The organism is Rubrivirga sp. SAORIC476 (assembly GCF_002283555.1).
GTDB lineage: Bacteria > Bacteroidota > Rhodothermia > Rhodothermales > Rubricoccaceae > Rubrivirga.
Genome location: NZ_MVOI01000003.1, coordinates 1,431,328 through 1,488,998, shown reverse-complemented (window position 1 = coordinate 1,488,998; position 57,671 = coordinate 1,431,328). Strand labels below are relative to the sequence as shown.

45 protein-coding genes (1 of these 45 running past the window's edge) are annotated in these 57,671 nt (G+C 71.9%); 26 read left to right on the top strand and 19 right to left on the bottom strand.

The features are described from left to right. Window positions 1-1,997, bottom strand: the 5' portion of a protein-coding gene (locus B1759_RS08045) for a heavy metal translocating P-type ATPase (RefSeq protein ID WP_095514498.1). The gene continues 562 nt to the left of window position 1, outside the view; 1,997 of the gene's 2,559 nt are visible here — the first part of the coding sequence; the start codon lies at window positions 1,995-1,997; its stop codon lies off the left edge, out of view. A 255-nt stretch (window positions 1,998-2,252) separates the two neighbouring features. Here B1759_RS08045 and B1759_RS08040 point away from each other — a divergent pair, with 255 nt between their 5' ends. From B1759_RS08040 to B1759_RS08005, 8 genes are all read left to right on the top strand, one after another. Next, a complete protein-coding gene (locus tag B1759_RS08040) occupies window positions 2,253-3,122 on the top strand; it encodes a YicC/YloC family endoribonuclease (protein ID WP_158225173.1) in 870 nt (289 codons plus the stop codon). Window positions 3,123-3,207: 85 nt separating this feature from the next. Beyond that, window positions 3,208-3,789, top strand: a complete 582-nt coding sequence (gene gmk / locus B1759_RS08035) for a guanylate kinase (protein ID WP_095514496.1) — start codon at window positions 3,208-3,210, stop codon at window positions 3,787-3,789. Window positions 3,790-3,946: 157 nt separating this feature from the next. Then, entirely contained in the window at window positions 3,947-4,276 is a 330-nt protein-coding gene (locus B1759_RS08030; RefSeq protein WP_095514495.1) for a DNA-directed RNA polymerase subunit omega, read from the top strand. A 25-nt stretch (window positions 4,277-4,301) separates the two neighbouring features. Further along, window positions 4,302-5,579, top strand: a complete 1,278-nt coding sequence (gene coaBC / locus B1759_RS08025; RefSeq protein WP_095514494.1) for a bifunctional phosphopantothenoylcysteine decarboxylase/phosphopantothenate--cysteine ligase CoaBC — start codon at window positions 4,302-4,304, stop codon at window positions 5,577-5,579. A 41-nt stretch (window positions 5,580-5,620) separates the two neighbouring features. Next, the gene (locus tag B1759_RS08020; RefSeq protein ID WP_095515089.1) at window positions 5,621-6,256 is read left to right on the top strand and encodes a GDSL-type esterase/lipase family protein; all 636 of its coding nucleotides are present in this window, start codon (window positions 5,621-5,623) and stop codon (window positions 6,254-6,256) included. A 151-nt stretch (window positions 6,257-6,407) separates the two neighbouring features. After that, window positions 6,408-7,361, top strand: a complete 954-nt coding sequence (locus B1759_RS08015) for a uracil-DNA glycosylase (protein WP_198948787.1) — start codon at window positions 6,408-6,410, stop codon at window positions 7,359-7,361. Window positions 7,362-7,455: 94 nt separating this feature from the next. Further along, the gene (dnaB, locus tag B1759_RS08010) at window positions 7,456-9,051 is read left to right on the top strand and encodes a replicative DNA helicase (RefSeq protein ID WP_095514492.1); all 1,596 of its coding nucleotides are present in this window, start codon (window positions 7,456-7,458) and stop codon (window positions 9,049-9,051) included. A 139-nt stretch (window positions 9,052-9,190) separates the two neighbouring features. After that, window positions 9,191-9,904 carry a DUF4349 domain-containing protein gene (locus tag B1759_RS08005; protein WP_095514491.1) on the top strand — a complete coding sequence of 238 codons (714 nt, stop codon included), beginning with the start codon at window positions 9,191-9,193 and terminating at the stop codon, window positions 9,902-9,904. Window positions 9,905-9,943: 39 nt separating this feature from the next. Here the strand turns inward: B1759_RS08005 and B1759_RS08000 are convergent, their stop codons facing one another. Both B1759_RS08000 and B1759_RS07995 read right to left on the bottom strand, forming a co-directional pair. Further along, window positions 9,944-11,215 carry a hypothetical protein gene (locus B1759_RS08000; RefSeq protein WP_095514490.1) on the bottom strand — a complete coding sequence of 424 codons (1,272 nt, stop codon included), beginning with the start codon at window positions 11,213-11,215 and terminating at the stop codon, window positions 9,944-9,946. A gap of 283 nt (window positions 11,216-11,498) precedes the next feature. Further along, on the bottom strand, window positions 11,499-12,251 hold the full coding sequence (locus tag B1759_RS07995; protein WP_198948786.1) for a 7-carboxy-7-deazaguanine synthase QueE: 753 nt from the start codon (window positions 12,249-12,251) through the stop codon (window positions 11,499-11,501). Window positions 12,252-12,376: 125 nt separating this feature from the next. Between B1759_RS07995 and B1759_RS07990 the strand changes: the two genes are divergently transcribed. From B1759_RS07990 to B1759_RS07980, 3 genes are read left to right on the top strand one after another with little or no spacing between them, the layout of a single operon-like run. Further along, window positions 12,377-12,592: a hypothetical protein gene (locus B1759_RS07990; protein WP_095514489.1), complete on the top strand. Its 216-nt coding sequence runs from the start codon at window positions 12,377-12,379 to the stop codon at window positions 12,590-12,592. Then, window positions 12,592-12,975 carry a hypothetical protein gene (locus B1759_RS07985; protein ID WP_095514488.1) on the top strand — a complete coding sequence of 128 codons (384 nt, stop codon included), beginning with the start codon at window positions 12,592-12,594 and terminating at the stop codon, window positions 12,973-12,975. The genes B1759_RS07990 and B1759_RS07985 overlap by 1 nt, the downstream gene beginning before the upstream one ends. A gap of 2 nt (window positions 12,976-12,977) precedes the next feature. Then, window positions 12,978-14,462 carry an NAD-dependent epimerase/dehydratase family protein gene (locus tag B1759_RS07980; protein ID WP_095514487.1) on the top strand — a complete coding sequence of 495 codons (1,485 nt, stop codon included), beginning with the start codon at window positions 12,978-12,980 and terminating at the stop codon, window positions 14,460-14,462. Between the two features lie 30 nt (window positions 14,463-14,492). On the opposite strand, the gene queC is transcribed toward B1759_RS07980, so the two are convergent. After that, window positions 14,493-15,221, bottom strand: a complete 729-nt coding sequence (queC, locus tag B1759_RS07975) for a 7-cyano-7-deazaguanine synthase QueC (RefSeq protein ID WP_095514486.1) — start codon at window positions 15,219-15,221, stop codon at window positions 14,493-14,495. A gap of 185 nt (window positions 15,222-15,406) precedes the next feature. On the opposite strand from queC, the gene queF reads away from it, so the two are divergent. The 3 genes from queF to B1759_RS07960 all read left to right on the top strand — a co-directional run bounded on the left by queF (window position 15,407) and on the right by B1759_RS07960 (window position 18,635). Further along, window positions 15,407-15,943 (top strand): preQ(1) synthase, encoded by a 537-nt coding sequence (gene queF, locus B1759_RS07970; protein WP_095514485.1) that lies wholly within the window; start codon window positions 15,407-15,409, stop codon window positions 15,941-15,943. A 130-nt stretch (window positions 15,944-16,073) separates the two neighbouring features. Continuing rightward, the gene (mltG, locus tag B1759_RS07965) at window positions 16,074-17,138 is read left to right on the top strand and encodes an endolytic transglycosylase MltG (RefSeq protein WP_095514484.1); all 1,065 of its coding nucleotides are present in this window, start codon (window positions 16,074-16,076) and stop codon (window positions 17,136-17,138) included. A 624-nt stretch (window positions 17,139-17,762) separates the two neighbouring features. Next, window positions 17,763-18,635 (top strand): sensor histidine kinase, encoded by an 873-nt coding sequence (locus B1759_RS07960; protein WP_158225172.1) that lies wholly within the window; start codon window positions 17,763-17,765, stop codon window positions 18,633-18,635. Window positions 18,636-18,665: 30 nt separating this feature from the next. On the opposite strand, the gene B1759_RS07955 is transcribed toward B1759_RS07960, so the two are convergent. From B1759_RS07955 to B1759_RS07945, 3 genes are all read right to left on the bottom strand, one after another. Further along, a complete protein-coding gene (locus B1759_RS07955) occupies window positions 18,666-19,340 on the bottom strand; it encodes a hypothetical protein (RefSeq protein WP_095514482.1) in 675 nt (224 codons plus the stop codon). Window positions 19,341-19,430: 90 nt separating this feature from the next. Then, window positions 19,431-20,039, bottom strand: a complete 609-nt coding sequence (locus B1759_RS07950) for a response regulator transcription factor (RefSeq protein ID WP_095514481.1) — start codon at window positions 20,037-20,039, stop codon at window positions 19,431-19,433. Next, window positions 20,036-21,247, bottom strand: a complete 1,212-nt coding sequence (locus tag B1759_RS07945; protein WP_095514480.1) for a sensor histidine kinase — start codon at window positions 21,245-21,247, stop codon at window positions 20,036-20,038. Before B1759_RS07945 ends, B1759_RS07950 begins: the two co-directional genes overlap by 4 nt. Before the next feature lie 166 nt (window positions 21,248-21,413). Between B1759_RS07945 and B1759_RS07940 the strand changes: the two genes are divergently transcribed. From B1759_RS07940 to B1759_RS07930, 3 genes are all read left to right on the top strand, one after another. After that, entirely contained in the window at window positions 21,414-22,217 is an 804-nt protein-coding gene (locus B1759_RS07940; RefSeq protein WP_095514479.1) for a hypothetical protein, read from the top strand. A 203-nt stretch (window positions 22,218-22,420) separates the two neighbouring features. Next, window positions 22,421-23,164: a hypothetical protein gene (locus tag B1759_RS07935; protein WP_095514478.1), complete on the top strand. Its 744-nt coding sequence runs from the start codon at window positions 22,421-22,423 to the stop codon at window positions 23,162-23,164. 241 nt (window positions 23,165-23,405) lie between these two features. Beyond that, window positions 23,406-25,004, top strand: a complete 1,599-nt coding sequence (locus B1759_RS07930) for a hypothetical protein (protein ID WP_095514477.1) — start codon at window positions 23,406-23,408, stop codon at window positions 25,002-25,004. 36 nt (window positions 25,005-25,040) lie between these two features. Here the strand turns inward: B1759_RS07930 and B1759_RS07925 are convergent, their stop codons facing one another. Next, window positions 25,041-26,627 (bottom strand): hypothetical protein, encoded by a 1,587-nt coding sequence (locus tag B1759_RS07925; RefSeq protein WP_095514476.1) that lies wholly within the window; start codon window positions 26,625-26,627, stop codon window positions 25,041-25,043. A 221-nt stretch (window positions 26,628-26,848) separates the two neighbouring features. On the opposite strand from B1759_RS07925, the gene proS reads away from it, so the two are divergent. Both proS and B1759_RS07915 read left to right on the top strand, forming a co-directional pair. Continuing rightward, a complete protein-coding gene (proS, locus tag B1759_RS07920; RefSeq protein WP_095514475.1) occupies window positions 26,849-28,333 on the top strand; it encodes a proline--tRNA ligase in 1,485 nt (494 codons plus the stop codon). Between the two features lie 4 nt (window positions 28,334-28,337). Beyond that, a complete protein-coding gene (locus B1759_RS07915) occupies window positions 28,338-29,105 on the top strand; it encodes a hypothetical protein (RefSeq protein WP_095514474.1) in 768 nt (255 codons plus the stop codon). Between the two features lie 28 nt (window positions 29,106-29,133). On the opposite strand, the gene B1759_RS07910 is transcribed toward B1759_RS07915, so the two are convergent. The 8 genes from B1759_RS07910 to B1759_RS07875 form a co-directional block, all read right to left on the bottom strand. After that, entirely contained in the window at window positions 29,134-29,826 is a 693-nt protein-coding gene (locus tag B1759_RS07910) for a LytTR family DNA-binding domain-containing protein (RefSeq protein ID WP_095514473.1), read from the bottom strand. Between the two features lie 86 nt (window positions 29,827-29,912). Further along, window positions 29,913-32,339, bottom strand: coding sequence for an ATP-binding protein (locus B1759_RS07905; protein ID WP_095514472.1), 2,427 nt, complete (start codon window positions 32,337-32,339; stop codon window positions 29,913-29,915). A gap of 101 nt (window positions 32,340-32,440) precedes the next feature. Continuing rightward, the gene (locus B1759_RS07900; protein ID WP_095514471.1) at window positions 32,441-37,174 is read right to left on the bottom strand and encodes a CARDB domain-containing protein; all 4,734 of its coding nucleotides are present in this window, start codon (window positions 37,172-37,174) and stop codon (window positions 32,441-32,443) included. Continuing rightward, window positions 37,174-37,929, bottom strand: a complete 756-nt coding sequence (locus B1759_RS07895) for a YaiO family outer membrane beta-barrel protein (RefSeq protein ID WP_095514470.1) — start codon at window positions 37,927-37,929, stop codon at window positions 37,174-37,176. The genes B1759_RS07900 and B1759_RS07895 overlap by 1 nt, the downstream gene beginning before the upstream one ends. Before the next feature lie 2 nt (window positions 37,930-37,931). Then, window positions 37,932-39,182, bottom strand: coding sequence for a non-hydrolyzing UDP-N-acetylglucosamine 2-epimerase (wecB, locus tag B1759_RS07890; protein ID WP_095514469.1), 1,251 nt, complete (start codon window positions 39,180-39,182; stop codon window positions 37,932-37,934). A 302-nt stretch (window positions 39,183-39,484) separates the two neighbouring features. Next, window positions 39,485-40,420 (bottom strand): hypothetical protein, encoded by a 936-nt coding sequence (locus tag B1759_RS07885; protein ID WP_095514468.1) that lies wholly within the window; start codon window positions 40,418-40,420, stop codon window positions 39,485-39,487. After that, complete coding sequence (locus B1759_RS07880) at window positions 40,417-41,862, bottom strand: glycosyltransferase family 2 protein (RefSeq protein ID WP_095514467.1); 1,446 nt, start codon at window positions 41,860-41,862, stop codon at window positions 40,417-40,419. The genes B1759_RS07885 and B1759_RS07880 overlap by 4 nt, the downstream gene beginning before the upstream one ends. Window positions 41,863-42,009: 147 nt before the next feature. After that, a complete protein-coding gene (locus tag B1759_RS07875; protein ID WP_143537307.1) occupies window positions 42,010-42,687 on the bottom strand; it encodes a hypothetical protein in 678 nt (225 codons plus the stop codon). Between the two features lie 493 nt (window positions 42,688-43,180). On the opposite strand from B1759_RS07875, the gene B1759_RS07870 reads away from it, so the two are divergent. After that, window positions 43,181-44,722: an HAD-IG family 5'-nucleotidase gene (locus B1759_RS07870; RefSeq protein WP_095514465.1), complete on the top strand. Its 1,542-nt coding sequence runs from the start codon at window positions 43,181-43,183 to the stop codon at window positions 44,720-44,722. 88 nt (window positions 44,723-44,810) lie between these two features. Beyond that, window positions 44,811-45,260: a hypothetical protein gene (locus B1759_RS07865; RefSeq protein WP_095514464.1), complete on the top strand. Its 450-nt coding sequence runs from the start codon at window positions 44,811-44,813 to the stop codon at window positions 45,258-45,260. Window positions 45,261-45,329: 69 nt separating this feature from the next. On the opposite strand, the gene B1759_RS07860 is transcribed toward B1759_RS07865, so the two are convergent. Continuing rightward, window positions 45,330-46,181, bottom strand: coding sequence for an NAD-dependent protein deacetylase (locus B1759_RS07860; RefSeq protein ID WP_095514463.1), 852 nt, complete (start codon window positions 46,179-46,181; stop codon window positions 45,330-45,332). 196 nt (window positions 46,182-46,377) lie between these two features. Here B1759_RS07860 and B1759_RS07855 point away from each other — a divergent pair, with 196 nt between their 5' ends. The 5 genes from B1759_RS07855 to B1759_RS07835 all read left to right on the top strand — a co-directional run bounded on the left by B1759_RS07855 (window position 46,378) and on the right by B1759_RS07835 (window position 54,120). Further along, complete coding sequence (locus tag B1759_RS07855) at window positions 46,378-48,801, top strand: TonB-dependent receptor (protein WP_158225171.1); 2,424 nt, start codon at window positions 46,378-46,380, stop codon at window positions 48,799-48,801. Between the two features lie 83 nt (window positions 48,802-48,884). Next, entirely contained in the window at window positions 48,885-49,883 is a 999-nt protein-coding gene (locus B1759_RS07850; protein ID WP_095514461.1) for a DUF4249 family protein, read from the top strand. A 179-nt stretch (window positions 49,884-50,062) separates the two neighbouring features. Beyond that, the gene (locus B1759_RS07845) at window positions 50,063-52,510 is read left to right on the top strand and encodes a TonB-dependent receptor (protein ID WP_158225170.1); all 2,448 of its coding nucleotides are present in this window, start codon (window positions 50,063-50,065) and stop codon (window positions 52,508-52,510) included. A 2-nt stretch (window positions 52,511-52,512) separates the two neighbouring features. After that, window positions 52,513-53,502 carry a DUF4249 domain-containing protein gene (locus tag B1759_RS07840; RefSeq protein WP_095514459.1) on the top strand — a complete coding sequence of 330 codons (990 nt, stop codon included), beginning with the start codon at window positions 52,513-52,515 and terminating at the stop codon, window positions 53,500-53,502. Between the two features lie 102 nt (window positions 53,503-53,604). Beyond that, a complete protein-coding gene (locus B1759_RS07835) occupies window positions 53,605-54,120 on the top strand; it encodes a hypothetical protein (protein WP_095514458.1) in 516 nt (171 codons plus the stop codon). 15 nt (window positions 54,121-54,135) lie between these two features. Here B1759_RS07835 and B1759_RS07830 read toward each other — a convergent pair whose 3' ends face one another. Then, window positions 54,136-56,613: a TonB-dependent receptor domain-containing protein gene (locus B1759_RS07830; RefSeq protein WP_095514457.1), complete on the bottom strand. Its 2,478-nt coding sequence runs from the start codon at window positions 56,611-56,613 to the stop codon at window positions 54,136-54,138. 199 nt (window positions 56,614-56,812) lie between these two features. Further along, on the bottom strand, window positions 56,813-57,661 hold the full coding sequence (locus B1759_RS07825; RefSeq protein WP_095514456.1) for a ChaN family lipoprotein: 849 nt from the start codon (window positions 57,659-57,661) through the stop codon (window positions 56,813-56,815). Between the last annotated feature and the right edge of the window lie 10 nt (window positions 57,662-57,671).

The window sequence follows — 57,671 nt, the reverse complement described above, 5'->3', positions numbered from 1 at the left end:
ATGGCGGCGGGCGTGGTCGCCTTGACGGGGTCGGCCACGGCGAGCGCGGCGACGAGCACGCCGTCGACGGCGGCGTAGAGGGGCGTCTTGCCCTCGGCGGCGAGCGCGTCCGACGCCTCCGCCAGGGCGTCCACGTCCAGCCCGACCTGCCGCATAAACCGGTCGGCGCCGACCTCAACGCGGTGGCCTTCGACGGTCCCGCGGACGCCGAAGCCGGGCACGGCTTCGAAGGCGGCCACGGGCGGCACGTCCAGCCTGCGGTCGGCGGCGGCGCGGACGATGGCGCGGGCGACGGGGTGCTCGCTGGGTCCCTCGACGGCGGCCACGAGGCGGAGCAGGGCGGCTTCGTCCAGCCTGGCATCCAGCGCGAGCGCCACGTCGGTCAGCGTCGGGCGGCCCTCGGTGAGTGTGCCCGTCTTGTCGAGCGCAACCACCTCGGCCTCGGAGAGCGTTTGGAGCGCCTCGCCCTTGCGAAACAGGACACCCAGTTCGGCCGCTTTGCCCGTGCCGACCATCACGGAGACGGGCGTCGCGAGGCCCATCGCGCACGGGCAGGCGATGATGAGCACGCTCACGGCCGCCACGAGCGCGTGCGTCAGCGCCGGGCTCGGCCCGACGGCCAGCCAGACGGCGAACACGAGCGCGGCGACGACCAGCACGACGGGCACGAACACCGCCACGACGCGGTCCGCGAGGGCCTGAATGGCCGGGCGCGACGCCTGCGCGTCCTCCACGAGCCGGACGATCTGGGCCAGCACGGTGTCCGCCCCGACGTGCGTCGTGCGGACGAGCAGCGACCCGGCCTGGTTGACAGTCCCGCCGACGACCTCGGCGTCGGCCGCCTTCTCGACCGGGACCGGCTCGCCCGTCACCATCGACTCGTCGACGTAGCTCGTGCCGTCCACCACGACGCCGTCGACGGCCACCTTCTCGCCGGGGCGGACGCGCACCACGTCGCCGACGGCGACCGCGTCGAGGGGGACCTCTACCTCGGCGCCGTCGCGGACCACGCGGGCGGTGTCGGCGCGGAGCCCAAGCAGCGCGCGGACGGCGTCCGAGGTCTGGCCCTTGGCCCGCGCCTCGAACCATTTGCCGAGCAGGATCAGCGTGATGATCGTCGCCGACGCCTCGTAGTAGACGTGGACCGCGTCGGGGGGCAGAACGCCGGGCAGGAACGTCGCGACGACCGAGTAGCCGTACGCCGCTGACGTGCCGAGGGCGACCAGCGTGTTCATGTCGGGCGCCCCATGGCGTGCCGCGGCCCAGCCTGCCCGGTAGAACCGCGCGCCCGGTCCGAACTGGACCGCAGTCGCGAGCGCGAACGCGACCCACCACCGCGTCTGCATCGGGATCAGCCCGTCGATCCAGGCCATCCCGCCGGGGATCACCATCGGGACCATCTCCAGCAGGAACAGCGGGAGGGTCAGCCCGGCAGCCCAGAGGAGGCGGCGGCGGAGCGCCGCGCGGCTCTGGGCACGCGCCGCCTGCTCGGCGTCCGCCGCGCTCGTCCCGTCGGCGCCCTCGACCACGTCGTAGCCCGTCCGGCGGACGGCCTCGTAGAGAGAGTCGACGTCGGTCCCCGCGGCGTAGCGGACCGTGGCGCGCTCGGTGGCGAGGTTGACGTTCGCCTCGACCACGCCGTCGGCACGCTGGAGCGCGGTCTCGACGCGCCCGACGCAGGCCGCGCACGTCATCCCGCCGACGGCGAAGGTCATCTCCTCGGTGCGCACGTCGTAGCCCGCCCGCTGGACGGCCTCGGCGAGGGCCAGCGGCGAGGTCTCGGCGGCGTCGAAGTGGACCGTGGCGCGCTCGGTGGCGAGGTTGACCGTCGCCTCGGCGACGCCCGGCACGGCTGCCAGCGCCTTTTCGACGCGGCCCGAGCACGCGGCGCAGGTCATGCCCTCGACGGCCAGCGTCGCCCGCGACAGAGAGTCGTCGGGGCCGGGGGCACCGTCTCCGGAGACGGGCGGGGCATCGGGCAGCGTGGAGGAGGGCATCGGAACAGACGGTTGCGAGACGGACGCAGTGGCGCGCATCGTCATTACCGCGGCCGACGGGCGCCAGAGCCTGAGTGGTGTCCAACAGGACCCGGTGCCGAACGGACCCGCCGCTTCGCCGAACGCCTCGTGGAATCTGAGCGCAGCGAAGGCAGAGCCCTGCGTCTGTCAGGCGCAGAGCGCTCGCCGCAGACGAGGCGGTAGCTTCCCCGTTCCCTTCCCCGTTCCCTTCCCCGTTCCCCGATGCTCCGCAGCATGACAGGATTCGGCCGAGGCACCGCCCGCGAGGGCGCCGCCGACGCCACCGTGGAGGTCCGCACGGTGAACGGGCGCTACGCCGAGGTCACGGTCCGCGGCCTGGGCGACCTCGCCGAGCACGAGGCCGCCGTGCAGAGCCTCGTCAAAGACGCCATCGAGCGCGGCAACGCGACCGTCCATGTGACGCTGGCGACGGGCGCCGCCAGCGGTCCGCTCCAGGTCGACACCGCCGCGGCGTCGGCGCTGGGCGCGCTGCTCCGCCACGCCGCCGCCGCGGCCGGGCTGGCCCCCGAGTCGGTCACCGTGGCCGACCTGCTGCGCGCGGGCGACGTGCTGGTCCCGGCCCCGCCGGACCCCGCCGCCGCCGAGGCTGCCTGGGCCGCCGTCCGCGCCGCGCTCGCCGAGGCCCTCACCCGTCTTGACGCGATGCGCCAGGCCGAGGGCACCGCCCTCGCCGACGATCTCGGCGCCCGCCTCGACGCCCTTGATGCGCTCACCGCCGAGGTCGAGGCCCGCGCGCCGGTCCGCCTGGAGGCCGCCCGCCAGCGCTTGCGCGACCGCCTCACCGACCTCGTCGACGTGCCCGACCTCGACCCCGGCCGCCTGGAGACCGAGGCGGTGCTGCTGTCCGACAAACTGGACGTGACCGAAGAGACGGTCCGCCTGCGGAGCCACTTGGAGCAGGTCCGCGAGGCCCTCGCCGCGCCCGAGCCGGTCGGGCGGCGGCTCAACTTCCTGTCGCAGGAGATCGGCCGCGAGGTCAACACGATCGGGTCGAAGGCCAACGACGCCGAGATCACGCGTCTTTCGGTCTCCATGAAGGAGGAACTGGAAAAGATCCGCGAGCAGGTGCAGAACGTAGTCTGAGAGGGATAGAGGGATCCGGGATGGAAGGATGAGCGGAGCGCTCTCCCCGTCCCTCTCTCATCCCGCACCCCGCATCCCTCCCCTTATGACCCTCATCGTGCTCACGGCGCCCAGCGGCGCAGGCAAGACGACCATCGCGCGCCGCCTGATGGCCGAGGTGGACGGTCTCCGCTTCTCGGTCTCCGCCACGACACGCGCCCCGCGCCCCGGCGAGACCGACGGCGTCGACTACGTCTTCCTGACGCCTGAGGCGTTCCAGGCGCGGGTCGCCGCGGGTGACTTCCTGGAGTACGAGGAGGTCTACCCCGGCCGCGTCTACGGCACGCTCCGGCAGTCGGTCGAGGAGATCGCCGCCGCGCCGGACGTCCGCGCGGTGGTGCTGGACGTGGACGTGATCGGGGCGCTCAACGTGAAGCGCATCTACGGCGACGCCGTGCGGACGCTCTTCATCGCGCCGCCCAGCCTCCAGGCCCTCGCCGACCGCCTCCACGCGCGCGGCACCGAGACCGAGCAGCAGGTTCAGACGCGCCTCGCGCGGGCCGAGATGGAACTGTCCCACGCGCCCGACTTCGACACGGTCATCGTCAACGACGACCTCGATGTGGCCGTGGCCGAGACCGTCGCCCAGGTGCGGTCGTTTCTGGGGGAGAGGGGGATGGAGGGATAGGCAGAAGGCACGCAAGAAGGCAAGGTCGCCGGCCGTGCCGACGCGCCCTCTGAAGCCGCGTGCACTCCTGCGCTCCTCTTCCCCTACTATTCCCGATCCTGCGGCCCGCCGGGCGGTACTCTGTCCCGTCCCTGCGTCCCTGCACCCCGCGACTCTCATGGCGATCAAGACCCTCGACACGGCCAAACTGGCCGCCGAGACCGGCAACCTCTACGAAACCGTGGCCGTGCTCTCGAAGCGCGCCCGGCAGCTCTCCGCCAAGACCAAGGCCGAGCTGGACCAGCGCCTGAGCTACTTCGAAGACCTCTCGCTGGACCCCGCCGAGGAGATGCGCTCCAACGAGGACCAGCTCCGCATCTCGCTCGAGTACGAGCGCCAGCCGAAGCCCAGCCGCGCCGCCATCGACGAGATCGAGCAGGGCGAGCTCTACTTCCGCAACCCGACGGCCGCCGAGAGCGCCGCGGCCGACCGCGAGCGCGGCGAGTAATCCCGCCTCGGAAGCTCCGCGCCCCGTGTCGCTCAGAGGAAAAAAGATCGTCCTCGGCATCACGGGGAGCATCGCGGCTTACAAGGCCGCCGACCTCACGCGTCGCCTCGTCAAGGCGGGCGCCGAGGTGCAGCCGGTGATGACGGCCGCCGCGGGGCGGTTCATTCCGCCCCTCACCATCGCCACGCTGGCCGGCCGCGAGGTGCTGTCCGAGCTCTTCCCCGAGGCGGGCGAGGCGCAGACGGCCTGGACGAAGCACGTCGACCTCGGGCTCTGGGCGGACGGCGTCGTGATCGCGCCCGCGACGGCGCAGACGCTCGCCAAGCTGGCGGGCGGCTTCTGCGACTCCATGCTGACGGCCGTGGTGCTCTCGGCGCGCTGCCCGGTGCTGGTCGCCCCGGCCATGGACCACGACATGTGGGGCCATCCCGCCACCCGGCGCAACGTGGCGACGCTCCAGGCCGACGGCGTGACGGTCGTCCCCCCCGCGCACGGCGAGCTGGCGTCCGGCCTCATCGGCGACGGCCGCCTTCCCGAGCCGGAGGACCTGGTGGCACAGATCGGCCGCTGGCTCGATGAGAGCGGGGAACGAGGGATAGGGCACGACGCCGCCCGCCTCGGCGCGGAGGCAGACGCCCCCGCGTCCCTCGCTGGCCGCCACGTCCTCGTGACCGCCGGCCCAACGCGCGAGGCGCTCGACCCGGTCCGCTTCCTGTCCAACGGCTCGACGGGCCAGATGGGCTTCGCGCTCGCCGCCGCCGCCGCCCGCCGCGGCGCTCGCGTGACGCTGCTCGCCGGGCCGGTCGCGCTGGATACCCCGCCCGGCGTCGAGCGCGTCGACATCGTCACGGCCGACGACCTGCTCCAGGCGGCCCTCGCCCACGCTGAGGCGGACGTGGTGATCGCCGCCGCCGCCGTCAGCGACTACGCGCCCGCCGAGCCCGCTGACCGCAAGCTCAAGAAGGGCGACGACGACCTGACGCTCCGTCTCCGCCGGACGCCCGACGTGCTCGGCACGCTGGGCGCGCAGAAGCGCGACGGCCAGACGCTCGTCGGCTTCGCGCTGGAGACGCACGACGGCGAGGCGCACGCACGCGGCAAGCTGGCGCGCAAGCACCTCGACTGGATCGCGCTCAACGTGCAGGGCGAGCCCGGCGCGGGCATGGGCGCGGCCACCAATCGTGTCACGCTGCTCGGCGCCGACGGCGCGCGCGTCGAGATCCCGACGGCGCCCAAGGCGGAGGTCGCCGAGGCGATCCTCGACGTGCTCGCGTCCAGCCCCAGCGGAGGGGACGCCCGGTGATCCGGCTCCTCGCCGTCCTCGTCCTCCTGGCCCCCGGCTGCATGCCCGACGCTCCTGCTTCTGCCCCCGGCACGGCGGCTCCGTCCGGCGCCCGCGTCCTCGCCCTCGGCGACTCGTACACCATCGGCGAGGGCGTCGCGCCCGTCGACCGCTGGCCGGCCCAACTGGCCGCCCGCCTCGGTGCCGTCGCGCCCGAGATCGTCGCCGTGACCGGCTGGACGACCGACGAACTGGACGCCGGGATCGACGCGGCCGACCCGCAGGGCACCTACGAACTCGTGACGCTGCTCATCGGCGTCAACAACCAGTACCGCGGGACCTCGCTGGAGGGCTACCGGACGGAGTACCGGGCGCTGCTCGGCCGCGCCATCGGGTTCGCGGGTGGCGACCCGTCGCGTGTCGTCGCGGTGTCGTTTCCCGACTGGGGCGTGACCCCGTTCGCGGCCAACGACCGGCGGACGGCCGACCAGGTGGAGGCCGAGGTGGACGCCTTCAACGCCGTCGCCCGCGCGGAGGCCGGGGCCGCGGGCGTCGCCTGGGTGGACGTCACTCCGCTCTCGCGCACCCAGGGAGCGCTCGTCGTGGATGACGGCCTGCACCCGAGCCGGGAGGCGTACACGGGCTGGGTCGAGGCGATCCTCCCCGCGGCGCGAGAGGCCCTGGGAAGCAGGAGGTAGACTCCGCGGAGCCGCCTCACGCATCACTGGACCGTCTCCGCGTCGCCTTCACTGGAGAGGCAGTTGTCCACACCGTTATCCACGGTGTGCACACGGAGCATTGCGGTACCGTGGCGGGCCGTCTACTTTGCTGTTCCCCCCCGACCCCCGCGTGGCCGACGCCGCCCTTGCTCTCGCCGACGTCGCCCGAGAGGCGCGTGCCCTGATCGCTCTCCAGCGCCAGATCGCCGGGCCGGTGCGCTACCTCGGCCCGCCCGCGCCGGACCCGCAGCCTGCTGCGCCCGCCTCGGGGGGCTCGCCGGACACCGCCGCGGTGCGCGAGGTGGAGGAGCGCGCGCCGGCGGCTCCGTCCGAGGCGGCGTCTCCTGACGCGACCCCGCACACGGAGCCTGCCCCGCCCGTCGCCGTAGACACCGACCCATCTTCCGACGACGACGTGCCCGACCTCTTCGGCGACCTGCCTGACCCCAGCCTCGACGAGTCCCTCTCTCCCTACGAGCGGATCGAAGCCCTCATCCCGGAGGGCCACCCGCTCCACGACCTCCACTCCCTCGACGAGGTCTACGCCTGGCTCGCCGAGACCGAGCTGGTGCCCATCGACCGCGACCGCATCAACCCCGTCCTCGGCACCGGCGACCCGGACGCCGACCTGATGATCGTCGGCGAGGCGCCCGGCGCCGACGAGGACCGCCTCGGCGAGCCGTTCGTGGGCCGCGCGGGCCAGCTGCTGAACAAGATCCTGGAGGCCGTCCTGTTCCAGCGGGAGGAGGTCTACATCTGCAACATCCTCAAGAGCCGCCCGCCCAACAACCGCGACCCGCTGGCCGAGGAGGTTGAGGCCCACATCCCGATCCTCTACAAGCAGATCGCGCTCGTCCGCCCCAAGCTGATCCTGGCCGTCGGCAAGAGCGCGGGCAACGGGCTGCTGGGCAAGAGCTCGTCGCTGGGCTCGCTGCGCGGCTCGTTCCACGACTACTACGGCATCCCGCTGATGGTGACCTACCACCCGGCGGCGCTCCTCCGCAATCCCCAGTGGAAGCGGCCCACCTGGGAGGACGTCAAGCTCCTCCGGACGAAGTACGACCAACTGGTGGGCTCCGCGTAGCCCTTCCTCTTCTGTCCCGGCTGCGCATGTTGCGTGTTTCGTGTAGCGCGGCCGGTCAGATACCACACGCACTACGAAGCGCGCAATAGCCCTCATGGCCGACCCTGACGACTTCGCCCAGCGCCCCCTCCGCATCGACGAGGACATGCCCGGCGTGCCCATCGAGAAGATGGCCGGCGGCAAGCGGCGCAAGCCGTTCAACGTGCTGCCGATGCAGCAGCAGGCCGGGCGCATGCCGCCCCAGGCCGTCGAGGTGGAGCAGTCCGTCCTGGGCGCACTCCTGATCGAGCGCGAGGCGATCCCGAAGGCCATCGAGATCCTCCCCGCGGACGCGTTCTACGACCCCAAGCACCAGCGCATCTACGAGGCCGTCGAGGCCCTGTTCGAGCGCGGCAACCCGGTCGACCTGATCACGCTCACCGAGGAACTCAAGCGGCGCGGCGACTACGACGGCATCGGCGGCTACTACCTGACCGAGCTGACGACGCGCGTCGCGTCGGCGGCCAACGTCGAGTACCACGCCCGCATCATCGCCGAGAAGAGCCTCCTGCGGAAGCTCATCACGACCATGACGGGCGTCGTGGGGCAGGCCTTCGACCCGACGACCGACGCGTTCGACCTGCTGGACAACGCCGAGCGGGAGATCTTTCAGATCTCGGAGTCTCAGCTCCGCAAGGGCGCCGTCGACATGAACTCGGTGGTGCACCAGACGATGCAGCACCTGGAGTCCATCCACGGGCGCGAGGGCGGCATCACGGGCGTGCCGTCCGGCTTCACGGCGCTCGACGCCATGACCGGCGGCTGGCAGAACTCGGACATGGTCATCGTGGCGGCGCGGCCCTCGATGGGCAAGACCGCCTTCAGCCTGGCGCTGACGCGCAACGCGGCGCTGCATCCCGAGAAGCCCGCCGGCGTGGCCTACTTCTCGCTGGAGATGTCCGCCCAGCAGCTGGCGCAGCGCCTGCTCACGTCCGAGGCCCGCGTCGACGCCCAGCGCGCCCGTACGGGCCGCCTGCACGACGACGACTGGCCCAAGCTGGCGCGCGCCGCCGGGCGCCTGTCGGCCGCCAACATCTTTATCGACGACACGGCCGGGCTCGGTATCCTGGAACTCCGTGCCAAGTGCCGCCGCCTCAAGGCCGAGCACGACATCGGGATGGTGATCGTGGACTACCTGCAGCTCATGCACGGGACGTCCCAGACGGCGGGCAACCGCGAGCAGGAGATCGCGCAGATCTCGCGCTCGCTCAAGGGCCTCGCCAAGGAGCTCAACGTGCCCGTCATCGCGCTCGCGCAGCTGTCGCGCGCCGTGGAGACGCGTGGTGGTGACAAGCGCCCCCAGCTCTCCGACCTTCGCGAGTCCGGCTCCATCGAGCAGGACGCCGACGTGGTCATGTTCATCTACCGCGCCGAGCGCTACGGCATCACGGTGGACGAGAACGGCAACTCGACGGAGGGCCTGGGCGAACTGCTCATCGGCAAGCAGCGAAACGGCCCGATCGGGGACGTCAAGGTGGCGTTCGTGAACCAGTACGCGCGCTTCGAGAACCTGACCAGCTACGTCGCCTCGGACCCGTCGGGTGGCTACGCGGACTATCCGTCGCTGGACGGCCCGCCGAGTGGCGGCGACGGCTTCGACTCGGGCGGTCCGCCGCCGCTGCCGCCGCCGGCCACCGACGTGCCGTTCTGACCCTGCCCGCCTCGGACCGGTCCGGATCGGGGGCGGCGAGTGCGAGTGCGTCTTGGGAATGCGGAGCGGGGGCGGAGGATGGCCCTGCTAGGCGGTCTCCTTCGGTGGTTGTTTGCGGGGTTCGTCGCCTCGATCTGCCATGCGCCCTTCTCTGGTCCTGTTCTGCGTCCTGACGCTCTCCGCCTGTGGGACGGCCTCGTCCTCGGCCCCCATGAGCGGGCCGGTCCTGGGTGAGGTCGTGATGGTCCAGGGCGGTCGCTCCGCGGAGGTCGCGTACGAGCGCCCCCTGATCGGAGCCGACCGAGGCCGCGCGCAGGCGGGCGACCGGCGACTGGTCCGCACGGCCGACCTCGGGCTGGAGGTCCGCGACGGGGACGCGATCCCTGGCGTGCTGGACGCGGCGGCCGCGACGACGGAGGCGCTGGGCGGCTACGTGGCCGCCGAGGAGCCGCGCGCGATGACGCTCCGCATCCCCGACGCCCGTCTCGACGAGGCGCTGGACGCGCTCGGGGGCCTCGCGAAGGAGACGCGCCGCGCCGTCCGCGTGGCCGACGTGACCGATCAGTACACCGACCTGGAGATCCGCCTCGCCAACGCCCGCGCCCTCCGCAACCGCCTGGAGGCGCTCCTCGCGCAGGCGACGACGGTGACGGAGGTGCTGGAGGTCGAGCGCGAGCTGTCCCGCGTGACCACCGAGGTGGAGCGCCTCGACGGCCAGCTCCGCAGCCTCGCCGACCGCGTCGCGCTCTCGACGGTGCGCCTGACCGTGGCCGACGGCGTCCGCCCGGGGCCGGTGGGCTACGTGTTGGTGGGCGTGTACGAGGTCGTGAAGTGGCTCTTCGTCCGGGACTGACGAGCACCGCGAGCGTCGCCGCCGCAGTCCCTCGCCGTCCTACCGGAAGCGCGGGCGGAAGTCGCCGAGACCCCAGACCAGCCGGAGCGACGTCAGCGTGATGCCGCCCGGCCCGATCCCGATGAGTCCGTCCACGATGGCCCGCTCGCGTTCGAGGTAGTGGAGGCTCAGGCCGACGCCCACCGACGGGCGCAGGGGCACCGCCTCGCCCTCCGCCGGCCGGTCGGTGGTGAACTGGAGGCGGGGCGTGAACTCGGTCGTCACGTCGTCATAGGCCGCGCCAACGAGGCCGATCGCGACGCCCTCCACCAGAAACGCGCCGATGGCCTCCGCGATCACGCCCCGCACGCCGACGCCCAGCGACAGGGCGTCTCGGCCCACGAAGTCGCCCTTCGGGTAGCCCATCAGGAGGTCGCGGTCGAGCTCGGGCAGGTAGATCCACGGCAGCGGCTCGGTACCGTCCTGGCGGGTCACCACGCCCGCGGCGCGGACGAACAGCGCGCCGCGCTCGGGCAGGAAGGGGAGCCGGATGAGGGCCGGGCGGAACAGGATGCCGGACGCCTGGGCCCGCCAGAAGCCCAGCCCGGACGCGTCGGTGGCTTCGAAGCGGGCGACCTCCGCCTCGGTGTAGCTCCCGTACCGGGGCATGCCCGGGATGTCGCGCGTGTCGCGGATGGCGGCCAGGGCCACCTCGACGCCCTGCCGGTCGGCCCCCTGGAGCGCTTCCAGGCGGGCGAGGTCGTCCGGCCGGACGAGCGCCAGCGCGCCGTCGCGCCGCTCGGTGAAGCCGCGGAGGCGGTCGAATCGGTAGCGGACGGTGGGCTGCAGGCGGAGGCCGCGCGGGCCCGCGGGGGCCCACGCCAGCCGGGCCTCGCCCAGCGCGGAGAGGCGGTCGAGGAAGAGCTCGCCGCCGTCGGCGGAGTGGGGCCCGTGCCCGACGAAACCGGTCCGCGTGGTGGTCCACCCGGCCACGCCGAGGGTGCCGACGAGTGGCGCGCGGTCGAGGTCGCCGGTGAGGTACTCGGCGAGGCCGCCCTGGAGCCGCTGCGCGATCCGCGCCTCGACCTGAAGGTGGTCGTCGCTCGCGATCACGCCGTCCACCGCGACCCCGCCGCCGAGACCGACCCCCTTCGACGGGGAGTACAGCGCGCTCGGCGAGAACACCGGCCGGACGCGCGCCCGGTCCAGGTCGTCCGCCACGTCTTCGACGGCCTCTTCGATCACCTCCTCCGGAGTGTCCACGGTGTCGGGAGCCGCGGGCGGCGGGGCGGGCACCTGGAAGAGGAGGGCGAGGGCGACGGCAGCGAGCATGCGGAGTGGTGGGAGAGGGGAGAAGGGCGAACCGCCGGATGTGGGACGCCCGCCTGTCCGAACGGTTACAATCCAGACCCGTCGGCGCGGGGCCGTCGGAGGTGATACGCTCGTCCGATCCCCAACTTCCCGCTCTTGCGCCCGCCGAGGATTGAGGACGCCCCCCAGATTGCGGCCTTCGTTGCGGAGCGGAAGGTCGAGCTGGGCCCAGCGTGGCCCGCGCTGCGCACCCGATCGTCGTGCAGAGAAGTCGGTGGTGAGGTCCCCGTGAGCCTGGCGGTCCTCAGTCTACGCCGAGCGCCTTGTGTGTCTGCACCGAGACCCGCCAGCGTGGGTCCTGAAACACGAGGTCGAGCGCCAGCCGCGTCGCCTCCGTCAGCCGCGGGCCGTCCTCGGGCTGGAGCCAGAGTGCCCGCCGCCCCGCGTGCTCGCGGACGCGGGTCGCCATCGACGCATAGGCCTCCGGCCGGTAGTCCGGGACGACCAGCTTGAGCTCGTCGCACGCCTCCAGCGGGAGCTGAGCCTCGGGCAGCTTGGGGCTGCACACGACCCAGTCCGGGTGGTCGGCGGGGTCCTCACCGAAGGCGTCGGCGAGGCGCTGCGTGCCGTTGGTCTCGACGGCCACGACGAACCTCTCGGCGTGGAGCGCGCGGAGGAGCGCGGCGTCGGCCTGGAGGAGCGGTTCGCCGCCTGTCAGCACGCAGAACCGGACCGCCCCGCCCGCCTCGGCAGCGGCGCGGGCGAGGTCGGCGGCGGAGAGCTTGACCGCGTCCGGCGGCGTGAACTCGGTGTCGCACCAGAGCGGGCAGTCGGCGCCCGACCGGGCCGCGTCGCGCGTGCGGTCGGCCTCGAAGCCGCTCCACAGGTTGCAGCCCGCCAGGCGGACAAAGACGGCCGCGCGCCCGGCCTGGGTGCCCTCGCCCTGGACCGTCCGCCAGAGCGCCTTGACGGCGTAGCGCTTCGGCCCGGCGGGCGACGCCGCCAGTCGGGCGGCCAGCCCGGTCTCGGTCTCGACGGTCGGAAGGGAGGCACTCATGAGGCGAAGAAACGGCGTCGCAAGGGGGACCCGCACGGTCGCGTCGGGAACAGCCTCATTCTTCGATCGGCGCGAACCGGTGCGTCCGGGGCCGATACGGAGGGTCTACTTCCATCCTCCCTTCCATGGCAGACTCCCAGACCCAGACCTGGCCCGATCTCGCGATCGGCCTCTACGACAAGCTCACCGGCCGCGGCGCCGAGATCGAGTACGAGTTCGACGACTTCGACCTCCAGGTGCCCAGCGGCACCGGCGACGCCGCCAGCCACGCGCAGTGGAAGATGAACGGCACCATCCGGATCCGCACCCGGGACGCCGAGAACGGCGGCGCCGCGAGCTGATGCCGCCGCTCCGCAGGCAACTCTTCGTCGACGCCGACCTGGACCTGTCGGTCGATGGCCACCCCGTTGCGATCCGCGGCGACGGGGCACGCGTCACCATCGCCGTCGACAGTGCGGCGACGGCCTACCGACTGTTCCAGGCCCGCCGCCCCGGCCGTCACCTCGTCCGCGCGCTCACCGACACACTCTCGGCGGTCGGCGTCGATGTCGACGTGACGGTCGGTGGCCGGGCGGTGCTGGCGGTCGGGCCCTCGGCGCAGGCCGGGCGGTTGGCAAAGGCCGTCGGGCTGGATGCCGTCCAGGTCACGCCCCCTCGCGAGGCCACCTACGTGGCCGCCGGGCTGGCGCTGCTGGCCGGGTTCGTGATCGGGCTGAGGCGCTGACCGTGCTCGCCACCGAGGCGCTCGCGCCGCCATCCCCCGATGCCACCGTCCCCGATCGGCCGACCGTTGCCATCGCGGGAGCGTCCGGGTTCGTGGGCACCGCCCTCCGCCGCGCCCTCGCTGACGACTACGATCTCGTCGGCCTGACGCGCTCCCCCAACCGGGCGGCGCGGAAGGACGCCGGCGACCCGATCGTGTGGCGCCATTGTGACCTGTACTCGCTCCGCGAAGTCGAGCAGGGCCTGGAGGGCGCCGATCTGGCGATCTACCTCGTCCACTCGATGCTGCCCTCGTCCCGGCTGACGCAGGGCACCTTCGCCGACCTCGACCTGATCCTGGCCGACAACTTCGCGCGGGCGGCGAAGCGCAACGGGGTCCGCCAGATCGTGTACCTGAGCGGTCTTCTGCCCGAGGACACAGCGCATCTCTCCCACCATCTCCAGAGCCGCTGGGAGGTCGAGCGCGCGCTCGCCAGCCACGGCGTCCCCGTGACGACGCTCCGGACCGGGCTCGTCGTCGGCAAGGGCGGCTCGTCCCTCCGGATTCTGGTCAACCTCGTCCGACGGCTTCCCGCGATGCTGCTGCCGGAGTGGACGGAGTCCGACACGCAACCCATCGCTCTGGTGGACGTGGTTCGCGCATTCCGGCTCGTGCTCGGGGCGCCGGACCGCTTCGGGGGGGTTTTCGATGTGGCCGGGCCCGAGGTGATGAGCTACCGCGAGATGCTGGAGCAGACGGCCGAGGTGCTCGGCGTGCGTCGCCCGGCCTCCGGGGTGCCGGTCATCACGCCGAGGCTGTCGACGCTGTGGGTGAGCCTGACCACGCGGAGCCCTCGCGCCCTCGTGGGACCGCTGATCGCGAGCCTCCGCCACGACATGGTCGCCCGCCCGAACCGGGTGCAGGAGGCCCTGGCGCACGGGGCGACGCCGTTCAAGGAGGCGCTCCGGGAGGCGATCGCGCCCGGCGGCCGTCCCTTCCCGGACGCCCGGCACACACACCGCAAGCAGGACGACGCGACGATCCGCGAAGAGCAACTCGTCCGTTCGGTGCAGCGCTACCGCTTGCCCCGAGGCCGCTCGGCTGAGTGGGCGGGACGCGAGTACATGAGGTGGCTGGACGGGTTCGCCGGCCCCTTCATCCGCGTCCGGGTCGACGAGTCGGCGGGGCAGTACGTGGCGCGCTTCCACGTCCGCCCGCTGCCAAAGCCGGTTCTGGAGCTGACGCACTCGCCCGACCGCAGCACGCCGGACCGAGCGCTGTTCTATGTGACCGGCGGCCTGCTCGCCGATGTCGACACACGCCGCCGGGCGCGGCTTGAGTTCCGCGAGGTGCTCGGCGGGACGACGTTGCTGGCGGCCATCCACGACTTCGCGCCGCGCCTGCCGTGGGGCCTCTACCGGCTCACGCAGGCCGTCGCGCACCTGTTCGTCATGGCCCAGTTCGGCCGACACCTCGGCACGCTGGCCGACGCGTTCGGGCACGACTGAGGCCTGCGCCAGGAGGGTTTCGGTCTGCTCCTAGGGGAGGTCCACATCGGGGACCCACCCCTTCGCGACGGCCTCTGCGTGGCCCTTCGCCCGGAGCACCGAGGCGGGGTTGTCGAGCCGGCCGTAGCCCCACGCGTGGCGCTGCGTCCGGTCGCCGTGGTAGTCGGTGTGGCTCATCTCGCGGACCGTCTCTAGCACGTCCAGCCCGCGCACGGTGCCGAGGTCGGCGGCCAGCTTCCAGGTCTCGGCCTTGGTGAGGTGCATGAGCGGCGTGTGGATGCGGAGGTCCGTGTCGAGGGCCAGCGACAGCGTCTGCGCCTGGGACTCGACAAAGTCGAGGCGGCAGTCCGGGTAGCCGGAGTAGTCGGTCTGGCACATGCCGCCGACGAGGTCTGCGATGCCGCGGGTGAAGCCGAGCGAGGCGGCGGCGGTCAGGAAGAGCGCGTTGCGGCCGGGCACGAACGACGCTGGGAGGTCGGGCGCGAGCGCGTGCGCGTCGTTGGTGTCGGCGGCCTCGTCGGCGAGGAGAGCCGAGCCCGAGAGAAGGCCGGTCAGGTCGAGGACGGTGAGCGGGACCCCGGCCGCCTCGGCGATGGCGCGGGCCTGCTCGATCTCGACGGCGTGGCGCTGGCCGTAGCGGAAGGCGACGGCCTCGACGTGGTCGAACGCGCCGCCGTCAGGCGCGAGCGCCCAGAAGAGGCACGTCGTCGAGTCCTGGCCGCCGGAGAAGAGGACGAGGGCGTTCGAGGAGTCAGGCATCAGGCATCGGGGCGAGACCCGGAGGCGGCATTCGCAGAGTCGGGCAGGCGGTGGACCCGGGAGACCCGGTCCCTGATTCCTCGTTCCCGATTCCTGTTTCCTCTTTTCCCCATTCCCTCTTCTTCGCCGCGCACCGGGGCTCCGCCGGGGGCGTTGCTATCCTGCCCCGCCCCACCGCCTTCGCCATGGCCGACACGCCGACCGCGGCCGACCGCCTCGACGACTTCCACCAGCGCGCCCTCGATCACACGAAGGCCTCGCTGGCGCACATGGCGCGCTACGGCATCGAGCCTGAGGGCCGCGTCGCGCTGTTCCTCCCGCCGGACGCCCGCCAGCAGGACATCCACCGGATGCCCTACACGCACGCCGCGCGTCAGGTGGTGACGTACACGACCGAGCCCGGCGAGTTTACGGCGCTTTGCCCGTTCTCCGGGCTGCCGGACTCCGGGACGGTCCGCATCGAGTACGTGCCCGGCTCGTGGCTGCTGGAGCTGAAGAGCCTGAAGTACTACCTCATGAGCTGGCGCCACATCGGCGCGGCCCAGGAGGACATCACGGCGCTCCTCTTCGAGGACCTGATGCGCCACCTCGGCGACCCCCACCATCTCGTCGTCACGACCGACTACACGGTCCGCGGCGGCATCCACACCGTCTGCGCCGTCGACAGCCGCGACCAGCCGGCCGGCCTCGGCGCCGAGGCCGGCGGGGACGGTGCGGCCTAGCCGCATGTCGCGTTAGCCGCATGCCGCGTCCTCTCCGCCGCGTGGCAGGTCTCGCCCCGGCACCCTGGGACGGGATGGGGAGGGCGCTCCCCCTGTCTGCCAGACCTCTCGTTTCTGCGTTCCCCTCTCGATGAAAAAGCTCTTTCTCCTCGTTCTCGCCATCGGCGCCCTCGCCGCGGGTGCGGTCTGGTGGTTCGCCTTCTCGTCCAACGTCGGCGGCACCGAGCGCCACAGCGTGCGGATCCCCGAGGGGACGGGCTTCGAGGCCGCGCTCGACTCGTTGGAGTCCGCCGATGCGCTCGCCAACCGGTCCTCGATGGAGCTCTTCGGGCGGCTCACCGGCTGGGCCGACCAGGTCAAGACGGGTCACTACTACATCGAGCCCGGCATGAGCAACTGGGCCGTGCTCGACAAAATCCGGAAGGGGCTCCAAGACCCGATCCGCATCACCATTCCGCCCGGCTCGCGTCCTGAGCGGACCGCCCGCGTGCTCCGGAACCAGCTCGGCACCGACTCCACCGAGGTCGCCCGCCTGCTCCGCGACCCCGCCTTCGCCGAGTCGCTCGGCACCGACGTGGCGCACCTCCACGGCCAGATGCTGGCCGAGACGTTCGACATGTACTGGACCGACGACGCCGAGACGGCGCTGCGCCGCATCCACGAGCGCTACGACCGCTTCTGGACCGACGCCCGCCGCGCCAAGGCCGACGCCCTCGGCCTGACGCCGGACGAGGTGGTCACGCTCGCCTCGCTCGTCGAGTGGGAGGCCCGTAAGCCAGAGGAGCGCCGACGCATCGCGGGGCTCTACCTCAACCGCCTCCTCGGCCGCACGTCGGCGGGCACCATGCGCCTCCAGGCCGACCCGACCGTCCAGTTCGCGCTCATGGAGGAGGGCGGCGAGCCGCAGATGCGGCGCCTCTTCTTCAGCGACTACGCCTTCCCGAGCGCCTACAACACGTACCTCATCGACGGCCTCCCGCCCGGCCCCATCACCAACCCCTCCGACGGCACCGTCGAGGCGGTCCTGGACAACGAGTCGCACGACTTCCTCTTCTTCGTCGCCGACGGCACGGGCGGCCACGACTTCAGCCGGACCGTCGCCGAGCACAACGCGAAGGCGGCCCGCTGGAGCCAGTACCTCCAGGAGCAGACCCGCATTCGCCGGCAGCGGGAGGCGGCGGAGGCCAGTCCCTGAGCAGCGGCTTCTTGCTCACCGTGCTGGCGTCGGGCGGCCGCGTCCGTCGCTGCGACCGTGCACAGGCGATGAAGCCGAGGGAAAGGAGGTCGGTGGCCTGAGACCGGATGAGGGGTAGGACGTAGTCCTGTGGTCTCGTTTAATAGTCGGTTTCGACTGCTACATCGAGCGGTATCGGCCCCCGGGGAGGTGGGTGGCGCGGCTAGGTTGTGCCACGTCATCCCTCCAGGCTGATCTTTTTCGATGAGGCATTTGTTACGGTTCGCGACAGTCGTGGTCGTTGGACTCCTCCCCTCTGCGTCTGCCCAGTCGCCCGACTCTCTGGCCGCGCCGCCAGACTCCGCGGTCGTGCCGTTGGAGTCCCTCGTCCAACCGTACCTGCGCGAATACGGGCGGTTTGCTGGCCAAGAGGCTCTGTTCGACTGGTTCTGGGAGTTGGAGCCCAGGCAGCGCGCGGCCGGGTCCTCGCCGCACAGACGCCCTCGTGACGAGGGGGCGTCGTGGGTCCTGGGAGCAGACAGTACGGTGTGGGTGCAGCCCGCGCAGGGCGACCCCTTCCACACGGGCGCCTACTTGTTGTGGAGCCTCGGCAGGGCCGGCGCGGGGAGGCTCGGGTATGCAGACATGTACACCGAAGGCGTGGGGTACGGGTACGAGTCGGGGCGCCTCTATCCCGACGTGACCCAGAGTGCGCCTGTGGTCGGCGTTCTCGTCGTGCTTCTTCTCCTGCTCCTGGGTGGGGGCATGGGGGTCTACCGCCTGCGGAGAGCTTTGGAGCACTCGCTCGAGCAGGAGCGACGACTGGTAACGTCGAGGCGCCGGCTGGTGGAGAGCCGCGAAGAAGAGCGGATCCGACTCGCTCGCGACCTGCACGACGGCCCCCTCCAGGACATCCAGGCGCTCCGCATGCAACTCGCTGTCGCTGAGCGGAAGCGACGCGGTCGGTCGCCGAGCGCGCCGGACCGGGAAGCTGCAGACAGTCTGTCGGCCGCCGTCGAGCGGGTTCAGGGTGAACTCCTGCGGGTCGGCGCTGAACTCCGCGAGATCTCGGAAGGGCTTCGGCCTCCGGTGCTGGGCTCCTTCGGGCTCGCGCCCGCAGTGCGCGTCCTCGTAGACCGTCTGCGCACCTCCCATCCCGCGCTCGCGGTCCATCACCATCTGGAGAGCGAGGGGCGCGACCTGCCAGACCCGGTGCGACTCGCGTTCTACCGCGTCCTGCAGGAAGCTGTCAACAACGCCATCGAGCATGGCCAGGCGCAGCAGGTCCGCATCGAGTATGCGCTGGACGGCGAGCGACGGGCCCGACTCACGGTGGCTGACGACGGGGCGGGGTTCGCGGTCCCGGCCGATCTCCACGCCTTCGAGCGAGAGGGGCACCTCGGGCTCGCCGGGATGGCCGAGCGCGCCGAGGCGCTCGGCGGTACGCTGCGCATCGAGAGCGTGCCCGGCCGGACGACCATCGAGATGTCCGTTCCTCTCGGGGCCGACCCCTCCTGACCGTTGGCGCGAGTCTGCGGTGGGCCGGCGCTAGTTCTCGACCGTGTACGTGAAGGTCACCCCGTGGGGGTAGCGGAAGCGCGCTTCCACGGCGACGGGGACGTCGGTGCCCTCCTTGAACCGGACGGCCACGTCCGTGATGCCGACGAGCGGCTCGCCGAGGCCGTTCCGAATCCCTCCGTTGGGGGCGTTCGGGTCCCCCTCCCGCGGGTAGTCGATGCGGATCTCGCCCTCGGGGTCGGTGTGGAATGAGTGGCCAGGGTCGCCGCCGTCGCCGTCGCCGTCATCCCCTTCGGCGTCGGTGATGATGCTCCTCACCTGCACGTCGTCGCCCAGGATGTCTAGGTAGTAGATCTCGGCGTTCTCCGCGATCGCGAGGTTCCAGGAGAAGTCGATCCCGTACCGGGTGACGCCGCTGGCCTCCACCCACGCGTCCTGCTCGAACGTGACGATGGGAGCGCCGTCGTCGTCGTAGGTCGTCACGGAGAACGTTCCGTCCCAGGTCGAGTCGGCGTCGGCGAACGCGTACGTCAGGTCGGTGCCACTCTTGTCGAGAGGGACGATGGTCGTCTGGTGAAGCGACACGTCGGCCGGTGGGAAGGGACCGAACGCGGCGGACGCAGACGGCCCGGCCGTGTCGCAGGCGCCCAGGAGCAGGGCGACCCCGAGGGATCCAGCGAGGGCAGAGGAGAGGGAGCGTGTCATGGGAGAGATGGAGACTGTGCCCTGAGGTTCGGGCCGACTTGTCCCGTCGGCAACGGCACAGACCGGCCGTTTGGAACTGGTCGGTTCGGACTACTCCGCTCGGATCACGCCGTTGCGCCACGCCCACGCGACCGCCTCGCGGGCGCCCTGCACGTCGATCTTCGCATACAGGCTGCTGAGGTGGTTCCGGACGGTGTTCTCGGAGATGAACAGCGCCTCGGCGATGCCGCGGTTGGGGCGCCCCTCGGCGAGCAGGGCCAGCACCTCGCGCTCGCGCTCCGACAGGTGGCTCGTGTGGTCGCTGGCCGGGACCGCCCGCACGAACCACCGCCCCTGCCCGTCGGCCACGGCGCGGACGGCCTCGAGCAACATCTCGGGGGGGCGCTCCTTGGTGATGTAGCCGTCGGCCCCGGCGTCCATCAAGCCCGAGACGTACTCTGGCTCGTCGTACGCCGAGAGCGCCAGCAGCCGCATCGTGAGCCCCTCGGCGCGGACGGTGCGCGTGACCTCGACCCCGCTCATGCGCGGCATCTCCATGTCGAGCAGGGCCACGTCGGCCGGGACGGTACGGATGAGGTCCAGCGCCTCGGCGCCGTCGCCGGCCTGCCCGACGACCGACAGGTCAGGCTCGCCGTCGAGCAGATCGCAGACGCCGCGGCGCCAGAGGGGGTGGTCGTCGGCGACGAGGATGCGGATCATGCGGGGATCGGGGTGGAGAAGACGGAAGGTGGAGCGGTGACGAGGACGCGGGTGCCTGCGCCCGGGCGGGTGTCGACGGCGAAGGTGCCGCCGATCGCCTCGGCGCGCTCGCTCATGCCCGCCACGCCGAGGTGGCCCTCGCGTTCGAGGTCGAACACGGCGTCGGGCATCGTGAAGCCGGTGCCGTCGTCCTCGACGACGAGGCGGACGCCGTTGTGCTCGCGGTAGGTCACCGTGACGCGGTGCGCCCGGCCGTGCACGGCGGCATTGTTGATCGATTCCTGGACGACGCGGTAGAGCGCGATGCGTGCCGCTTCGCTGAGGCGTGTCCCATCGGCCTGAAGGTCGAGGTCGATGGTCAGGTCCGGGTGGGTCTCTCTCGCGCGCGTGGCCAGCGTCCGCAGCGCGGCGGCCAGCCCGAACGGCCCCAGCACCGGCGGGCGCAGTCCCTCGCTGACGCCGCGCAGTTCGTGGACGACGCGGAGCAGGTCCGCCTGCACGGGGTCGAGCGCCGCGTCGGCGAGTGGGGTGCCCCGCTCGACCGCCCGCTGGACGACGCCGAGCCGCATCCGGAGGGCCTGGAGGTCCTGGAGGGGGCCGTCGTGGAGGTCTCGCGCGAGGTGCATCCGCTCGTTCTCACGGCTGTCCGCGAGGCGCCGCCGCGACTCGGCGAGTTGGAGGCCCCGCTCGGTCGCCAGCCGGAGCCGTCGCCAGAGGCCGTAGATGACGGCGAGCACCAGCAGCGGCACGAGGACCAAGAGCGCGAGCGCGAGGCGCTGCGGGAGGCCGCTGTTGATGTAGATCAGAAACTCGCCCGCCTCGACCCCCCACCCGACCCCCTTGGGACGACTCTCACTGTACTTGAACTCCTCGTTGATCGTGCGGCCCATCTTGTAGGGTAGGTACGCATCGAGGCGGAGGGTCTGGCCGTCGGGGCCCTGGATCCATACTGTCGAGTCGCGGTCGAGCACGTAGTAGATCCCGCGCTCGCCGGTGGGGTCGGTGTGCGGGTTGACGAGGCGGCTCCCGCTCATGGGCTGGTTGCGGTCGACCCATTCGAAGAAGGCCCCGATGTCCGCGAACGGCCCGTCACGCTCGGCCGCCTCGGTGGCCGAGAGCACGGCCCCGCGCGCGAGCGCCGAGTCGGAGGCGGCCTCCACAGATCCCGTCTGGAGGGCCGCGGCGAGCAGGAGAGCGAGCAGGGGCATCGATACGGGAGGGCAGGAGCCGAAGGTATCGGCAGAGTCGGCCAGCGCGGGAGTCGGTTCGGACCCCCCCGAAATGGGTCACTGAGGTGGCCGGGGACGGTCGGTGCGGGGGACGCGAAGCGCGGCAGGGCCGGGCGACCATGGGGGCTGACATCCTCACCACCCGATGCGCTTCTTCACTCTCTTCGTGGCCCTCCTGCTGGCCGCGCCTCTCGTCTCCGGCTGCGCCGACGGCCTCGTGACCGACGGGGCCGACGCCGCCCTGGCCCATGCCGGGGAGGACCCGCCGAACCCGCACGACCCGCCGAGCGCTGGGGCGCGGGCTCTCGACTGTGCCAAGATCGAGGGCCAGTCCCCCGTCGAGCCAGGGGCAAGCCACAAGTACATGCTGGATCTGTCGGCGTGTGGCCCGTTCCTCAGCAACACCTTCTCGATCTCGGGGGACGGCACCATCACCGGGATCTTCGCCGGGTCGCCAGGAGCCGAGGAAGTCATCGGCGCGGCGGCCGATTCCACGCCGAACGGCTCCTTCGTCCTTACCGCGGCCTTCTGCTATGGCCTCGTCGACGACTCGACCTGCCGTTCGCTCACCAAGACGGTCGCCATCACGGGGCCGCCGCCGACGGAGACCTACGATCTCGCGCTCGACGCGACTGCGTTGGCCGACCGCGTCGACGTGGCCTGGGACCCGGCTGAGGTGGAGCCGACAGCCAACTTCTGCCGCATGCAGGTCAAGCACACCCTACGGCTAGACGGGTCCACCGTCGACAACCGCTACGAGACGGTGAACTGCGCGAGTGGCGCCTTCGTGGATCTGGGCCATCAGAGTACGTCCTCGCAGGTCGACTTCGTGACGTACACGCTCCAGACGTACGAGGTGGCGGGCCAGAGCCCCAGCCAGTCGATCGACTTGCTTCAGTCGGCCTCAGGGGGCGTGTTCGCCGTTGAGAGCAACCCCGCAGCGATGTAGGCTGCCGCATCGCTCGTCTGCGCCCCCGCCGACTCGGTGTCGGCGGGGGCGCTCGTGTGGATCGGCGGCAGAACGGCTTCCTGTGACGAGTAGTCGGTTCTGACCGGCTCGAACGGCCGCTTCTTCCGCATGCCAACGGGATCGACGGCTCAGGCACACCGGGGCACGGCGTGCGAACCTGAGAACTCACTCCCACCGCTCCCATGCGTCCCCTCGCCCTCTTCGCGGCCCTCTTGCTGGCTGCCCCCCTCTTCTCCGGCTGCGCCGACGACTTCGTCGCCGACGTGCCGGCGGCATCGGCCGTCGAGGCCAGCGCGATGCTGGACTGTGCGCGCTTCAGCGGCCTCCAGACCGTCGACCCCGGCACCCAGAATGCGTACTCGTTCGACTTCTCGGACTGCGGCACCGAGATCAGCAACACGCTCTCGCTCTCGGGCGATGCCTCTGTGGTCGCCGCCGACTGTGCCACGTCGCCCTGCTCCTACCTCCTCGTCCAGGCGGGGAACGTCCCCAACGGGTCCTACACCCTCACGGCCGACTTCACGTACCAGAACGGCGGCACCCAGACGACGCGCCAGCTGTCGTACTCCGTCTCGATCACGGGTCCGCCGCCGCCGCCGACCTACGACCTCGTCCTCTCGGTCACCCCGCAGTCCAACAGCGTCCTGACGACGTGGGACCCGACCGAGGTGGACCCCCAGGCCTCGCTGTGCCGGATGCAGGTCCGCCACTACCAGCGGGGTGGCGTCCTGGTCGACGATCGCTACGAGACGGTGAGCTGCACCAGCGGCACCTTCACGGACCCGAGCCACCGCAGCACGACGTCGCGGTTCGACTTCGTGGAGTACACCCTCCGGACGCTCAAGGTCATCGGGGGCGTCTCGCGTCCGCAGCAACTCCAGGAAGCCGCCCGCACGGTGTACGCCGTCGAGGCCGAGATCGAGTAGCCGCTGCTGAACTGGGGACGGTCTGTGGATGCTCTGTGGTAGAAGCTCTGCGGACCGATCCCCGCTCCGGTGGGGGCGAGCCTGACCTCGCCGCCCCCTGTGCGCCCCTGCCACCCGGCGGGGGCGCACGCGTGTCTGGGCACCTCGGCGAGCGCACCGAGACGGGAGGGCACCGCGCGCAGACGCGCCGCGTTGGGGCCGGGGCTAACCCCGTCCGGGGGACCCGCCGATACTGCCCGTCATGAATTCGGTCCTCACGCTCGCCGCCGCCCAACTCCGGGCCGACCTCCGCCACGGCCGCACGGGCCGTCGGGGCGCCGGCCGTCTCATGACGACCATCGCGGCGTACGGCTTCTCGGGCGTCGTGCTCGCCCTCTCGCTGGGGGAGGCGCCCGCCACGGCAGCGCTCTTCGTAGGGGGCAGCTTCGGGATCGTGCTGGCGGCCTTCGGGGTCGTCGGCTCGTACGACGAGCTGATGGGCCGGCCCCGTGACAACGCGTGGCTGGCGACCCTGCCCGCAACGGAGCGGCAGCACTACCTGGCCCGGCTGATGGGCATCGGGACGTATGTGGCACTGATGGTGGTCGGCATCGCGGTACCGGTCGCCCTCCGAACGGGGGTCGCGCACGGTCCGGCGCTGGGTCTCCTGGTGGGCCTCGGGATCGGCGGGGCGACGGTCTGGACGGCGCTGCTCGTGCTGGCAGTGCTGTGGACGTTCACGCTCACGCTCCCCTCACGCGCGCTCCGCACGTCGCTCTCGGTCACGCGAACGGCGCTCATCGCGGCCCTCGTGCTCGGCTTCCAACTCGTCGGCACGTCGACGGACGCGCTCGCCGCGCCGTGGTGGCCGGGGGCCTGGATCGCCGACGTGCTCGGCGGCGAGGTGACGGTCGGCATCGTGGTGCTGGGCGTCTCCCTGATGGTGTTCGGCATCGCCTTCGGCGGGCTCTTCCCGTACCACTACTTCCGCCTGCTGCGCCGCCTGGCCGACGGGACCCGCCAGGAGGGCGCGCGGACCCGCCTCGGGCGCCAGATGACGGCACCGGAGCGGTGGGCCGTTCCGAACGGTCCCATCCGGGCAGCCTACGGTTTCGCGACGGCCGCCTTCGCCGACGACCGGCTGGTGCGGGGAAGGCTGTGGCCCGCGGCGCTGCTCCCGGCGGGGTTCGTCGTGTATGGCTGGCTCGTCGGCGGCCTCGGCAGCATGGTCGGCGCGGGGGAGGCCGGCGCGCTCGAGGGGACGCTGAACGTGCTCCAGAACCCGGCGACGCAACTCCACCTGTCGGTGCTCGTGGTCCTGCTGTTCTGCATCCAGACGCTCGTCCAGACGCTCCAGACATCGGACCACGCGTCGGCGGCCTGGGTGTTCGGCACGCTGCCCGAGTCGCGGCCGCGCGTGGTGCAGCTCGGGGCGCAAAAGGCGCTGACGTGGCGCGTCCTGTTTCCGCTCCATGTGGGGATGGCGGTGCTGCTGGCCCTCTCGATGCCCGCCGTGGCAGCCCTTCTCCATGCGGCGTTCTGGTTCGCGGTCTCGGCCGCCGTCTCGCGGGTGGTGGCGGTCGCCCACAAGACGCCCCCGTTCTCGAGCCGGGGCGACCGATTCAATGCCATGTCGCGGTTCGGGCCGCTGCTGTTGTCGATTCCGGCGGCGATCGCCGTGATGATCCTTCAGGTGTGGGCGTTCACGAGCGTCGGCCGCGCGCTCGCCGTCGTGGTCGGCATCCTGATGGCCTCCGCGCTGGTGGGCGAAGTCGTCGTCCGGTGGCCGCGCCGCCGCCCCGTTCGGCGTGCCGAGGTGGGCGCCCCGACCGTTTACACAGAAGCGGCCCCCGCCGGGTAGGCAGGGGCCGCAGGTCGTCGGGTCGGATCGGGCAGGTCAGTCGTCGTTTCCGCCGCGGCGCGAGGACCGGCTGCCCGACGAGCGGTTGCCCGAGGACCGGCTCTCCCGACGCGGTGCGGGGGCGGGCCGACTCTCCCGACGCGGGGCAGGAGCGGGGCGGCTCTCCCGTCGCGGGGCGGGAGCAGGGCGGCTCTCCCGTCGCGGTGCGGGAGCGGGCCGACTTTCCCGACGCGGAGCCGGTGCGGGTCGGCTCTCGCGACGAGGCGCCGGTGCCGGGCGCGACACCTCACGGCGCGGGGCCGGACGCTCCGTCCTCGGGGAAGGCGCAGGGCTCGTCTCGCGGCGTGGGGTCGGGCGCTCGTCGGCCCGGGTGCGGCGTGGCGTCTCCGCACGACGGGTCGGTTCCGGACGCGTGGTGCGCGTCGGCGTATCGGAGCGCGTCACCGGGTCTGCGGTCCGGGGCGCGGTCCGGCGGACGGGGTTAGTGCTCCGCGTCGGGGCAGCCTCGCGCGTCGGGCGGGAGGTCGTTGGGCTGGCCGTGCCAGTGCGGCCGGGGCCGGTCGAGGTCACGCCGCCGGTGCGGGGGATCCGGGCCGGACGGTCGCTCGCGACGTCGCGGTCAGGCGAGGTGCGGGTCACGCGACCGGTCGAGCGCGTGATGCCGCGGTCGGTGGAGGGCCGGGGCAGGCGGGCCGGGGCGAGGCCGCGGCGCGCGGGCTGCCGCGAGGGGTCCGTCGAGGACTGTGCGATGGGCGACGTGCTGGTGCCCGGCAGTCCGCGGACGCGGCTCCGGCGACCGTCGTCGCCGCGGTCGTGGCGGTAGTCGTCGTAATAGGCGCGGTTGCGAGGGCGGCCGTAGTAGCCGGGGCCGTAGTAGCCCGCGCTCGCATAGCGGCCGTCGTAGTACCCGTCCGAGTAGCCGTGGCCATAGCTGCCGTATCCGCCCCATCCCCATCCGAAGCCGACCGAGACGTAGACGCCGGGGCCGTAGCTGTAGTACGGGTCGTAGCCCCAGCCGTAGTACGGGTCGTAGTAGCCGTGATACCCGGCGTAGTACGGGCTGTAGGCCCAGGCCCGGCGGTGGCGCCACGTGGGGTACCAGCCGTAGCGCACGTACGGGCGGTACGTGGTGTAAGGCCGGTAGTACATGTAGGGCGACGGGTAGTACGCCGGGTCGCCGTAGCGGTAGTAGTCGGCGTAGTAGCCGCCGTAGTAGACGTCGTCGTCGGCGCCCTGGCCGTAGTCGTCGAGGTCCTCGGCGACGTCCTCGTAGTAGGTCGTGCCCTCGTCGTCGTAGTAGTAGCGGCCCACCGTGATGGCGTCCGGGTCGACGGCGCCTTCTTCCTCGTCGTAGTAGCCGAGCGGGACGGCGCCCGAGGCGATGTCCTCGGCGGCGGGGACATCGACGATAGCCGTGTCCCCATACGGGTTGTCGGGGATGTCCATCGTGGCCGCGAGGCCGACGCGGGCGGGCCCGGCGGTGTCGGCCTGGGCGACCGGGGCGCGTGCGGTGCGCTCAGCCTCAGGGCGGGAGGACGCACAGCCAGAGAGCGCTGGCAGGCCGACCAGGCCGACAGCGGAAAGAACGAGGACGGCGAGCCGTCGGGAGGAGTGAGCGCGCATGGCAGGGGAGACGTCGGTGCGGAGGCCGCGCGAAGAGGGAACGGTGGGACCGGTCGCACCCGTGAGCCCGGGTATATTCGTCGGCCCGTGTATAGAGAGCCGCGCCCTCCATGGGCGAGGTAACGCCGCCAAGGAACGAGCGATCCCCGGGGCTCACACACGGTCCGCACACGAAAGGTACACCCGCGCATCCCCGCGTCCCGTCCCGGACGCTTTGCCCCATGGCCGAGTCGATCACCCCCCGCGCCACCGACTACGCTCAGTGGTACCAGGATGTCATCCGGGCGGCCAAGCTCGCCGAGACCTCGCCCGTGCGTGGCTCGATGGTCCTCCCCCCCAACGGCTACGAGCTGTGGGAGAACATGCAGCGCGGCTTGGACGGCATGTTCAAGGCGACCGGCCACCGCAACGCCTACTTCCCGCTCTTCATCCCGAAGAGCTTCCTGGAGAAGGAGGCCGAGCACGTGGAGGGCTTCGCCAAGGAGTGCGCCGTGGTGACGCACTACCGCCTCAAAGAGGTCGACGGCGAGCTGATCGTGGACCCCGACGCGAAGCTGGAGGAGCCGCTCATCGTGCGGCCCACGTCCGAGACCATCATCTGGGACACCTACTCGCGCTGGATCCAGTCCTGGCGCGACCTGCCCCTGAAGCTCAACCAGTGGGCCAACGTCGTCCGCTGGGAGATGCGGACGCGCCTCTTCCTGCGCACCGCCGAGTTCCTGTGGCAGGAGGGCCACACCGCCCACGCGACGGAGGCCGAGGCGGTCGAGGAGACAACCACGATGCTCGACGTGTACGCCACGTTCGCCGAGGAGTGGATGGCGATGCCCGTCATCAAGGGCGTCAAGACGGCCTCGGAGCGCTTCCCCGGCGCCGTCGACACGTACTGCATCGAGGCGCTGATGCAGGACGGCAAGGCGCTCCAGGCGGGCACGAGCCACTTCCTCGGGCAGAACTTCGCCAAGGCCTTCGAGTGCACGTTCCAGAACGCCGACAACGAGGCGGAGTACGTCTGGGCGACCTCCTGGGGCGTGTCCACGCGACTCATCGGCGCGCTGATCATGACCCACGGCGATGACCAGGGCGTGATTCTGCCGCCCAAGCTGGCGCCCATCCAGATCGCCATCGTGCCGATCACGCGCAAGAACGACGACAACACCGAGGTGCTAGAGGCCGCCGAGGGCATGCGCGACGCGCTCACCAAGGCGGGCTACCGTGTTGTGCTGGACGACCGCGACCAGTACCGGCCGGGGTGGAAGTTCGCGCAGTACGAGGTCGAGGGCGTGCCGATCCGGCTGGCCGTCGGGCCGCGGGACGTCAAGAACGGGACGGCCGAGATGGCCCGCCGCGACACGGGGGAGAAGAAGTCCGTCAGCGCGCGTGAGATCGTGCCCGCCATCCGCGAGGCGCTCCACGACATCCAGCAGGGCCTCTACGACCGGGCCTACGCCTTCCGCCGCGAGAACACGCACGTCGTGGACTCCTACGACCGCTTCAAGGAGGTCATGGACGCGGGGGGCTTCGCGCTCATGCACTGGGACGGGACGGCCGAGACAGAGGCGCGTGTCAAGGAGGAGACGAAGGCGACCATCCGCTGCCTGCCCTTCCCCGGCCAGTTCCCGGGAATCGACACCGAGGAGGCGGGCACGGACCCGGTCAGCGGGGCGCCCGCCGACCGGCGCGTGGTCTACGCCAAGTCCTACTAGGCCGGTGCGAGGTTCGAGGCCGTCGACGATCTCCTCTCTCCCGGCATCGGGGGACGGGGCCTCTTCGGCGTCCCCCTCGGCGCCGAGGCCGGGGGGGCTGGACCCGCGCGCGCGCGGCTACCGGCTCGCGAACGCGGTCTCGTACTTCCTCAACCCGCTCATCTTCCCGCCGATCGCGTTCACGCTCATCGACGCCCACTTCGGCGCCGGGCCAGGCGAGGTCGTGTGGACGTTCGGCGTGTCGATCGTCTTCTTCTGCCTCGTGCCCCTGTTCTACGTGATGGGCATGATTCGCGCGGGGCGTGCTGAGAGCCTGGAGGTGCGCGACCGTGCCGCCCGCCTCGGGCCGCTGGTGGTGGGCATCGTGTCGTACGCCATCGGGGCGCTGCTGCTGTGGCGGACCGTCGAGGGGCCGGCGCTGCCGCTGATCGTGGCGTTCGCGGCCCTCTTCCCCATCAACACGGCGCTGCTGCTGCTCATCAACACGCGCTGGAAGATCTCGCTCCACATGTCGAGCCTGGCGGGCTTCGTGGGCGTGCTCCTGTTCACCACGCTGACCGTCTGGCGCGACCTGCCGGCAGGCGTCGAGGCCGCCCTCACGCTGGCGACCGTCGGCCCGCTGGTGGTGCTGGTGCCGCTGCTGATGTGGGCGCGCGTCCGCGTCGGGGCGCACACGCGGGCGCAGGTGATCGGCGGGGCCCTCTTCGGGTTGGTCGTGCCGCAGGCCCAGCTCTGGTGGATCGTGTACCACTGGCTGGATCTGGTGGGGTAGGGCCGAGAGCAGGCCCCGGCACCGGAGGCTACGTCTGGAGGCGGTCCAGCAGGGAGGCCCGGTGCGACGCGCCGACAGGCACACGCTGGCCGCCGATGACCACCGCGCGGTCCAGCACCTGCTCGATCCGGTCCAGGCGGGCGATGTGGGACCGGTGGATGCGGACGAAGGGCGCGGGGAGGCGCTTGATCATCCGGGACATGGTTTCCTGGACCCGGATGTCCGGGCCGTGGAGGCGGATGTAGTCCCGCTCGGCCTCGATGCGGTCGACGCGCCGCAGGTCGACGCGGACGAGGGCGCCGCCGGAGCGGACGTAGACCGGCCCGTCCGGGAGGGCTCCGTCGTCGTCGGTCGGAGGTGCGACTGCCCGCTCGGCTGCGCGCAGCTTCCGCACCCGCTCGACGGCTTGCTCGAACCGCTCGAAGGCGACGGGCTTGAGCAGGTAGTCGGCCGCGCCGAGGTCGTAGGCGTCGACGGCGTAGCGCTCGCGCGCGGTGGCGAGGACCACCTCGCCACGTTGGACGAGGTCACGGGCGAGGTCCAGGCCCGATCCGTCGGGCAGTTCGATGTCCGAGAACGCGACGTCGAAGGGAGCCCGGGCCGCCTGCCGCGCCCGGCTGGCGTCCGCGACGGAGGCGGCGATCTCCAGCCCCGCCCGGCGGGCGTGGGCCTCCATCACCGCGCGGGCGACGGGGTCGTCTTCGACTATGAGGCAGCGCATGAACGGGGTGGGATGGCACCAAACCTACTCTGGCTCCCGACCCAACGTTGTCGGACAATGTCTGACTCGGGAGCCTCTGCAGGAGTTCACGCGGTCGCCCGGGAGGGGGCGAAGGCGACCTGCGGGTACAGTCGGGCCAGCTCCTCGGCGGCGGCATGGAACTGCCTCTCGACGAGCGGGGCCTTGGACGACACCGTCACGCGGTCTCCCTGGAGCGCGGCCTCGGCCAGCCGGCCGGCGGACGCCGCCAGAGTCGACGCACCCACGTACCCGGCCTGCCCCTTCATCACGTGCGCGTGTGCACTCAGGGCGTCCAGGTCTCCTGCCGAGGCCGCCTCGGCGACCGCCTGGGCGGTCCGCCGGCCGTCGGCGAGGAACAGGCCGGCCACCTGGGCGGCGAGCGTGGGGTCGCCGTTCGTGTAGCGAGACAGCTCGTCGGGATCGAGGACGGGCTCGGGAGCCGGCTCGTCCAGCGGCAGCGTGCGCCCCGTCCAGGCGGCGATGCGCTCACGGAGCACGGGAGGGTCGAAGGGCTTGAGCAGGAAGTCGTCGAAGCCGACCGCCAGCACGTCCTCATGCTGGGAGGCGAGCACGGAGGCCGTCAGCGCCAGGATGGGGAGCGTGTCCGAGTCCACCGCCAGCACCTCGCGGATGTATCGCGTCGCGGCGATCCCGTCCATCTCGGGCATCTGGAGGTCCATCAGCACCAGGTCGATAGGCTCAGCGTCGACGACGGCGCGGATCGCCTCGCGCCCGTCCCGGGCCTCGGACACGATCACGCCCCAGTTCTCCAGCACACGCCGGGCCACGAACCGGTTGGTGGCGTTGTCCTCCACCACCAGGATGCGGACCCCCGTGAGGTCGGACGGTACGGCGGGTGCCGAGGCCGTCTGCGGGGCCGCCTCGGAGGCGGCCGGAAGCCCGGCCCACAGGTCGGCGCGGAAGGTGCTGCCCTCGCCCTCGACGCTCTCCACCGTGATGTGCCCGTCCTGCCGCTCGACGAGTTCCTTGACGATGGCGAGCCCCAGGCCGGTGCCGCCGAACCGGCGCGCGGCGTCGCTGGCGGCCTGCACGAACGGGTCGAAGATGGCCGCCTGGCGATCGGCCGGGATGCCGACTCCCGTATCGGCCACCTCGATGTGGAGGCGGGCCCCCTCGGCCTCGCGGTCGGCGCGGACCGTGACGCGGACGCTCCCGTGCGAGGTAAACTTGACGGCGTTCGAGGTCAGGTTGAGGAGCACCTGGCGCAGGCGCGTCGGGTCTCCGAGGAGGGTCGGGGGGAGGTCGGAGGCGACCGTGACCTGCAGCAGGATGCCCTTCTCCCGGGCGCGGGCGTAGAGCATCTGGCGGACCTCCTCGACGACCTCGGCCGGGGCGTAGGGGATCGTCTCGATGGGGAGCTGCCCGGCTCCGAGGCGGGCGAAGTCGAGCAGGTCGTCGATGAGCGAGAGGAGGGTCCCGGCGGCGGTCGTGACGCCGTCCAGCAGGCCCGACTGGTCGGCCGAGAGTGGCGTCTGGCCGAGCAGGTGGCCGAGGCCGAGGACGGCGTTGAGCGGCGTCCGCATCTCGTGGCTCATGTTGGCCAGGAAGCGCTCCTTGGCGCGGACCGCCTCGGCCTGGGCGCGGACGGTGTCCGCCTCGCGCTCGCGGGCGGCCTCGCGCTCGGTCACGTCGCGGACGAACCCCAGCATGCTGGGGGCCTCGCCCTGTGCCGCCACCGGGCCGCCGACCGTCTCGCCGAGGAACGTCGTCCCATCGGCGCGGCGGTACTCGACGAGGTAGGGAGCCCGGTCGAGCGTCGCGTCCGCGCGGAAGCGGACCGCGCCCTGGTGTTCGAAGTCTGCGGGACGGGCGTAGAACGCCCGCGTCGGCTGGCCGATCGCCTGCTCGGCCGGGCACTCGAAGAGTCGCTCGAAGGCCGGGTTGACGTACTCGATGATGCGGTCGGCGTTGGCCAGCACGACGGCGTCGGGGGCCGCGTCCAGCACCCTCGCCAGCCGGTGCTCGGAGCGATGCCGGGCCTCGCTGTCTCGCATCCGCCCGACGGCCGTGCCCACCCAGGATGCCAGCAGGCGGATCAGGTCCGCGTCGGCGTCGGAGAACGGGGTCGTCCGCGCGACGACCGAGGTGAAGCACAGCGTGCCGTAGAATTGCCCGCTGACGGTGACCGGCGCGCCGATGTAGGTCTCCATGCCGTACTGCGCGTAGCACGCGTGCCCGGCGTGGACGCTCTGCCCCATCGCTTCGATGCAGACGACGTCACCCGAGCGGGCTGTGATGGAGCAGTAGGTGTCCGGAAATGCAAACGTCGCGCCGGGAGAGAGTTCGCCGCTTTCGTCGTACACCGCCTCCACCGTGTACATGTCTCCCTCGATCCGGCTGAAAATGCCGAGTTCGAGGTCCAGGAGCGAGGCCGTCCGGGACAGAACCCGGTGGAGCATTTCGTCAAGCGGTAGCCCCGAAAGGGCTGCGATCTCACGGAGCAGGCCGATCTGTGCGTCGTACGGGACCATTCAGGACAAGCAGGGTGGTGGGATGCAGGGGGGTGCCCACAAAGAACATGCCCGCCCCGGAGAGACTCCGGGGCGAGCACGTGGCTCGACGGTCGTTCGCGTCAGCGGACGCGCGTCATCCGCTGGGTGAGCGTGCGGCCGTCGGCGTCGAGGCGGACCACGTAGACGCCGGCTGCCAGCCCGGTGCCGTCGATCGCCACCGTGTGGCGGCCTGCGGCGAGTTCGCCGTCGACCGGGCGCGCGACCTCGCGGCCGAGCACGTCGTAGACGCGCAGCGTCGCGGGGCCCGCCGTGGCGAGGTCGAAGCGGAGTCGCGCCGAGGCCCCGAACGGGTTCGGGACCGGCGTGAGCAGCGCCACCTCGGCCGCGGCCGCCTCGGCGTCGCCCTCGGCACCTCCGAAGCGGACATCCTGCACGGCGAGGTCGAAGGCGCTCGCCCCGGCCGTGCGCGCCGTCAGCGACAGCGTCACCACGTCGGTGCCGTCGAAGCCGCGCGTGCCGTCGGCGAGGTGGAGGTCTTCGAAGTAGATCCGGTGCCGCGTGGGCTCCGGCGTCAGGCGCACCGTCGCGCCGAAGTGATCGGACGTGGCGATGGAGGCCTGCTGGAGGAGCACCTGCACCTCGCCCGAGCCCGCGGCCTCGAACTCGACGTACGAGTAGGGCGAGAGGTCGAGCGCGCCGCCGCCCGGAGCGAGCGTCCGGTAGAGCGTCGCGAAGGAGTCCATCTGGCCGGCCACGCGGACGGCGCGCTCGACGCGGCGGACGCCGTCGAGCGGCGTGCCGGTCTCGGGGGCCACCTCGAAGGCGTCGAGGCGGGCCGCCTCGGAGGTCGGGTCCAGGGCCACGCCCCAGGTGCCGTCGGCCAGGTAGAGCCGGTCCGGGGCCGCGCTCTGGTCCGTCTCCACGAAGAAGGCGGCATCGAACAGCGCGCCGGTCTCGACGGCGACCGTCACGAAGGGCTCGTCCGGCGAGCCGCCGGGCACCGCGACGGTCTGCGTGAAGGGTACCGGGGCGGCGCCCTCGGCGCGCGTCATCGTGCCGCCGGTCAGGCGGAGGCTGGTCGCTCCGGCCGCGTTGTAGAGGTCGAGCACCAGGTGCCCATCCTCGTATCGTCCCGTGCGGACGAACACGGTGGGCAGCTCGGGAGCCTGCGCGCCCTGGTTGCGGAACCGCAGCGGGCCCTCACCGGAGAGCTCGGCGAGCGTGGCCGCGACGAGCGCCGCAGCGTACTCGCGCGACGGGCCCCAGGCCTGGAAGTTGAGCACCTCGGCATCGGCCATGGCGGCCGTGTCGTACTCGTGGAGCAGGAAGCGGCTGTCCACGACGCGCTGGTCCCCGGTCCGGTAGACGACGAAGCTGATGGCGTAGTCCACCGAGCCGTCGGCCTGCGTCAGGCGCGTCAGCACGAAGGGCTGCCCGGCGACCGAGACGCGCTCGACGCCGTCGAGCACGCCGCCGCGGAGGCGATCGCAGACGGGCTTGGTGTGCTCGTAGACCTCGCCCGGCGCCGTCGCCGTCGCGAAGATGGCCCCGACCCGACGGCCGTCGGCGCGGAGGTAGTCGGCCGCGACCACGTCGAGGGCGTTGGTGACCGGCAGCAGGTCGGTCGGGGAGACCTCGACGGCGATGCTCTCGCTGGGGCCGAAGGAGGGAACGGCCAGTGCGAGCGCGCTGCTGGAGAGGCGGGCCTGGCTGCGGCGGGCCTCGGCGAGCGGGACCAGGCGGGGGGCCGGGAGCCCGGCGTCGCCCCGCGCGGCGGTCTGCTGGCGACGGCCGTAGAGCACGCTCGCGAGGGCCTGCGCCATCGAGCCGTTGGACTCGAGGCCGCCCTCCCCGGCCGTCGAGGCGCCGCCCGTAGAGGCCGAGGCCGAGGCGTAGTCGTCCTCGCTCGTGATGCCGTTGTTGGGGTCCGAGTCCACGTCCGTCTGGTCGGCGTGCGACACCTCGGCGAGCGCGGTGTAGCCGGTCAGGTCCTGGAGCAGCTGCACCTGGACGGTCAGCGTCCGGGACTCGCCGACGGCGAGGTCGCCCACGGTCCAGATGGTGCCGTCCCAGGCTCCGACCTCCGGGCTGGAGCCGACGACGGTCAGCAGGGCGCTGTCGTAGACCGGGAAGGACACCCGGACGTCGGACGCGTCGATCCCTTCCTCGTTGGAGACCGTGACGGAGAACGTCACGATGTCGCCCACGGCCGGCGCGGGGTCGCTCACGTCGAGCGCCAGCGCGAGGTCGGCGACGGCCGGAGTGACGGTGGCGGCGTCCTGATCGTCCTCGCCCGCCTCGGCGTTGTTGGGGGTCGAGTCGACGTCGGGCTCGTTCGTGGCCGTGACCTCTGCCGTGAGGCTGCCTGGCGTCGGGCCGGTGACGGTCGCGGTGACGGTCGCGTAGGCGGTCTCGCCCGAGGCGAGGTCACCCAGCGTCCAGGCTCCGGTCGCGGCGTCGTAGCTGCCGTTCGTGACCGAGAGGCCGGTCACGGTGAGGTCGCCCGCGATCGTGCCCAGGAGGTCGACGCCGGTGGCGTCGGTCGGGCCGTCGTTGGTGACGGCGACGGTGAAGGTGACCGTCTCGCCCGGGAGGGCCGCGTCGTCGTCCACCGAGACCTGGACCGAAAGGTCCACCTCGGGGGCGGCATCGAAGCCGAGCGTGTCGATGTTGTTGGTCAGGTCATCCTCGACGCGGTTGGTCGCCGTCGCGGAGGCGGAGGCGGTCACCGGGTCCTCGGTCTCGGCGCGGAGCGTCAGCGCGAGCTGCGTGCTGGCCCCGACGGCCAGCCCGGAGGGGGCCGTCCAGATGCCCGTAGCGGCGTCGTAGCTGGTGCCGACCGGGGCGTCGGTGGCGACGAGGACGTAGCCCGCCGGGATCGTCACGGCGGTCGCGATGGCCGCCGAAGCGTCGGGCCCGAGGTTGGCGACGTCCACGTAGAGGACCGTCTCGCCCATCAGGCCGGGCGTGGCGTCGGTCGTCGAGAGCGTCACCTCCAGGTCCGAGGCGAGGCTGTGCATCTGGAGCACGCTCGAGGACACGATCACCAGGTCGTTGGAGGCTGCCCGGGCCGAGAAGGTGCCCGAGGTGGTCCCCACGGGCAGGCCGCCCGAGATGGCGTACGCGTCCAGGTCGACGCTGTAGATGGCGCTGCCCTCCGTCCCCGACGTCGCGCGCGGGAGCTGGTTGAACGGGTCCGTGTTGTCGAGCACGACCGGCGTGGTAGTGTCAGCCGCGAAGGAGACGGTCTCTCCCGTGCCCTGGTTGGGGTCGCCCTCCCAGATCACGTAGTTGATCGAGGAGTTGTTGGCCGTCGGCGTCTCGAACTGGTCGATGGTGGCCGAGAACGGCTGGTCGAGGCGTACCTGGAAGCCGTCGTACAGGTTGACGCGGCTGCGGCGGGTCATCGAGGCGTCCTCGTAGACCACGTGGATGGACCAGGCCTTGAGCACGGTGGCCGTGGCGCAGTAGGGCTCCTGAGGCGTGCTCGTGGTGATGTTGCCCGTCGAGACGGTGAGCCCGCCGAGTTGGTACGCCGCGTTGCGCTTGCTCGCGACGGCCGCCGTGATGTCGGCGGAGCCCTGGAAGAAGTACATCGTGTACGTGGCGTCGTACACGTAGAGGTCCGTGAGCGGGGCCGCGTCGGTGACCGTCGCGCCGTCCAGCAGGACGGTGCCGTCGGGCGTCCGGCCCGAGCCGGCCCAGTACAGGACCGCCGAGCGGATCGTGGCGCCGGTCGGGATGCCCGTCAGGTTCAGCGTCGAGGTGGTCCCGACGGTGCACTGGTTGTTGGCGTTCGACTGGGTCCGGAAGGTGCCCGAGGCGGACGTGTAGCCCACCTTGCCCTCGAAGCCCTGGCGCAGGGACAGCGCGGTCTGGGCGTGGGCGGTGGTGCCCAGGAGCAGGGCGACGGCGAGGACGGCGAGCCACCGGGGTGCCGTCAGAAGAGGCGAGGTCATGGAGGGTGTGGTGGTGTGAATCGAAGGAGCGGGGTCGGAAGCAGGGGGGGAGGCGTCGTCCTCGGGGCCGGGCGGGGCCGGAGCGGCGGGGGCCGGCACGCCGAGGGCCGGAAGGCGCCCCTCCCAGCTCATGCCCCAGGCATAGAGCGAGACCAGGGCGAACACGTGCAGCGGTACGCCCAGGAAGAGGTAGACCGTCGGCATCCAGAGCGCCGTGCCGCTGGCGAGGGCGATCCCGTGGAGGGCGTACTGGAGCGGGACGAGGACCACCGAGTAGCCCATCGCGAGAGCCGTCAGGGCCACCTTCTGGGAGCGGCTCAGATCCTGGACGTAGAACGTCAGCCCGAGCACCAGCGGGGTCGCGGTCGTGATGGCGAGGCCGGTCGCCATCATGCCGTGGAGGTAGTCGGCGAGGGTGTAGGGGAAGTGCTCCGGCCAGAGGGCGAAGTAGACCACCGCCGAGAGCTGGACCAGCAGCACCGCGCGCGCGAGGTAGACACCCGGCCGCCACCGCTCGGCCAGGAACCCGGTCGCCAGGAACAGCGCCAGGCTCCCCAGGCCCACCCCGAACAGCAGCAGCGTGCTCGGCAGGGCGAAGGCCATCGACCAGTAGGGCACCGCCACCTCCAGCCCCCACACGTCGTGGACGCGGAGGACCGTCTCGGCGGGGGCGTCCAGGCCGGCGGCGAGCACCACGAGGGTGTGGCCCCAGAGGCGGGCGACGGCAGGCAGAGCCAGCACCCAGGCGGCCGTCACCGTGATCGTGAGCACGGCCGCCTCGGCCAGCGTGCGAGCGCGGCGGTCGAGCCGAGCAAAGGCCCGGTGCTCCAGCGCGTACGTCGACGCGCCGGAGCGATAGGGCGCACGCGCCGGACGGGAGAAGGCTGGCCGCATCAGAACCTCCGGGAGATGCCGGTGCGGAGGCCGGCGCGGGTGTAGTACGGGTTGGCGTAGAGGCCCGCGCTCACGGTCGCGCTCCAGGGGCCGCGCACCGGCTGGTGCCACGTGGCTGAGGCCTCGCCGCTGCGGAAGCCCACGTCGGTCGGCGTCGGGCCGACGAGCAGGTAGGCCTCGTGGGCCGCCGCGAGACGCACGACGGCGTGGCGCGCGGCCGGGTCGCCGAGCGTCACCGCGGCATGGGCGCCGTAGCCGAGTGCGTCGCCGGGCTGGCTGAGCGTGGCCCGCGCGCCGACTTGGGCCACGAGGCCGTCGCCGTAGAGGGTCACCTCGCCGACGGCGCTCAGGTCTCGGTGGACGTCGCGAGCATCCTGGAGGGCCACGGTCGCCGTCGTCAGCAGCTGGCGCCGCGAGCCCCACTTGCGCCCGACTCCGACGTCGGCGTGGAGGCGCGGGTAGGCGAGGCCCGACGTGCTGGACCCGGCCCCGCCGACGATCAGCCAGCGCGACCCCAGGTCTTGCGCGGCCGCGGCGCTGTAGACGAGCGCTCGGTCGCCGAAGCGCTCCTCGGCGCTCGCGTCCACGCGCAGCCAGCCGTTTCGGCGGGGCAGCGTCACGCGCACCGAGGCGGCCTGGCCGTCGGCATAGGGTCCGCTCAGCGACGAGACCTCGGCCCCGACGGCGACGGTGCGCGGCTGGGCCTCGACGGAGGCCACCAGCGAAACGACGACGAAAGCGATGAGGACGCGCATGATCAGGCGGCGAGGACCGACAGCACCACCGGGGCGGGCGGGAGCGGGCCGACGTGGGGCGCGGAGGGCGCAGGGATGCGTGGCATGCCGGTGGTAGCGCGGTGGGCGACCTCGTCGGCTAGCGTCGCGGCGATCTGCTCGCCCGCGGTGCCGTCGCCGTAGGGGTTGGTCTCGCAGCGGAGCGCAGCGTAGGCGTCGGGGCGAGTCGTCAGGTCGCGGAGCCAGCCGCGGACCGCGTCGCCGCTGGCGCCGACCAGCACGCCGCCGCCGGCCTCGATCAGCTCCGGTCGCTCGGTGGTCTGGCGGAGCACCAGCACCGGGCGGTCGAGCGCGGCGGCTTCCTCCTGGATGCCGCCCGAGTCGGTCAGCACGAGCCAGGACCGGCGCAGCGCCCACAGCATGGCGGGGTAGTCCAGCGGCTCGACGAGGCGGATGCGGGCGCGCGCTGCCGCCGAGAGCCCCGCGCGGTCGAGGCCCGCCTGGACGGCGGCTCCGACGGCCGGATTCGGGTGGACGGGCCATAGAACGCGGAGGTCAGGTGTGGCCAGGACCGCCTCGGCGATCGCGGCCGCCACCTCCTCGATGGGGCGGCCCCAGTTCTCACGGCGGTGCATCGTCACGAGCGCCAGGCGTCCGCTCCGGGTCCACTCGGCCGTGTCGGCCGGGAGGCCCGAGGGCACCCAACTGCCGGACCCGATCACACCCAGCCCGTGGTGTACGGCGTCGACGACGGTGTTGCCGACCAGCGAAATGCTCTCCGGGCGGACGCCCTCGCGCACCAGGTTGCGGACGGCGCGGTGCGTCGGGGCGAAGTGCCACGTCGCCAGGCGCGCGATCACCGTCCGGTTCATCTCCTCCGGGAAGGGGTCGGTCGGGTTGCCCGACCGGAGCCCGGCCTCGACGTGACCCACCGGCGCGCCGGCGTAGAACGCTGCCATCGCAGCCGACAGCGCCGACGAGGTGTCGCCGTGGACCAGGACGGCCTCGGCGTTCTCAGCATCCAGCACGCCGTCGAGGGCGTCGAGGAGTTGGGCGTTGAGGTGGCCCAGGCTCGGCCGCTCGCGTGTGAGGTCCAGCACCCGGTCCGGCTCCATGCCGAAGAACTGGTACAGCGGCCACGCGATCGAGTCGTGCTGGCCGGTGTGCAGGACCACGGGCGTCAGGGGGCCGCCGCGGAGGGCGTGGTACACCGGAGCCATCTTGATGATCTCCGGGCGGGTCCCCATGCAGAGGAGGACGGTCGAGCGGGGCATGCAACTGTGTGGTGGGAGTTCTGAGTCCATGCACCCCCCATGCCGCACACCCCCTCTGTCGACGAACGGCGGGGCTGCGCCGACCAACGGCCGGGGCTACCGACGAATCCCTCGAATCGATCTGCGAACAGTGTTCTGGGCCGTTTTCGTGGCGTTCCGGGATGCCCTGCAGGGTTCCGTTTCGTACCCCTCAGTCCGTCGCGGCCTCGCCCTCGTCCACTCTGCAAGCGCGCGCTCCATCCCTCCGCCCGGAGAAGGGGGAGGGCCTCCGCCTCGGGAGGCTCGCGAGGCGGGACGTGGCCTCAGGCCACCGCGTCCGCTGCGGCCGTCATCGAGAGCGTCCGCCCGGTCGTCTCGGCCCAGAGGGTGCCGTGGATGCGCGCCCCGGATGCGACCTGGATTTCGCGGGCGGTCGCCGTCGTGGGGGCCGTGGGCTGGCCGATGCAGGCACTCGCCCCGATCGTCAGCACGCCCTCTGCGACCGCCGCCCCGGTCACGGTCGCGCGGTCTCCCAGCGTGAGGTCGTTCCCGGCAAACAGGTTGCCGCCGACCGCCGCGCCGTGCCCGAGCGTCACGTCCCCATGGGCCTTTACGTCGCCGGTGACGTGAGCGCCGGGGCCGAGCGCGAGGGTGCCGGTGACGACCAGGGTGACGTCGAGGCGGGCCCCCGGCGGCACCATCAGGTCGCCGCGGATGAGCGCTCGCCCGGCTCGCAGATCGGCGTCATCGGGGACGGGGAAGTCGAACGGAGCCGGGATGGCGTCCGGGAGCGTGGCGCTGCCCACTCCCACCTCGATGGTGGGGGCGTGGACGCGCTCGAAGGTGACGTCCGAGCCGAGCCAGAAGTGGGTGCCCGCCTCCGCCGACCCACGCAGCACCGATCCGGGATCGACCTCCACGGAGCCGCCCACCTGAAGCCGCCGCCGCACCGTCGTGCCGGCCCGCAGGCGCGCCATGCCGCTCACGCGGATCTCATCGGCCGACTGGCCCACCGCGCCGATGTAGGCGTGGCGGACGATCAGCGGGAGATCACGCGCGGGGTCCGCATCGGAGCGTCCGTCTGGGAGCTGGGGCGGGACGTCGTCCGCGTCGGGCGTGGCGAGGCGGAGGTCCTCCTGGTACCGCTCGGAGATGGGCAGGGCCCCGTCGTCGTGGGGGCGGAGCGCCTCGTGGAGGGCCGGAAGGAAGGGGAGGGCGAGCCAGCAGAGGACGGCCGCCAGCAGGAGGAAGGCGGTCATGGAGGGGGGAGAGGGGCCGTCGGCGCGTTCGTGCGGAAGCGCTCGGTCTTGTGCCAGACGAAGGCTCCGCCCGGCCGGATCTCGTCGAGGACTGCCTGGCTGGTGGCGACGAGGCTGACCAGGAAGCCGAGCAGGTTCAGGGGGAGCAGGCGGATGCGCCGCGGAGACCCGTCCAGCCGCGCGCCGGTCGCGATCTCGAAGAAGGCCGCGAAGTTGCCCATCGTGTTGTACGAGGCGACGGCCAGCATGGCGATGAACCCGTGCAGGGGGTGGGCGCCGAGGTAGAACAGCGCCGTCGCGAGCACCCAGCCGAGCAGCAGCACCGGACTCATGGCGTAGACCCCCATCAGCAGCGCGCCGTCGAGGCGCTCGCGCCACCGCAGGTGCCGACCCGTGAGGATCCCGCCCGTGAAGCGGCGGGCCACGTCGGTGTGGCCCCGCGCCCACCTCTTGATCTGGCGGATTCGGACGGGCCACTCCTCGGGGCTCTCCTCGTAGCACTCGGCCCGGTTGACGTAGGCCACCTTCCAGCCCCCGGTGAGCAGGCGGCAGGTGGCATCGGTGTCCTCAGAGAGCGTCTCCGGGTTCCAACCGCCGACGGCGTCCAGCGCCGCCCGGCGCACGCCGCCGACTGTGCCGCCGTACTGAGGCACGAGGCCCAGGTTGACGCGCGCCTGCTGGTCCACCTGATACCCGCCGGTGCGCTCCAGGTCCAGGAGTCGCGTCAGCAGGTTCGAGTCGGTGTTGACGGGCACCACGCGACCCATGACGCAGCCCACCTCGGGGTCGGCGAAGGGAGCCACGAGCCGCTTTAGGATGTCGCGGCCCGGCAGGTAGTCGGCGTCGAACACGATGACGACCTCCGAGTCCACCTGGGCCATCGCGTCGGCCAGGGCCGCGGCCTTGCCGGGCTTGCCGTCGGTCCGGTGGAAGGGCTGGATGCGGCCCGGGTACCGCTCGACGTAGGCGTCGATGATCTCGCGCGTCCGGTCCTTCGAGCGGTCGTTGACGGGCACGAGCGCGAGCCGGTCGGTCGGGTAGTCGACCTGGAGCAGGTTCTCCAGGCTGGACCCGATCACGGCCTCCTCGTTGTGCGCCGCGATGAACACGGTCACCGTCGGCCAGTCGAGCGTGTCGACGAGGGCGTAGGGATGTCGCTGGCGGCCGAGCAGGCGGCTCAGCGTGAACACGTAGTGCCTCGCCGTGTAGACGAGCACCAGGAAGATCACACCTCCCAGCGTGTAGATCAGTACCGTCTCGACCCACGAGTGGTCGAGGTCGACGCTCGGCGGCGGAGCGGCTTCGACACGCCAGGGCCCCTCCCAGGCAGAGTCGAGAGGCTGGGCGAGGGCCGGTGGGGCGGCGCTGAGCAGGAACAGGGCGATCAGAGACCGCAGCAGGCGTCGGGCGGGCACCGTGTGGTGGGACGGCGAAGGAAGCATGTGACGCTCTTCAGCAAGCTCCCTGCCAGTCCGGAGGGCGGACCGCGCCCTGCCTTCACCCCGCCTCTCGGAACCCGGACGAGCCGATCCCGAGAGGCGAAGTGGAGGGGGCCGCGACCGAGCACCGCCGAGCCCCACGAGGACTCATCAGAAGCGAGCCCGAAGGGATGCGGAGCCGTCCAGCGTGGACTGGAGGGAGCGGACGACGGCATCCCCGCCGCTCACACGCGCCGCTGACGCGCGGATCGACTCCAGGCCGCATCCGTCGCAGTCGGTCTTGATCTCGACGTACCGTTCGGCGGCGGCGTAGGCGGTGCTTGCGGTCGTGGCGACCCGCTCTGTCGGCCAGTGCGCCTCGAGCGTCGAGAGAGCGCGGTCGATGAGCCCCGCTGTCGGGTTCCGGTGCCTCACCAGCACCTCGGTGTAGTCGCCGATGGCATCGAGGCGGTCCGGGTCGGTCTCGGGGGAGCCCGGCAGGAGCTGCGTCTCGAGCATCAGGATGGCGATGTACTGCTCCTTCTCGAAGGCCGGGGCGTTCGGATGCTGGGCGGCGGCCCGTTCGGCAGCGACGTGCGCTTCTTGCCAGGTTTCGGCTCCACCGATCGCGTAGCGGACAGCGCTTCGCATCGCAGAGCGCGCCTTGAATCCCTCGTGCCGCGCATCCGGGTCCTCGCTTTCGTGGTAGCCGTCAGGGACGGCGGTCACCAGCATGGCGGGGGAGGCTGCGACCCGGGGAGCGACATCCTGTTGGGACAGGGTTGCCTCACAGCCCGCGAGGAACAGGATGGAGCAGACCGCGAGGGAGTGAAAGAGGAGGGGTCTCATAGGTCGAGGGGGCTTGGCAGCGGAACGCGGTGCACTCTCTGCTTCCAGTGGTCACTCCTGACATGCGAACCCCGTCGGCTCACCATGTCCTTCATCCGGTGTCGTCTGTCAGAGAGTGGTGAGAGATGGAGGTCGAGCGACCTCATCGTGCGTCGCAGGATTCGCTGGATAGGCGGCGAGCAGAGTTCGGTGTGTCGAAGCGGAGGCATTTGGTGCCTTCGTGATTGAAACCTTATGGTATCGATGGATACATGTCAATAGGTGCGTCTCATTAACGACTCGTAACGTGATCCGACGCAGGTGTGGGGTCGAGAGGGGACTGTCGGCCGCACCGGGAGCGAGGCTAGGGAGAAGGGAACAGAGATCTCGCCACCTCGGTGCCGAGGCGGGCAGGGTCGCTGGCCGCACGTCGGCATGACCGGACGGTGAACAGCGTCCCCCACGGGAACGAGTCGGCGCGGGCGGGGCGTTCGGTCGGAAACCACACGACTCTATGGACGCCACCATCGGCACTGGAATCCACGGCACGCCCGCCGTCCCCGACGCTTTCGACCACCCTCGCGGTCTCTTCTGCAACCGGACCCTCAACCTCCGCAAGATCGAGGCCATCGGGTACGACATGGACTACACGCTGGTCCACTACCACGTCGCGCTGTGGGAGGAGCGCGCGTACGCCTACATCCGCGACGGGCTCGTCCGCCAGGGCTGGCCTGTTTCGGACCTCGTCTTCGACCCCGACCTCGTGGTGCAGGGGCTCGTGGTGGATACGGAGAAGGGCAACGTGGTCAAGGCCAACCGCTTCGGCTACGTCAAGCGGGCCTTCCACGGGACGCGCTCGCTACCCTACGCCGAGCAGCGGAAAACGTACCGCCGCACGCTCGTCGACCTCCACGACCGCCGCTGGCGGTTCATGAACACGCTCTTTTCGATCTCCGAGGCCAGCATCTACCTCCAACTGGTCGACAAGCTGGACGAGGGCGTCCTGCCGACGGGGCTGGGCTACGACGATCTCTACGAGGCCATCCGCAAGACGCTCGACGCGGCCCACCTAGAGGGCCTGCTGAAGGCCGAGATCCTGGCCGACCCCGACCGCTTCGTCGAGCGCGACCCGGACATTCCGCTCACGCTGCTCGACCAGAAGAACGCGGGCAAGAAGGTGCTGCTCATCACCAACTCGGAGTGGGAGTACGCGGCGCCGATCCTGCGCTACGCCTTCGATCCGTACCTGCCCGGCGACATGACCTGGGAGGACCTGTTCGACATCGCCATCGTCGGCGCGCGGAAGCCGGCCTTCTTCGACGAGCGCGCGCCCGCGTTCGAGGTCGTCGGCGAGGACGAGGACGGCCGGGCGGTGCTGCGGAGCCAGACCGGGATGCTGGAGGAGGGGCGCGCCTACGTCGGCGGCCACGCGGCGCTGGTGGAGGCCAGCCTCGGGCTGAGCGGCTCCGAGATCCTGTACGTGGGCGACCACGTGTTCGCGGACGTGAAGGCGTCGAAGAGCGTCCTCCGGTGGCGGACGGCCCTCGTGCTGCGTCCGCTGGAGGACGAGATCGAGGCGCTCGACGCGTGGCGCGGCACGCAGGCGCGGCTCTCGGCCATGATGTCGGAGAAGGAGCGCCTGGAGGCCTACTTTTCGGCGCTCCGCCTGGAGCGGCAGCGCAACGACCAGGGCTACGGCCCGCTGACGGAGCGCTCGCCGGAGTGGCTGAGCGAACAGATCACGGCCGTCCGCGAGCGGCTGCTGGTGCTGGACGCCGAGATCGCCCCGCTGGCCGCCGAGGCGAGCCGTCTCGTCAACCCCCGCTGGGGGCCGCTGATGTGGGCGGGCAACGACAAGAGCCACCTCGCCCGCCAGATCGAGGCGTCGGCGGACATCTACACGGCGCGCGTCTCCAACTTTCTCCACTACACGCCCTTCGTGACGCTTCGCAGCCCGCGTGGCTCGCTCCCCCACGACCATGCCACGCCCCAGGACCGCGGCCTCGAAGCCGCCGCCCACGAGATGGGCGTGGACGGGTTCGGGGAAGAGGGATGAGGGCTCCGCGATCAGGGGGGCTCGTCGCGGGTTCGTGGCCTGTTCGCGCTCCTCTGCTGACTCCTGATTCCTCGCCCTCCGATTCCTGATGCCTCCTTCGTCCCCCCTTTCCAAGTACCAGCGCCGGGTCCTCTCGGACGCCCTCCGGCTCGTCCGCGACCAGCGGCAGCGAGGGGAGGCCGAGGGTGCCCCGTTCCCGCCCGCAGTGGCATGGACCACACCCTTCGCACTCGGCTACTTCGTCGGCGTGGTGGACGGGCTGTGCCAGGCCCACAGCGTCGCGTTCGACGGGATGGGGCTTGCCATCGTGGGACTGGTCCTCGACGACGCGTTCGGGCGGCCGGAGAGCGACCGCCTCCGCCAGCGCGCCGTGGCGTTGATGAACGCGGGTGACGCCGACTTCCAGCGCGGGCGCCCGTGGGGCGGCAACGAGGCCATCGGGATGCAGCGCGGCATCATGCAGCCGGTCGGACTGGTGCACCTGATGCGCGGCGACGAGGCGCGGATGGGTGGGCCGGTCGGCGGTCCGCAGGCATAGGAGCCTGGCAGCCCTGTCCGCCTCGGTGCCGAGGTGGGAGTATCCGGCGGGCCACTGAGGTGGAGGGCGTCAGGCGCCGAGCGCGTCCGCCAACGCGGGCAGCACGTCGCCCAGGCGCGCGTCCACGGCGACGGCGGCGTGACGGTGCCCGCGCGTCTCGCCCAGCGTCACGATGGCGACCGGCGTGCCCTCTTTCTCCGCCTGCCGCACGAACCGATAGCCGCTATAGACCGCCAGGCTGGAGCCGACCACCAGCAGCGCGTCGGCGCGCGACACCATCCCGGCGGCCTCGGCGACGCGCGGCTTGGGGACGCTCTCGCCGAAGAACACCACGTCGGGCTTGAGGACGCCGCCGCACGCCGGGCACGCGGGCGGCACGAAGGCCGCGACCCCGGCCTCGATCTCCACGTCGCCGTCGGGCGCGACCCGCCCTGTCTCGGCGCCGAGGTCGACCCAGCCGGGGTTGCGAGCGGCGATCTGTGCCTGCACCGACTGGCGCGACTGGCGCGCGTCGCAGCCCAGGCAGACGACCCGGTCCAGCGCGCCGTGCAGTTCCACCACCCGTTCGGACCCGGCGGCCTGATGGAGCCCGTCGACGTTCTGCGTGATGACGCCCTCGACCCTGCCCGCCGCCTCCAGCGTCGCGAGGGCGCGGTGGCCGTCGTTGGGGCGGGCGCCGGTCATGCGCGCCCAACCGCGGCTCGCGCGGGCCCAGTAGCGCTGCCGCGCGGCGGCGTCGCGCACGAAGTCGTCGTACTGGACCGGGCGGCGCTCGATGTGGCGCGTCTCGGGGCCGCGGTAGTCGGGGATGCCGGACTCGGTCGAGATTCCGGCGCCTGCCAGCACGGCGAGGCGTCGGTCGCGGAGGAGGTCCACGAGAGCGTCGAGGTCAGCGGGGCGGGAGGGCGTGAGCGTGTCCATAGCCCGCCAACGCCGCCCAGGCGGGCGGAGTGTCCGGGCGACGAGGCATGACGGATTCCGGATGCGGGAAGTCGAGGCAAGGCAACGCGTTGGTCATTGTGAAGGAATCGTGGGTGTGGTATTCTCTCGGTCCCGGAGCCGCCTGGCCGTGCCTCCGCCCCCTGCGGTGCGCGCAGGGCTGGGCCTTCCGACTTCCATGGTGCGTCTCGTCCTCGGCCTCGTCGTCCTCCTGTCTGCCGGAGCCTCCGCGCAGACCGTGGTGAGCGGCACGGTCACGGACGCGCGGACGGGCGGGGTGCTGATCGGCGCGGCCGTCTACGCGCCGACGCTCGACCGAGGCGCGGTCACGAACGCGTACGGCCACTACAGCCTGCCCCTCCCGGCCGACTCCGTGGCGCTGGTCGTCTCGTCGGTCGGCTACCAGCCGCGCGAGGTGGAGTCGGCGGACGCCGAGGGCGGCCGGCTGAACGTGGCCCTCGTCCCCGCCGACCTCGGCGAGGTGGTGGTCGAGGCGGACGGGGCGGGCGCGGCGCGGCCCGAGGAGACGCCCCAGATGGGCACGGTCGCGCTGTCGGGGCGCGACGTGCAGGCGCTCCCCGCGCTGCTCGGCGAGGCCGACGTGCTGAAGGCGGTCCAGTTGCTGCCGGGCGTCCGCGCGGGGCAGGAGGGGACGGCGGGGCTCTACGTCCGCGGCGGCTCGCCCGACCAGACGCTCGTGCTGCTCGACGGCACACCGCTCTACAACGCCGCCCACCTGTTCGGCTTCCTCTCGACGTTCAACGCGGACGCCGTCAGCCGGGTGGAGTTGACGAAGGGCGCCTACCCGGCGCGCTTCGGCGGGCGGCTGGCGTCGGTGCTGGACGTGCGCCTGCGCGACGGCGACTTCGAGCGGCGGCGCGTGCGCGGGCAGGTCGGGCTGCTCTCGACGACGGTCCTGGCGGAAGGACCGGTCGTTCCCGGCCAGGCCTCGCTGCTGGTCTCGGGGCGGCGGACGCACGTCAACCTGCTCGCGCGACCCTTCATCGACCGCGCCAACGAGGACGCGATGGCGCGCAACGACGCCACGCTCGACCCCCGCCTCTCGTTCTACGACCTCAACGCCAAGCTGAGCTGGCGACCGGCCGACCGCGACCGCGTCTACCTGAGCGTCTACCGCGGCGGCGACGCGTTCGGGTTCACCGCCGTCGACCCCGAGGTGGCCTGCACCGGCGGCGACTGCGCGACGACGGGCGTCGAGAACGTGACGGGCGGCGCGCTCGACTGGGGCTCGCTGACGGGCTCCGTCCGCGCCACCCGCGTGCTCTCGCCGCGCGTGTTCGGCGCGCTCACGCTGACGGCCAGCGACTACCGATTCGACGTCGAGGTGACCTCCGACGAGGGGCGCAACGGGCCGAGCCCGGTCGCGGCGGCGGCGCTCTACCGGTCTGGCATCCGCGACCTCAGTGCCCGCCTCGACCTCGACATCGCCGCGGGCGCGACCCACACGCTCCGCGTCGGCGCGGCGGTCACCCGGCACCGGTTCTCGCCCGGCGCGCTGGCGCTGCTCGGCGACGAGGCGGCCACGGGCGTCCCCACCGACACGACGCTCGGCGGCGGCGCCTCGGACGGCATCCAGGGCGTCCTCTACGTGGACGACACGTGGCGCCTCGGGCCGCTCACGCTCGGCCTCGGGGTGCACGGCGCGCTCTACGCCTCGGGCCGGTACCGCTACCCGTCCGTCGAGCCGCGCATCGCGGCGTCGCTCCGCGTGCTGCCGCGCGTCGCGCTGAAGGCGAGCGCCGCCGTGACCCAGCAGCCGGTCCACCTGCTGACGACTGGCGCGGGCATCGGCCTGCCCGCCGACCTGTGGGTCCCGGCCGACTCGGTGGGGCCGGAGCGGGGCACCCAGGTCGCGCTCGGCCTGGCCGGGTCGAGCCCGTCGGGGCGGACGACGTGGTCGCTGGAGGGCTACTGGCGCGACATGCGCGGGCTGGTCGCCTACCGCGACGGCGCCGCCTTCACGACGCCCTTCGACGACTGGCAGGAACTGGTGGTGACCGGCGAGGGGCGGAGCCGCGGGCTCGAAGCGCTCGTCGAGCACCGCACCGACCGGCTGACGACGTGGCTCGCCTACACGCTCGCCAAGACCGACCGTCGGTTCGACGCCATTGCGGACGGCGCCTGGTTTCCCTACCGCTACGACCGACGCCACGACGTGTCCGCCGTCGCCGTGCTCCGCCTCGGGCGCGTCGACGCCTCGGTCGCGGCCGTCTACGGCACCGGCGACGCCGTCACGCTCCCGGCGGCGACCTACGACGCGACGTTCCTCAGTTCGGGCTCCATCGGGTACTGGACGCAGTCCGTTCCTGCATCGGCGTCGGAGGTGGCGTACGGGCCGCGCAACGGCAACCGGCTCCCCGCCTACTCGCGCCTCGACCTCGGGCTGACGGTCCACATCCAGCGCGGCGACCGGCCCCACGCGGTCGCCCTCAACGTCTACAACGCCCTCAACCGGAAGAACCCCTTCACCACGCTCCTCGACGAGCGGACCGACCCGGAGACGGGCGAGGTCCGCCAGCAACTCGTCGGTATCGCGCTGTTTCCCGTGCTGCCGTCGCTGTCGTACCGGTTCGGGTTTTGAGCGCGGTATGAGGTGCGTCGGCGGGAGCGGCTCCGCGCTCGCATCGACCGTACCTCGTATCGGGTACCCTGTCTCTCGTCCCCATGCGATTCGCAGCCTTCCTTCTCCTGATCTCGCTCGCAGGTTGCGACCTCTCGACGACGCTCGACATCGAGACGCCGCCGTATGAGGCGGGGGCCGTGATCCGGTCGGTGCTGATGGCCGACGGCGTGGCGACGGTCCGGCTGAGCGTGAGCCGCGATCCGTACGTCGTCGACCCGGCGGGCGAGGGGCTCGTGGCGCGACCCTCCCGCACCGACGGCCGGGTGACGCTGCTCCGCGACGGCGTCGAGGTGGAGACGCTCACCGGCTCGGAGCAGACGTGCTACCAGTCGTCGAGGTCGTCGTGCAACGTGGAGACGGGCCAGGTGGAGACGACCACCGAGGGGCCGTTCGCGTGCGGGAGCTACCGCGGTGGCGTCCGGCTGGAGGCGGGTGCGACGTACACCGTCCGGGCCGAGCTGCCTGGCCTTCCCTCGGCCGAGGCCGCGGTCTCCATTCCGGAGGCGCCCGAGGTGTCGGTCGAGGCGCTGCCCGAGGCGGGCGGCCTGCGCCGGTTCCGCGTCCGCCTGGCGGACCCGCCCGGCCTCGGCCACCGCTACGGGCTGACCATCCTCCGGGAACTGGACCAGATCACCGTGTCGCAGTGCCGCGTCGGCGGTGCCGTCGACACGCTCGTCGTGCTGGACCGGGCGCGCGTTTACCGGAGCGACTTCTCGTCCACCGACCCGGTGATCGTGTCGGGCTCGCGCGAGGCGGGCAGCTCCATCCACTTCGTCACGTTCCCCGACGACGCCTTCGACGGGCGGACGCGCGACTTCGTCATCGAGGCGACGCCGCGGGGCACGCACCCGGGCGACACCGGCGCCATCCGCGTGCAGGTGACGGCCATGACGGCGGAGCTGTACGACGCCTACCAGATCACCAACTTCGAGGTGGACGAGAACCCGTTCGCCGAGCCCGCCGACCTTCCCGTCAACGTGCTCGGCGGCTACGGGCGCGTCGGTGCGGTGGCGGTCACCGAGGTGCGGTTCGAGGAGTGAGGGTCGCGGCGCTCCCACGCGCCGACGCGCGCGTCGCCGGCTGTCCGCCTCGGTGAACGACAGGGGGCGACGGCAGGGAGCATCGGGGCACACGAAGTGCATACGTCTGATCCAGTGACCGGACTAGCTTCCTGTGCGGCTCGAGATGGGCCTCGATGTCATCAGCCCGATCGTCGCGCATGTCGTTCCGTTTGTTGCCCGTTCTGTGGATGCTCCTGGCCGCCTCGGCCGCGAGCGCGGGGCCGTCGCCGGGGCGCGGCGTCGTCAGCGGCGTGGTGACCGATGCCGAGACCGGCGAGGTCCTGATCGGGGCCACCGTCTTCGCGCCCGACCTCGGCCGCGGCGCCGCGACGAACGCGTACGGCTTCTTCAGCCTGCCCGCCCCCTCCGACTCGGTCCGCCTCCGGGTCTCGTACGTCGGCTACCAGACGGCCGATCTTGCGGTGGACGCTCGCGCAGACGTGCGTGTGGACGTGGCGCTCCAGGCCGAGTCCGCGCTGGGTGAGGTCGTCGTCGAGGCGGCCGACGTGGGCGAGCGGCCCGAGGCGACCGCCCAGATGGGCGAGGTCGCGCTGACGGGCCGCGACGTGCAGGGGCTGCCCGCGCTGCTGGGCGAGGCCGACGTGCTGAAGGCCATCCAGCTCTTGCCGGGCGTCCGCGGCGGCGCCGAGGGGACGGCGGGCATCTACGTTCGCGGCGGCTCGCCGGACCAGACGCTCATCCTGCTAGACGGCGTCCCCGTCTACAACTCGTCGCACCTGTTCGGCTTCTTGTCCACGTTCAACGGCGACGCCGTGAGCCGCGTCGAACTGACGAAGGGGGCCTACCCGGCGCGGTTCGGTGGGCGGCTGGGGAGCGTGCTCGACGTGCGCCTGCGCGACGGCAACATGGAGGAGATCGGCGGTCAGGGGCAGGTAGGGCTGCTGTCGTCGCGGCTGCTGTTCGAGGGGCCGCTCGTGCCCGGCAAGGCGTCGTTCCTGATCTCGGGGCGGCGGACGTACATCGACCTGGTCGCCCGGCCGTTCATCGACGCGGCCAACCGTGAGGCCGAGGCGAACGGGCGCGAGACCGTCGACCCGAGCGCCTACTTCTACGACCTCAACGCCAAGGTCAACTGGCGGCCGAGCGACCGGGACCGCGTCTACCTCAGCCTCTACGGCGGCGCCGACGTGTTCGGGTTCGAGTCCGTCGACCCGTACCGGCAGTGCAACCAGGCAGGCTGCACGCCCACCGAGGTGGAGGACGTCACCGGCGGCGGGCTCGACTGGGGCAACCTGACCGGCGCCTTCCGCTGGACGCGGACGGTCTCGCCGCGCACCTTCGCCGCGCTGACGGTGACGGCCAGCGACTACCGCTTCGACGTGGGCGCCGACATCGAGGAGGGGCGGGGCGGGCCGGACCCGGCGTCCGCGCGCGTCCGCTACACGTCGGGCATCTTGGACCTGGGCGCCCGGCTCGACCTCGACATCGCGGCGGGCGCGGGCCACAACGTCCGCGTCGGCGGCGGGGCGACGCTGCACCGCTTCACGCCGGGCGCGCTCTCCCTAACCGGCGAGATCGCGCGCGAGGGGGTCGCCATCGACACCCTCCTGGGCGCGTCTCGGACGCTGGGCGCCGACCTCGTGGCGTACGCGGAGGACGAATGGCGCGTCAGCGACCGCCTCCAACTCGGGCTCGGGCTCCATGGCGCCGTCTACACGACGGGCGACTACGTCTATCCGTCCCTGGAGCCCCGGTTTTCGGCCGCGTTCCAGCTCCGCGACCGGCTGGCGCTCAAGGCGAGCGCGGCCATCACCCAGCAGCCGATCCATCTGCTGACGACCGGCGCGGGCATCGGCCTGCCCGCCGACCTGTGGGTCCCGGCCGACTCGATCGGCCCGCAGCGGGGCACCCAGGTGGCCGCCGGGCTGGCGGGGTCGTCGCGGAGCGGGCGGACGACGTGGACCCTGGAGGGCTACTGGCGCGATATGCGGGGGCTCGTGGCCTACCGCGAGGGCGCCGCCTTCACGACGCCCTTCGACGACTGGCAGGAGTTGGTCGTCACCGGCGACGGGACGAGCCGTGGGCTGGAGCTGTTCGTCCAGCACCGGACCGACCGGCTGACGACGTGGCTGGGCTACACCCTCGCCAAGACCGACCGCCAGTTCGACGCCCTCAACGACGGCGAGCGCTTCCCCTTCCGCTACGACCGCCGCCACGACGTCTCGGCCGTCGCGCTCTACCAGATCTCGCGGCCGTTCGACGTGTCGGCTGCGTTCGTGTACGGCACCGGTGACGCGGTCACGCTGCCCGTTGCAGCCTACGAGGGGACGACGTTCGCGGGCGGGAGCGTCGACGGGTGGATCAAGGGCGACAACACCGACGAGCGGACGGTCTACGGAGCGCGCAACGGGTTCCGGCTGCCGGCCTACGTCCGCCTCGACCTGGGCGCGACGTGGTACTTCCGGCGCGGCCCGCGCCCCCATGCGCTCGCGCTCAACGTATACAACGCGACCAATCAGAAGAACCCGTTCCTCACCACGACCGACACCGAGACGGACCCGCAGTCGGGCTCCCAGCGGCAGAAGCTCGTCGGCGTGGCGCTGTTCCCGGTCCTCCCGACGCTCTCGTACCAGTTCTCGTTTTGACCATGCCTGCCTCCCGTCTCCGCTCGCTCGGCGCGGCGCTCCTGCTGGCGGCCGTCGGCGGGTGCGACTTCACGCCGGCCCTCGACATCGACACGCCGGCGTACGAGCCGGGGCTCGTGCTCCGCGCCGTCCTCGCCGCCGACTCGACGGTGAGCCTCCGCGTGACCGAAAGCCGGGACCCGTACGGTGGGCGGTCGTACCTCGGCCCCACCGCGCCCAGCGCCGACGCCACCGTCACGCTTCTGCGCGACGGCCAGCCCGTCGAGACGCTCGTGCTCTGCCCCGACGTGTGTGACGACTACAGCCGCCCCCCCGGTCCGGACGGCTTCCCGCCGACGTTCCCGTGCGGGCCCTACCAGGGCACGACGCGCATGGAGCCCGGAGCCACCTACACGTTTCGGGTCGACGCGGCGGGCTACCCGACGGCGACGGCCACGGTGACCATCCCGCGCCGCCCCACGTTGACGGCCACCCAGGAGGGCGACGGGGCGGACCGCCGGTTCCGTGTTCGACTGACCGATCCGGCCGGCCTCGGAGACCTCTACGGGTTGTCGCTCCTGCGGGACTACACCTACACGTCCACGGTCACCTGCGACCCCAACACCGGCGAGTGCACCGAGACGACGGAGACCACTCGGCTGCTCAACAGCTTCACCACCAGCGACCCCGTCTTGCTCTCGGCCTCGGTCGAGATCGACGGCAACATCACGTTCGTCGTCTTCCAGGATCAAACGTTCGACGGCCAGGAGAAGACGTTCACGATGGCCCGCGACGATCGCTACGGCCCGGGCGATGCCTACGGCGCGGAGACGGTCCAGGTCGCCGCGCTCTCGGGCGATGTCTACGACGCGTACCGGATCGAGTACTTCTCTGGCGGAGACGAGAACCCGTTCGCCGAACCGATCAACCTGCCCTCGAACGTCGTGGGCGGATACGGGCTGGTCGGGGCGGTGACGCTGGCCGAGGTTACGTTCGAGGCTGAGGCGCCGTAGCCGAGGGCTGCACGCAGGGGCGGATCCACACAAAGGCCCCGGCCAGGGCACGAAACCGAGGCGAGATTCGTAAACCCGCCTCTCTTTCCCCCCGGATCTCCCATGCCGACTTGCCCCCGCTGCGCGCTCGTCGCGATCGTTCTCGCCGTCGCCGCCTTCACGGGTTGTGATTCGTCGAACCCCGGCCGCGACCTGAACATCGTCGATGGCAGCTATGCCGTCACGTCGATCACGTTCGACCCGGACGGGACCGCCATTGACCCTGTGGACGTGGCGGCGGGCCTGAACCTCCAGGTGACCCGCCTCGACGTGTTCGGGGGCGACGCCAACGCGATCCTCGTCACGCGGTTTGCGAACGAGAACCTGTCCTACCGGACCGACCTCGCGGTCGAGGCCTCGAACGGCCGGGCGACGTTCCGGGGCCTCACCGACGATGACACGGCCGAACTGGCGCGGATCCTCCTCCCGAACCAGTTCTCTCTGAACTACACCGAGACGGGGAGCCGCCTCACGGGCACCTACGCTCGGACGGTCAACCTCCAGGCGTTCGACCCGGTCGCCTACAGCGGGGCGACCGCGATTCCGGGCACCCTCTCGGTCACGCTGACGAAGCTCTAGGCTACGGCAGGTGGCCTAGAAGTCGACCCGGAAGCGGACGTTGAGGGTGCGCGGCGTCAGGCGCGTCGGGACCGCGGTGTAGATGCGGCGGTCGCCCGAGAACTGCTCGACCCACGAGTAGGCGACGGCGTTGGTCTGGTCGAACAAGTTGAGCACCTCCACGGTCGCGAGCAGCTCCAGCGGGTCGCCGGTGGCGAGATCGGCGAGGCGGAGCACCTTCGTGGCGCCGAGGTCGAACCGGAAGTAGCTCGGCAGGCGGATGGCGTTGCGCTGCCCCTCGTCGAAGACCGTGATGGACGTGTTGGAGCGCTCCACGTCGCGTGCGGGCGGCGTCGTCGGGATGCCGGAGCCGTAGAGCGTGCGGATATGGAGGGTCCAGGTGTCGTCGCCGGGGACGTAGTCCTGGATGAAGATGGACAGGTTGTGGCGGCGGTCGGTGGGGCGGGCGATCCAGTCGCCGCCGCCCTGCGCGGCGAAGCGCGCGAGCGTCTGCTCGTCGGTGGCCTCGGGCGTGTAGAAGCGCTCCTGGGTGAAGAGGAAGCCGTAGTTGATCCAGCTCTCGCGGCCCGGCACGAGCTCGCCGCGGAGCTGGAGGTCGGCGCCGGCGGCGTAGCCCTCGGAGTCGTTCTCGGCGGAGTACACCACGCGGACGTTCTCGACATCGTACGAGATCAGGTCGGTGTATTGCTTGACGTAAGCCTCGGCGCGGAGGGCGACGCGGCGGGACGTAAAGAAGTGATCCAGCCCGACCACCGCCTGGAGCGCGCGCGGGCTCCGGATGTCGCCGTCGAGCGTGCGGAACGCCGAGACGCCGGGGACGGGGTCGCCACGGAGCTCGCGGTAGGTCGGCGCCTGGTGGTAGAGGCCGGTCGCGCCCGAGAACGAGGTCTGCGGCGAGAGGCGGTACCGCGCCGTCAGCCGCGGCGAGAGCGTCAGCTCGTCGTTGTAGGCGAAGTAGTCGGCGCGGAGGCCAGGCGTGACCGTGAGGCGGCCGAGCGGGATGGCGTCCTCGGCCCAGACCGAGCCCTGCCAGGACGCGAACGTGGTGTCGGCCACGAGCACGCGGGCCGGGAGGGTGACCGGCTCGCCGTCGTCGCCCTGGCCGGAGAAGGTGGTCTGCTCGTCGATCTGGTCGTCGAAGCGCAGCGTACGCGCCTGCCAGCCCGCCTCGACGGTGTGCTCGCCGAGGCGGGCGAGGTAGCGGCCCTGGGCGGTCAGGATGAGCTGCTGGATGTCGTTGGCCGCCACGTCGCGCTGGAGCGTCTGGCCTTCGAGGAGGCGGTCGAGGTCGGCCTGCGAGCCCTCGGGCCGCTGCTGGCGGCGGTAGAGCGAGGTGCGCGAGGTCACGTCGTAGGTCTCGAACTCGTCCAGGGTGAACACCGAGAGACGGTGCTCGGCGGTGGCGTTCTGGCCAAGCTGGCTCGTGAGGAGCAGCCCGCCGAAGGCGATGTCGTAGCCGTCCTCCTCGATGCCCTCAAAGTCGCGGGCGACCGTCTGGACGAGGTTCGGGTAGATGCCGAACGTGGTCTCCTGCTGGCGCGGCGCGAGGCGGAAGCGGTGGCGCGCGTAGAGGCCGAGCGTGCGGAGCGTGTGCGCGGGCGCGAGTTGCACGTCCACGACGCCCTGGATGTCGCGGAAGTCGGGGTCGTAGGCACCGTCGAGCTCTTGCCCGGCGAAGAAGCGCTGGGGCCGCGCCGAGCGCGCGGCGACGGCCAGCCCGACGCGCTCCGACAGGCGGCCGCCGACCTGCGCGCCTGCGTCCAGCGTCGAGGCGTACGCCGTGCCGCTCGGGACGCCCTCCGGGGTGGTGTAGGTGGCGTCCAAGACCGAGGCCAGCTTGCCGCCGTAGCGCACCGGGAAGCCGCCTGCGAAGAGCGTCATCCGGGAGGTCAGGTCGCCGTTGATGAGGCCGAGGCCCTCCTGCTCGCCCTGGCTGATGCGCAGCGGCCGGTAGATCTCGAAGCCGTCGATGAAGAACTGGTTCTCGTCGTAGCTGCCGCCGCGCACCGAGAAGGAGTTGGACAGCTCATTCGACGAGGACACACCCAGCTCTGTCTTGACGCCGCGGATGGCGTCGGTCACCGGGAGCGGCATGTCGCGGACCGTCCGCGGGTCGATGCGGCTGACGCCTACGTCCTGGGGGACCGCCTGGCCCTCGACCGCCACGTCGCCCAGGTCGCCGACGGCGGAGGTCAGCCGGGCGTCGAACGTGGTCGTGGCGCCGCGCCGAACCACGAGCGTGTCGCGCACGGTCGTGTATCCGACGAACGAGACGCGGACCGGGTACGTCCCCTCGGGGATGCGGAAGCCGTAGCGGCCGTCAGCCCCCGTGTTAGTGCCGAACGAGGTCCCTTCGACGAGGACCGAGGCGCCTGCGACCGCCCCGCCGTCGGCCTCGGTGATGCGGCCGGAGATCTCGCCCCAGACCTGCGCCGAGGCGGGGGTGACCAGAAGTAGGAGGAGCCCCGCGAGGGGAAGCAGGCGTGCGCGCATGGTGCCGTCGGGACGAGCCGAGCGAGGGTCAGACAGGGCGTTCCGAAGGCGAATAGGCGCGGCCGCGAAGAGGAGAGGCGAAGATACCGTCTTCGGGCGCCACGTCCGGGGAGGAGGACGTGCCCTGCGAGGACGGGCGACCGGAGACGGAGGACGGGTCCTCGCTCTCCCCCCGGCGAGAGCGGATCGCGATCCGTCCCTACGGGGCGGTACGGATCACGAAGTCGTCGCCGAGGGAGCCGGGCTTGGCGTCGGGCGCCATCGTGACGACGAGGACTCGCGCCTCGGGCGCGAGGCGGGCGAGGTGCTCGGGAATGCCGAGCCCGCCCTCGCTGTGGAAGCTCCCGTTGACGTGGATCACCAAGGCGCCGGGATGGTCGGCCAGCGACTGGGCGATCTGCCACGCCATCGTGGCGTCGCGCAGGTTCTGCCCGGCCAGCATGCCCTCCACGGTCGGGCCCGCGCCGTGCGGCATCCCGCCCATCAGGTCCATAAACTTGGCCGCTAGCGGGTCGGACGGGGGAGCCGAGGACGGAGGCAGCCATGCGCGGGCGGACGCGCTCAGGCTGTCGAGCACGGCCACGCCGCCGCGCCGCGAGACCAGGCTCACGTAGCGCCCCGGCGCGTTCGTGCCGACGACCGCGGCGCCGTGCTCGCGGGCGAACTCGACCAGGGGGCGGTAGTCGGTCTCGTAGTTGGTCCACGGGCGGCTCGCGGCCAGCCAGTCGCGCTCCCGGACGAGCCCGGCGAGGTATTCGTCCAGCACCGTCTGTGCGTCGGTCTCGACCATCTCCAGGCCAAGCACCAGTGGCCGGTCGGTGCTCCGGGTGGCCGCGTCTGCCCACGCGAGCAGTTCGAGCTGGATGGCGTGCGCCGTCGAGTCGTTGTGCAGTTCACCCAGGAAGACGACGTCGGCGTCGTCCATGGCGTTGCAGAGGGTCGCCAGCTCCACCTGCGCGCCCTGCGCGTCGAAGACGGTGAACGGGGCGGCGCCCGGCGCTCCGGCAGAGGCGGCGTAGAGCAGCGCGGCGGTGCAGAGTTCGATCATAGGAGGGGAG

Coding starts and splice junctions, on each gene's coding strand:
- B1759_RS08040 (WP_158225173.1), top strand. CDS start 2,253: ATGACAGGATTCGGCCGAGGCACCGCCCGCGAGGGCGCCGCCGACGCC.
- gmk (WP_095514496.1), top strand. CDS start 3,208: ATGACCCTCATCGTGCTCACGGCGCCCAGCGGCGCAGGCAAGACGACC.
- B1759_RS08030 (WP_095514495.1), top strand. CDS start 3,947: ATGGCGATCAAGACCCTCGACACGGCCAAACTGGCCGCCGAGACCGGC.
- B1759_RS08020 (WP_095515089.1), top strand. CDS start 5,621: ATGCCCGACGCTCCTGCTTCTGCCCCCGGCACGGCGGCTCCGTCCGGC.
- dnaB (WP_095514492.1), top strand. CDS start 7,456: ATGGCCGACCCTGACGACTTCGCCCAGCGCCCCCTCCGCATCGACGAG.
- B1759_RS08005 (WP_095514491.1), top strand. CDS start 9,191: ATGCGCCCTTCTCTGGTCCTGTTCTGCGTCCTGACGCTCTCCGCCTGT.
- B1759_RS08000 (WP_095514490.1), bottom strand. CDS start 11,215: ATGCTCGCTGCCGTCGCCCTCGCCCTCCTCTTCCAGGTGCCCGCCCCG.
- B1759_RS07995 (WP_198948786.1), bottom strand. CDS start 12,251: ATGAGTGCCTCCCTTCCGACCGTCGAGACCGAGACCGGGCTGGCCGCC.
- B1759_RS07990 (WP_095514489.1), top strand. CDS start 12,377: ATGGCAGACTCCCAGACCCAGACCTGGCCCGATCTCGCGATCGGCCTC.
- B1759_RS07985 (WP_095514488.1), top strand. CDS start 12,592: ATGCCGCCGCTCCGCAGGCAACTCTTCGTCGACGCCGACCTGGACCTG.
- queC (WP_095514486.1), bottom strand. CDS start 15,221: ATGCCTGACTCCTCGAACGCCCTCGTCCTCTTCTCCGGCGGCCAGGAC.
- queF (WP_095514485.1), top strand. CDS start 15,407: ATGGCCGACACGCCGACCGCGGCCGACCGCCTCGACGACTTCCACCAG.
- mltG (WP_095514484.1), top strand. CDS start 16,074: ATGAAAAAGCTCTTTCTCCTCGTTCTCGCCATCGGCGCCCTCGCCGCG.
- B1759_RS07960 (WP_158225172.1), top strand. CDS start 17,763: ATGTACACCGAAGGCGTGGGGTACGGGTACGAGTCGGGGCGCCTCTAT.
- B1759_RS07955 (WP_095514482.1), bottom strand. CDS start 19,340: ATGACACGCTCCCTCTCCTCTGCCCTCGCTGGATCCCTCGGGGTCGCC.
- B1759_RS07950 (WP_095514481.1), bottom strand. CDS start 20,039: ATGATCCGCATCCTCGTCGCCGACGACCACCCCCTCTGGCGCCGCGGC.
- B1759_RS07945 (WP_095514480.1), bottom strand. CDS start 21,247: ATGCCCCTGCTCGCTCTCCTGCTCGCCGCGGCCCTCCAGACGGGATCT.
- B1759_RS07940 (WP_095514479.1), top strand. CDS start 21,414: ATGCGCTTCTTCACTCTCTTCGTGGCCCTCCTGCTGGCCGCGCCTCTC.
- B1759_RS07935 (WP_095514478.1), top strand. CDS start 22,421: ATGCGTCCCCTCGCCCTCTTCGCGGCCCTCTTGCTGGCTGCCCCCCTC.
- B1759_RS07930 (WP_095514477.1), top strand. CDS start 23,406: ATGAATTCGGTCCTCACGCTCGCCGCCGCCCAACTCCGGGCCGACCTC.
- B1759_RS07925 (WP_095514476.1), bottom strand. CDS start 26,627: ATGCGCGCTCACTCCTCCCGACGGCTCGCCGTCCTCGTTCTTTCCGCT.
- proS (WP_095514475.1), top strand. CDS start 26,849: ATGGCCGAGTCGATCACCCCCCGCGCCACCGACTACGCTCAGTGGTAC.
- B1759_RS07910 (WP_095514473.1), bottom strand. CDS start 29,826: ATGCGCTGCCTCATAGTCGAAGACGACCCCGTCGCCCGCGCGGTGATG.
- B1759_RS07905 (WP_095514472.1), bottom strand. CDS start 32,339: ATGGTCCCGTACGACGCACAGATCGGCCTGCTCCGTGAGATCGCAGCC.
- B1759_RS07900 (WP_095514471.1), bottom strand. CDS start 37,174: ATGCGGCCAGCCTTCTCCCGTCCGGCGCGTGCGCCCTATCGCTCCGGC.
- B1759_RS07895 (WP_095514470.1), bottom strand. CDS start 37,929: ATGCGCGTCCTCATCGCTTTCGTCGTCGTTTCGCTGGTGGCCTCCGTC.
- wecB (WP_095514469.1), bottom strand. CDS start 39,182: ATGCCCCGCTCGACCGTCCTCCTCTGCATGGGGACCCGCCCGGAGATC.
- B1759_RS07885 (WP_095514468.1), bottom strand. CDS start 40,420: ATGACCGCCTTCCTCCTGCTGGCGGCCGTCCTCTGCTGGCTCGCCCTC.
- B1759_RS07880 (WP_095514467.1), bottom strand. CDS start 41,862: ATGCTTCCTTCGCCGTCCCACCACACGGTGCCCGCCCGACGCCTGCTG.
- B1759_RS07875 (WP_143537307.1), bottom strand. CDS start 42,687: ATGAGACCCCTCCTCTTTCACTCCCTCGCGGTCTGCTCCATCCTGTTC.
- B1759_RS07870 (WP_095514465.1), top strand. CDS start 43,181: ATGGACGCCACCATCGGCACTGGAATCCACGGCACGCCCGCCGTCCCC.
- B1759_RS07865 (WP_095514464.1), top strand. CDS start 44,811: ATGCCTCCTTCGTCCCCCCTTTCCAAGTACCAGCGCCGGGTCCTCTCG.
- B1759_RS07860 (WP_095514463.1), bottom strand. CDS start 46,181: ATGGACACGCTCACGCCCTCCCGCCCCGCTGACCTCGACGCTCTCGTG.
- B1759_RS07855 (WP_158225171.1), top strand. CDS start 46,378: ATGGTGCGTCTCGTCCTCGGCCTCGTCGTCCTCCTGTCTGCCGGAGCC.
- B1759_RS07850 (WP_095514461.1), top strand. CDS start 48,885: ATGCGATTCGCAGCCTTCCTTCTCCTGATCTCGCTCGCAGGTTGCGAC.
- B1759_RS07845 (WP_158225170.1), top strand. CDS start 50,063: ATGTCGTTCCGTTTGTTGCCCGTTCTGTGGATGCTCCTGGCCGCCTCG.
- B1759_RS07840 (WP_095514459.1), top strand. CDS start 52,513: ATGCCTGCCTCCCGTCTCCGCTCGCTCGGCGCGGCGCTCCTGCTGGCG.
- B1759_RS07835 (WP_095514458.1), top strand. CDS start 53,605: ATGCCGACTTGCCCCCGCTGCGCGCTCGTCGCGATCGTTCTCGCCGTC.
- B1759_RS07830 (WP_095514457.1), bottom strand. CDS start 56,613: ATGCGCGCACGCCTGCTTCCCCTCGCGGGGCTCCTCCTACTTCTGGTC.
- B1759_RS07825 (WP_095514456.1), bottom strand. CDS start 57,661: ATGATCGAACTCTGCACCGCCGCGCTGCTCTACGCCGCCTCTGCCGGA.